This window comes from Flavobacterium endoglycinae (assembly GCF_017352115.1).
Classification (GTDB): Bacteria; Bacteroidota; Bacteroidia; order Flavobacteriales; family Flavobacteriaceae; genus Flavobacterium; species Flavobacterium endoglycinae.
The window spans coordinates 1,498,014-1,555,684 of sequence record NZ_CP071448.1; the positions used below are offsets into that span (position 1 = coordinate 1,498,014).

57 protein-coding genes and 1 tRNA gene (1 of these 58 only partly in view) are annotated in these 57,671 nt (G+C 34.0%); 25 read left to right on the top strand and 33 right to left on the bottom strand.

Going from position 1 to position 57,671, the window contains the following annotated elements:
* Together J0383_RS06360 and topA are read right to left on the bottom strand one after the other, a co-directional pair.
* Window positions 1–401 carry the beginning of a formimidoylglutamase gene (locus J0383_RS06360; RefSeq protein WP_207297587.1) on the bottom strand. The gene continues 751 nt to the left of window position 1, outside the view, so the window shows 401 of its 1,152 coding nt (coding positions 1–401); it begins with the start codon at window positions 399–401; the stop codon falls past the left edge of the window.
* A 15-nt stretch (window positions 402–416) separates the two neighbouring features.
* Window positions 417–2,930, bottom strand: coding sequence for a type I DNA topoisomerase (topA, locus tag J0383_RS06365; RefSeq protein ID WP_207297588.1), 2,514 nt, complete (start codon window positions 2,928–2,930; stop codon window positions 417–419).
* Between the two features lie 335 nt (window positions 2,931–3,265).
* On the opposite strand from topA, the gene miaB reads away from it, so the two are divergent.
* The 9 genes from miaB (at window position 3,266) to J0383_RS23675 (ending at window position 12,399) form a co-directional block, all read left to right on the top strand.
* Complete coding sequence (miaB, locus tag J0383_RS06370) at window positions 3,266–4,711, top strand: tRNA (N6-isopentenyl adenosine(37)-C2)-methylthiotransferase MiaB (protein WP_207297589.1); 1,446 nt, start codon at window positions 3,266–3,268, stop codon at window positions 4,709–4,711.
* Window positions 4,712–4,851: 140 nt separating this feature from the next.
* The gene (locus tag J0383_RS06375) at window positions 4,852–6,111 is read left to right on the top strand and encodes a sigma-54 interaction domain-containing protein (RefSeq protein ID WP_207297590.1); all 1,260 of its coding nucleotides are present in this window, start codon (window positions 4,852–4,854) and stop codon (window positions 6,109–6,111) included.
* A gap of 102 nt (window positions 6,112–6,213) precedes the next feature.
* Complete coding sequence (locus J0383_RS06380; protein WP_207297591.1) at window positions 6,214–6,717, top strand: LptE family protein; 504 nt, start codon at window positions 6,214–6,216, stop codon at window positions 6,715–6,717.
* An 83-nt stretch (window positions 6,718–6,800) separates the two neighbouring features.
* Window positions 6,801–8,450 carry a tetratricopeptide repeat protein gene (locus J0383_RS06385; protein ID WP_207297592.1) on the top strand — a complete coding sequence of 550 codons (1,650 nt, stop codon included), beginning with the start codon at window positions 6,801–6,803 and terminating at the stop codon, window positions 8,448–8,450.
* A gap of 5 nt (window positions 8,451–8,455) precedes the next feature.
* Window positions 8,456–8,794 (top strand): preprotein translocase subunit SecG, encoded by a 339-nt coding sequence (secG, locus tag J0383_RS06390; protein ID WP_207297593.1) that lies wholly within the window; start codon window positions 8,456–8,458, stop codon window positions 8,792–8,794.
* Between the two features lie 146 nt (window positions 8,795–8,940).
* The gene (locus J0383_RS06395) at window positions 8,941–9,216 is read left to right on the top strand and encodes a co-chaperone GroES (RefSeq protein WP_008467105.1); all 276 of its coding nucleotides are present in this window, start codon (window positions 8,941–8,943) and stop codon (window positions 9,214–9,216) included.
* A gap of 79 nt (window positions 9,217–9,295) precedes the next feature.
* The gene (gene groL / locus J0383_RS06400) at window positions 9,296–10,927 is read left to right on the top strand and encodes a chaperonin GroEL (RefSeq protein ID WP_207297594.1); all 1,632 of its coding nucleotides are present in this window, start codon (window positions 9,296–9,298) and stop codon (window positions 10,925–10,927) included.
* A 271-nt stretch (window positions 10,928–11,198) separates the two neighbouring features.
* Window positions 11,199–11,933 (top strand): alkaline phosphatase family protein, encoded by a 735-nt coding sequence (locus tag J0383_RS23670; RefSeq protein ID WP_239023257.1) that lies wholly within the window; start codon window positions 11,199–11,201, stop codon window positions 11,931–11,933.
* Window positions 11,899–12,399: an alkaline phosphatase family protein gene (locus tag J0383_RS23675; protein ID WP_239023259.1), complete on the top strand. Its 501-nt coding sequence runs from the start codon at window positions 11,899–11,901 to the stop codon at window positions 12,397–12,399. The genes J0383_RS23670 and J0383_RS23675 overlap by 35 nt, the downstream gene beginning before the upstream one ends.
* A gap of 236 nt (window positions 12,400–12,635) precedes the next feature.
* Here the strand turns inward: J0383_RS23675 and J0383_RS06410 are convergent, their stop codons facing one another.
* The 4 genes from J0383_RS06410 to J0383_RS06425 all read right to left on the bottom strand — a co-directional run bounded on the left by J0383_RS06410 (window position 12,636) and on the right by J0383_RS06425 (window position 16,756).
* Window positions 12,636–13,475 (bottom strand): SDR family NAD(P)-dependent oxidoreductase, encoded by an 840-nt coding sequence (locus J0383_RS06410; RefSeq protein ID WP_207297595.1) that lies wholly within the window; start codon window positions 13,473–13,475, stop codon window positions 12,636–12,638.
* A gap of 92 nt (window positions 13,476–13,567) precedes the next feature.
* Window positions 13,568–14,476: a helix-turn-helix domain-containing protein gene (locus tag J0383_RS06415; protein ID WP_207297596.1), complete on the bottom strand. Its 909-nt coding sequence runs from the start codon at window positions 14,474–14,476 to the stop codon at window positions 13,568–13,570.
* A 241-nt stretch (window positions 14,477–14,717) separates the two neighbouring features.
* Window positions 14,718–16,247: a SulP family inorganic anion transporter gene (locus J0383_RS06420; RefSeq protein WP_207297597.1), complete on the bottom strand. Its 1,530-nt coding sequence runs from the start codon at window positions 16,245–16,247 to the stop codon at window positions 14,718–14,720.
* Window positions 16,248–16,543: 296 nt separating this feature from the next.
* Window positions 16,544–16,756 (bottom strand): hypothetical protein, encoded by a 213-nt coding sequence (locus tag J0383_RS06425; RefSeq protein ID WP_207297598.1) that lies wholly within the window; start codon window positions 16,754–16,756, stop codon window positions 16,544–16,546.
* A gap of 206 nt (window positions 16,757–16,962) precedes the next feature.
* Here J0383_RS06425 and J0383_RS06430 point away from each other — a divergent pair, with 206 nt between their 5' ends.
* From J0383_RS06430 to J0383_RS06440, 3 genes are all read left to right on the top strand, one after another.
* Window positions 16,963–17,961 carry a sensor histidine kinase gene (locus J0383_RS06430; protein WP_207297599.1) on the top strand — a complete coding sequence of 333 codons (999 nt, stop codon included), beginning with the start codon at window positions 16,963–16,965 and terminating at the stop codon, window positions 17,959–17,961.
* Entirely contained in the window at window positions 17,934–18,647 is a 714-nt protein-coding gene (locus tag J0383_RS06435) for a LytR/AlgR family response regulator transcription factor (RefSeq protein WP_207297600.1), read from the top strand. The genes J0383_RS06430 and J0383_RS06435 overlap by 28 nt, the downstream gene beginning before the upstream one ends.
* Window positions 18,648–18,748: 101 nt before the next feature.
* On the top strand, window positions 18,749–19,210 hold the full coding sequence (locus J0383_RS06440; protein ID WP_207297601.1) for a hypothetical protein: 462 nt from the start codon (window positions 18,749–18,751) through the stop codon (window positions 19,208–19,210).
* A 59-nt stretch (window positions 19,211–19,269) separates the two neighbouring features.
* On the opposite strand, the gene J0383_RS06445 is transcribed toward J0383_RS06440, so the two are convergent.
* Together J0383_RS06445 and J0383_RS06450 are read right to left on the bottom strand one after the other, a co-directional pair.
* Window positions 19,270–19,554 carry a hypothetical protein gene (locus tag J0383_RS06445; RefSeq protein WP_207297602.1) on the bottom strand — a complete coding sequence of 95 codons (285 nt, stop codon included), beginning with the start codon at window positions 19,552–19,554 and terminating at the stop codon, window positions 19,270–19,272.
* A 238-nt stretch (window positions 19,555–19,792) separates the two neighbouring features.
* On the bottom strand, window positions 19,793–20,209 hold the full coding sequence (locus J0383_RS06450; protein ID WP_207297603.1) for a DoxX family protein: 417 nt from the start codon (window positions 20,207–20,209) through the stop codon (window positions 19,793–19,795).
* Window positions 20,210–20,524: 315 nt separating this feature from the next.
* On the opposite strand from J0383_RS06450, the gene J0383_RS06455 reads away from it, so the two are divergent.
* Window positions 20,525–20,956, top strand: a complete 432-nt coding sequence (locus J0383_RS06455; protein ID WP_239023261.1) for a hypothetical protein — start codon at window positions 20,525–20,527, stop codon at window positions 20,954–20,956.
* Window positions 20,957–21,269: 313 nt separating this feature from the next.
* Here the strand turns inward: J0383_RS06455 and J0383_RS06460 are convergent, their stop codons facing one another.
* Window positions 21,270–21,653, bottom strand: coding sequence for a hypothetical protein (locus J0383_RS06460; RefSeq protein ID WP_207297605.1), 384 nt, complete (start codon window positions 21,651–21,653; stop codon window positions 21,270–21,272).
* Between the two features lie 90 nt (window positions 21,654–21,743).
* On the opposite strand from J0383_RS06460, the gene J0383_RS06465 reads away from it, so the two are divergent.
* From J0383_RS06465 to J0383_RS06485, 5 genes are all read left to right on the top strand, one after another.
* Window positions 21,744–21,950 (top strand): hypothetical protein, encoded by a 207-nt coding sequence (locus tag J0383_RS06465; RefSeq protein ID WP_207297606.1) that lies wholly within the window; start codon window positions 21,744–21,746, stop codon window positions 21,948–21,950.
* A gap of 61 nt (window positions 21,951–22,011) precedes the next feature.
* On the top strand, window positions 22,012–23,283 hold the full coding sequence (locus J0383_RS06470; RefSeq protein WP_239023263.1) for a TMEM143 family protein: 1,272 nt from the start codon (window positions 22,012–22,014) through the stop codon (window positions 23,281–23,283).
* 76 nt (window positions 23,284–23,359) lie between these two features.
* Window positions 23,360–23,824, top strand: a complete 465-nt coding sequence (locus J0383_RS06475; protein ID WP_207297607.1) for an Mpo1 family 2-hydroxy fatty acid dioxygenase — start codon at window positions 23,360–23,362, stop codon at window positions 23,822–23,824.
* A 174-nt stretch (window positions 23,825–23,998) separates the two neighbouring features.
* The gene (locus tag J0383_RS06480; protein WP_207297608.1) at window positions 23,999–24,592 is read left to right on the top strand and encodes a dihydrofolate reductase family protein; all 594 of its coding nucleotides are present in this window, start codon (window positions 23,999–24,001) and stop codon (window positions 24,590–24,592) included.
* 53 nt (window positions 24,593–24,645) lie between these two features.
* Window positions 24,646–25,458 (top strand): DUF5984 family protein, encoded by an 813-nt coding sequence (locus J0383_RS06485; protein WP_207297609.1) that lies wholly within the window; start codon window positions 24,646–24,648, stop codon window positions 25,456–25,458.
* 59 nt (window positions 25,459–25,517) lie between these two features.
* Here J0383_RS06485 and J0383_RS06490 read toward each other — a convergent pair whose 3' ends face one another.
* The 3 genes from J0383_RS06490 to J0383_RS06500 all read right to left on the bottom strand — a co-directional run bounded on the left by J0383_RS06490 (window position 25,518) and on the right by J0383_RS06500 (window position 29,977).
* Complete coding sequence (locus tag J0383_RS06490; RefSeq protein ID WP_207297610.1) at window positions 25,518–27,719, bottom strand: carboxypeptidase-like regulatory domain-containing protein; 2,202 nt, start codon at window positions 27,717–27,719, stop codon at window positions 25,518–25,520.
* Between the two features lie 98 nt (window positions 27,720–27,817).
* On the bottom strand, window positions 27,818–28,972 hold the full coding sequence (locus tag J0383_RS06495) for an acyltransferase family protein (RefSeq protein WP_207297611.1): 1,155 nt from the start codon (window positions 28,970–28,972) through the stop codon (window positions 27,818–27,820).
* A 102-nt stretch (window positions 28,973–29,074) separates the two neighbouring features.
* The gene (locus tag J0383_RS06500) at window positions 29,075–29,977 is read right to left on the bottom strand and encodes a LytR/AlgR family response regulator transcription factor (protein ID WP_207297612.1); all 903 of its coding nucleotides are present in this window, start codon (window positions 29,975–29,977) and stop codon (window positions 29,075–29,077) included.
* A 179-nt stretch (window positions 29,978–30,156) separates the two neighbouring features.
* Here J0383_RS06500 and J0383_RS06505 point away from each other — a divergent pair, with 179 nt between their 5' ends.
* The 3 genes from J0383_RS06505 to J0383_RS06515 are packed head-to-tail and all read left to right on the top strand — an operon-like array spanning window position 30,157 to window position 31,458.
* Window positions 30,157–30,690: an NAD(P)H-dependent oxidoreductase gene (locus tag J0383_RS06505; protein ID WP_239023264.1), complete on the top strand. Its 534-nt coding sequence runs from the start codon at window positions 30,157–30,159 to the stop codon at window positions 30,688–30,690.
* A 47-nt stretch (window positions 30,691–30,737) separates the two neighbouring features.
* Entirely contained in the window at window positions 30,738–31,277 is a 540-nt protein-coding gene (locus tag J0383_RS06510) for an SRPBCC family protein (protein ID WP_207297613.1), read from the top strand.
* Window positions 31,278–31,308: 31 nt separating this feature from the next.
* The gene (locus J0383_RS06515; protein WP_207297614.1) at window positions 31,309–31,458 is read left to right on the top strand and encodes a hypothetical protein; all 150 of its coding nucleotides are present in this window, start codon (window positions 31,309–31,311) and stop codon (window positions 31,456–31,458) included.
* Between the two features lie 102 nt (window positions 31,459–31,560).
* On the opposite strand, the gene J0383_RS06520 is transcribed toward J0383_RS06515, so the two are convergent.
* The 17 genes from J0383_RS06520 to J0383_RS06600 form a co-directional block, all read right to left on the bottom strand.
* Window positions 31,561–31,634: transfer RNA gene (locus J0383_RS06520), tRNA-Arg, on the bottom strand.
* Window positions 31,635–31,716: 82 nt separating this feature from the next.
* Entirely contained in the window at window positions 31,717–32,166 is a 450-nt protein-coding gene (locus tag J0383_RS06525; protein ID WP_073412395.1) for a GatB/YqeY domain-containing protein, read from the bottom strand.
* Between the two features lie 244 nt (window positions 32,167–32,410).
* Window positions 32,411–34,402, bottom strand: coding sequence for a cell division protein FtsZ (ftsZ, locus tag J0383_RS06530; RefSeq protein ID WP_207297615.1), 1,992 nt, complete (start codon window positions 34,400–34,402; stop codon window positions 32,411–32,413).
* A gap of 79 nt (window positions 34,403–34,481) precedes the next feature.
* The gene (ftsA, locus tag J0383_RS06535; RefSeq protein WP_207297616.1) at window positions 34,482–35,888 is read right to left on the bottom strand and encodes a cell division protein FtsA; all 1,407 of its coding nucleotides are present in this window, start codon (window positions 35,886–35,888) and stop codon (window positions 34,482–34,484) included.
* 6 nt (window positions 35,889–35,894) lie between these two features.
* Complete coding sequence (locus J0383_RS06540) at window positions 35,895–36,617, bottom strand: cell division protein FtsQ/DivIB (protein WP_207297617.1); 723 nt, start codon at window positions 36,615–36,617, stop codon at window positions 35,895–35,897.
* Complete coding sequence (gene murC, locus J0383_RS06545; RefSeq protein ID WP_207297618.1) at window positions 36,604–37,953, bottom strand: UDP-N-acetylmuramate--L-alanine ligase; 1,350 nt, start codon at window positions 37,951–37,953, stop codon at window positions 36,604–36,606. The genes J0383_RS06540 and murC overlap by 14 nt, the downstream gene beginning before the upstream one ends.
* 156 nt (window positions 37,954–38,109) lie before the next feature.
* On the bottom strand, window positions 38,110–39,195 hold the full coding sequence (gene murG / locus J0383_RS06550; protein ID WP_207297619.1) for an undecaprenyldiphospho-muramoylpentapeptide beta-N-acetylglucosaminyltransferase: 1,086 nt from the start codon (window positions 39,193–39,195) through the stop codon (window positions 38,110–38,112).
* 36 nt (window positions 39,196–39,231) lie between these two features.
* A complete protein-coding gene (locus J0383_RS06555; RefSeq protein WP_207297620.1) occupies window positions 39,232–40,551 on the bottom strand; it encodes an FtsW/RodA/SpoVE family cell cycle protein in 1,320 nt (439 codons plus the stop codon).
* 58 nt (window positions 40,552–40,609) lie between these two features.
* On the bottom strand, window positions 40,610–40,924 hold the full coding sequence (locus tag J0383_RS06560; protein ID WP_239023266.1) for a four helix bundle protein: 315 nt from the start codon (window positions 40,922–40,924) through the stop codon (window positions 40,610–40,612).
* Between the two features lie 109 nt (window positions 40,925–41,033).
* Window positions 41,034–42,365, bottom strand: coding sequence for a UDP-N-acetylmuramoyl-L-alanine--D-glutamate ligase (gene murD / locus J0383_RS06565; protein WP_207297622.1), 1,332 nt, complete (start codon window positions 42,363–42,365; stop codon window positions 41,034–41,036).
* 51 nt (window positions 42,366–42,416) lie between these two features.
* Window positions 42,417–42,767, bottom strand: a complete 351-nt coding sequence (locus tag J0383_RS06570) for a four helix bundle protein (protein ID WP_207297623.1) — start codon at window positions 42,765–42,767, stop codon at window positions 42,417–42,419.
* A 51-nt stretch (window positions 42,768–42,818) separates the two neighbouring features.
* Window positions 42,819–44,051 carry a phospho-N-acetylmuramoyl-pentapeptide-transferase gene (gene mraY / locus J0383_RS06575; protein WP_207297624.1) on the bottom strand — a complete coding sequence of 411 codons (1,233 nt, stop codon included), beginning with the start codon at window positions 44,049–44,051 and terminating at the stop codon, window positions 42,819–42,821.
* A 101-nt stretch (window positions 44,052–44,152) separates the two neighbouring features.
* Entirely contained in the window at window positions 44,153–45,616 is a 1,464-nt protein-coding gene (locus tag J0383_RS06580; protein WP_207297625.1) for a UDP-N-acetylmuramoyl-L-alanyl-D-glutamate--2,6-diaminopimelate ligase, read from the bottom strand.
* Entirely contained in the window at window positions 45,613–47,622 is a 2,010-nt protein-coding gene (locus tag J0383_RS06585) for a penicillin-binding protein (RefSeq protein ID WP_207297626.1), read from the bottom strand. Before J0383_RS06585 ends, J0383_RS06580 begins: the two co-directional genes overlap by 4 nt.
* The gene (locus tag J0383_RS06590; RefSeq protein ID WP_207297627.1) at window positions 47,613–47,960 is read right to left on the bottom strand and encodes an FtsL-like putative cell division protein; all 348 of its coding nucleotides are present in this window, start codon (window positions 47,958–47,960) and stop codon (window positions 47,613–47,615) included. Before J0383_RS06590 ends, J0383_RS06585 begins: the two co-directional genes overlap by 10 nt.
* A gap of 18 nt (window positions 47,961–47,978) precedes the next feature.
* On the bottom strand, window positions 47,979–48,887 hold the full coding sequence (rsmH, locus tag J0383_RS06595) for a 16S rRNA (cytosine(1402)-N(4))-methyltransferase RsmH (RefSeq protein ID WP_207297628.1): 909 nt from the start codon (window positions 48,885–48,887) through the stop codon (window positions 47,979–47,981).
* A complete protein-coding gene (locus tag J0383_RS06600) occupies window positions 48,862–49,335 on the bottom strand; it encodes a division/cell wall cluster transcriptional repressor MraZ (protein ID WP_207297629.1) in 474 nt (157 codons plus the stop codon). Before J0383_RS06600 ends, rsmH begins: the two co-directional genes overlap by 26 nt.
* 378 nt (window positions 49,336–49,713) lie before the next feature.
* Between J0383_RS06600 and J0383_RS06605 the strand changes: the two genes are divergently transcribed.
* On the top strand, window positions 49,714–50,478 hold the full coding sequence (locus J0383_RS06605; protein WP_207297630.1) for an alpha/beta fold hydrolase: 765 nt from the start codon (window positions 49,714–49,716) through the stop codon (window positions 50,476–50,478).
* Window positions 50,479–50,519: 41 nt separating this feature from the next.
* Window positions 50,520–51,140, top strand: a complete 621-nt coding sequence (gene yihA, locus J0383_RS06610) for a ribosome biogenesis GTP-binding protein YihA/YsxC (RefSeq protein WP_207297631.1) — start codon at window positions 50,520–50,522, stop codon at window positions 51,138–51,140.
* Window positions 51,141–51,267: 127 nt separating this feature from the next.
* Here the strand turns inward: yihA and gldC are convergent, their stop codons facing one another.
* Window positions 51,268–51,606 carry a gliding motility protein GldC gene (gene gldC, locus J0383_RS06615; protein ID WP_207297632.1) on the bottom strand — a complete coding sequence of 113 codons (339 nt, stop codon included), beginning with the start codon at window positions 51,604–51,606 and terminating at the stop codon, window positions 51,268–51,270.
* Window positions 51,606–52,559, bottom strand: coding sequence for a gliding motility lipoprotein GldB (gldB, locus tag J0383_RS06620; RefSeq protein WP_207297633.1), 954 nt, complete (start codon window positions 52,557–52,559; stop codon window positions 51,606–51,608). The genes gldC and gldB overlap by 1 nt, the downstream gene beginning before the upstream one ends.
* A gap of 99 nt (window positions 52,560–52,658) precedes the next feature.
* Here gldB and nadE point away from each other — a divergent pair, with 99 nt between their 5' ends.
* On the top strand, window positions 52,659–53,465 hold the full coding sequence (nadE, locus tag J0383_RS06625; RefSeq protein ID WP_207297634.1) for an NAD(+) synthase: 807 nt from the start codon (window positions 52,659–52,661) through the stop codon (window positions 53,463–53,465).
* Window positions 53,466–53,557: 92 nt separating this feature from the next.
* The gene (locus J0383_RS06630) at window positions 53,558–54,187 is read left to right on the top strand and encodes a response regulator transcription factor (RefSeq protein ID WP_207297635.1); all 630 of its coding nucleotides are present in this window, start codon (window positions 53,558–53,560) and stop codon (window positions 54,185–54,187) included.
* An 83-nt stretch (window positions 54,188–54,270) separates the two neighbouring features.
* On the opposite strand, the gene dnaG is transcribed toward J0383_RS06630, so the two are convergent.
* A complete protein-coding gene (dnaG, locus tag J0383_RS06635) occupies window positions 54,271–56,346 on the bottom strand; it encodes a DNA primase (protein ID WP_207297636.1) in 2,076 nt (691 codons plus the stop codon).
* Window positions 56,347–56,473: 127 nt separating this feature from the next.
* Window positions 56,474–57,502, bottom strand: coding sequence for a hypothetical protein (locus tag J0383_RS06640; protein ID WP_207297637.1), 1,029 nt, complete (start codon window positions 57,500–57,502; stop codon window positions 56,474–56,476).
* Window positions 57,503–57,671 lie beyond the last annotated feature (169 nt).

Genomic DNA, 57,671 nt, shown 5'->3' on the forward strand with positions numbered 1-57,671 from the left:
TATGCGCGATATAAAGCGTATGTTAAATCCTGAGAACCTCCCAGGACTATAGGAATAACTTTGTTCTTAATTAAGGAAGAAGTTACTTTCTTTACTGCAAAGTATGTATCCTCTACTGAATCTCCTGCCAAAATATCACCTAAGTCTGCAATTGACGCATCCCAATTTCCTGGAAACATTCCATAAAGCTTCTTACGAACTGCTGTAAGATTCACTTCATTTACCATATTGATATTACGACGGTCTTCTAAAACCCCAATAATGGCAATATGGATTTTATCAATATCAGGAAACTGATCTTGAGTATGAAAAACTATTTTACTCCCAAGTTCTTGTGAAGACAGTGTATTGACATATTTTAAAACTACGTCGCTTACTGGTTCTAGAAAATCAAATTCCATTTATTGTGCTTAAAATTATTTCTTTTTCGCTGTTGTCTTTTTTGCCGGAGCTTTCTTTGCTGCCGCCTTTTTTGCCGGAGTCTTTTTAGCTGGAGCTTTTGCTTCAATCATTTCCTGAACCTGAGCTAGTGTTAATTTTGAAGCATCAACATCTTTACTCAATTCAATTTTGATTTTTCCTTTCAAAATCACTGATCGCCCCCAACGTGCTTTTTCAACTACAATTCCTTCTTCTTCCCAGTTATGAATTACTTTGTCGATATTCTTTTGAAGCTTATCTTCAATTAATTCTTCAACATCAGCCTGAGATAAATTATCAAAATTGTACTTTTTGCTTACGTTTACAAAAAGACCGTTCCATTTGATAAATGGACCAAAACGCCCCACTCCTTTTTGAACACCTTCTCCTTTATAAACCGCAATTGGAGCATCGGCCAATGCTTTTTCATCGATTAATTCCTGAGCTCTTTCTTTTGAAACACTCAGCGGATCTTCTCCTCTAGGCAATGAAATAAACATGTTTCCGTGACGAACGTAAGGACCATAACGACCATTGCTCACTTCCACTTCTTCTCCTTTATAGGTACCTAGATTTTTAGGAAGCAAGAATAAATTCAGAGCTTCTTCTAGAGTAATATTTCCAATATTTTGATCTGCCATTAAGCTGGCAAACTTTTTATCTTCATCATCTGCTTCTCCAATCTGAGCCATTGGCCCAAATTTTCCTAAACGAACAGAAACTTGTCTTCCATCAGCATCTTTCCCTAGAATTCTTTCACCGCTTTCACGTTCAGCATTTGCTTCAACTTCTTTTACATTTGGGTGAAACTGATTGTAGAAATCCTGCATCATTTTTGCCCAGTCGATGTTTCCTTCAGCAATTTCATCGAAATCCTGTTCAACTTTGGCAGTAAAATTATAATCTAAAATGTTTCCGAAATTCTTTACCAAGAAATCCGTAACGATGGTACCAATATCAGTTGGAACTAATTTCCCTTTATCAGAACCTGTATTTTCTTTTAGAACTTTCTCTCCTACTTTACTATTTTGCAAAGTAAGCTGTGTGTAATTACGTTCTACACCTTCCAATGTTCCTTTTTCAACATAATTTCTATTGATAATTGTTGAAATTGTTGGCGCATAAGTAGAAGGACGACCAATTCCAAGCTCTTCTAACTTCTTTACTAAAGAAGCCTCTGTATAGCGAGCCGGCGGTCTAGAATATCGTTCTGTAGCTGTAATATAATTATTAGCTAGTTTTTCGTTTACTTTTAAAGCTGGAAGCATTCCTTCTTGTTCTTCCTCATCATCATCATGACCTTCTAAATACACTTTTAAGAAACCTTCAAAAAGTAATACTTCTCCAGAAGCTGTAAAAACTTCATCATGATTATCTGCTTCTATTTTTACGTTTGTTCTTTCCAACTGTGCGTCGCTCATTTGAGAAGCCAAAGTTCTTTTCCAGATCAAATCGTATAAACGAGCTTGGTCACGATCAATATTAACGGAGTGACGAGACATATCTGTTGGACGAATTGCCTCGTGTGCTTCTTGAGCACCTTTGTTTTTATTAGCAAAAACACGAGGTTTTGAATATTCTTTTCCGTAAGATTTAATGATTTCTGCTTCAGCTGCGTCCATTGCTTCTTTTGAAAGATTCACAGAGTCGGTTCTCATATAAGTAATAAGTCCCGCTTCGTATAAACGCTGAGCTAACTGCATAGTGATTCCAACCGGCAAGTACAATTTTCTTGCTGCTTCCTGCTGCAAGGTTGAAGTTGTAAAAGGTGCTGTTGGTGATTTTTTAGTAGGTTTAGTTTCTAAATCTCCTACTTTATATTTAGAACCGATGTTTCGATTTAAGAAATCTTCGGCTTCTTTTTTTGTATTGAAATTTTTTGGCAGTTTCGCTTTGAATGCTTTTCCGCCTTCATTTACAAATTCTGCTACAATTGAATACGTTGCAACTGCATTAAAGCTCTGAATCTCACGTTCTCTCTCTACAATTAAACGTACAGATACAGATTGTACACGTCCAGCAGAAAGTCCGCCTTTAATTTTTCTCCATAAAACAGGAGATAATTCGTAACCTACTAAACGATCTAAAACACGTCTAGCCTGTTGTGCATTTACTAAATTATAATCAATTTCTCTTGGATTATCAATTGCTTTAAGAATAGCAGATTTTGTAATCTCGTGAAAAACAATTCGTTTGGTCTTTTTTGTATCCAATTTTAATTCTTCCGCCAAGTGCCATGAAATAGCCTCTCCCTCGCGGTCCTCATCGCTTGCTAACCAAACCGTTTCGGCATTTTTAGAAAGTGATTTTAGTTTCGTTACCAAGGCTTTTTTATCTGGGGAAACTTCGTATTTAGGTTTAAAACCATTTTCTACATCTACCCCTATTTCCTTTGATGGTAAGTCTGCTATGTGACCATAGCTTGACTCCACCTGAAAATCGCTCCCGAGAAATTTCTCGATCGTTTTTGCCTTTGCAGGTGACTCCACTATTACTAAATTCTTTGCCATTGCTCTTATTTTCTGCAACAAAAGTATTTATTTTTTTTAAATATTAACCTTATGGATGCATTTTTGAAGTATTTTGATATTATGAAACCTAAAATTGCAGATTTATCTGTAATATTCTACATTATATATATAGGTATAACTTTTACACTATTCTGACCAAGAAATGTTCTTTTTATTTTAGATTTCTGATTTTAGATTTTAGATTATAAATTGTCTGCAAATCTTCACAAAGAATGTAAACATATAAAATTTTAAATCACAAATCTAAAATTCTTTTCTGCCATCTTGTCATCTTTGCTCCTTTTTCCGTTATCTTTGCACTTTGAATTTTTACAATGGAAAAGATTATTGAAGAAAGCAAACAAGGCGAAAGTCTTGTTTTAGAAAATAAACCCGAGAATACAAAAAAACTATTTATAGAAAGTTACGGCTGTGCGATGAATTTTTCGGACAGCGAGGTCGTAGCCTCCATTTTATCTGACGGAGGTTACAACACTACTTCGGTTTTAGAAGAAGCCGATTTAGTTTTGGTAAACACCTGTTCAATTCGTGACAAAGCAGAGCAAACTATTCGTAAACGTCTTGAAAAATACAACGCCGTAAAACGAACCAATCCGAAAATGAAAGTGGGCGTTTTAGGCTGTATGGCAGAACGTTTGAAAAGCCAATTTTTGGAAGAAGAAAAAATCGTCGACCTTGTTGTTGGTCCAGATGCTTACAAAGATCTTCCAAATTTATTAGCAGAAGTTGAAGAAGGACGCGACGCGATTAATGTAATTTTATCGAAAGAGGAAACTTACGGAGATATTTCGCCAGTTCGTTTGATGAGTAACGGAATAACTGCTTTAGTTTCAATCACTCGTGGATGCGATAATATGTGTACGTTCTGTGTTGTACCTTTTACACGCGGACGTGAGCGCAGCCGTGAGCCACAGAGCATTATGGCTGAAATTCAAGATTTATGGAACAAAGGTTTTAAAGAAATTACGCTTCTTGGACAAAACGTTGACAGTTACCTTTGGTACGGAGGCGGATTGAAAAAGGATTTTGTAAACGCTTCTGAAATGCAAAAAGCAACCGCTGTTGATTTTGAACAGCTTCTTGAAATGGTGGCTGCAGGATTTCCGAAAATGCGTATTCGTTTTTCGACTTCAAATCCGCAGGATATGCACGAAAGCATTTTACATGTTATTGCAAAATATCCAAATATCTGTAAACACATTCATTTACCAGTTCAATCTGGAAGTAATAGAATTTTGAAAGAAATGAATCGTCTGCATTCTCGCGAAGAATATATGGCTTTGATTGATAAAATCAGAGCAATTGTTCCAGATGCTTCGATTTCGCAAGATATGATTGCTGGTTTTCCAACAGAAACGGAAGAAGATCATCAAGATACATTAAGTTTAATGGAATATGTAAAATATAATTTCGGTTATATGTATTCATATTCTGAACGTCCTGGAACTTTGGCAGGAAGAAAAATGAAAGATGATGTTGAAGAAGAAACCAAAGCCAGAAGATTACAAGAAATCGTGGATTTACAGCAAAAACATGCTTGGTTTAGAAGCGAAGAGTTTGTTGGAAAAACCGTAGAAGTTTTAGTAGAAAAAGTCTCAAAGAAATCAAAAGACGAATTCTCAGGAAGAAACTCTCAAAGTATTACAGTGGTTTTCCCAAAAGAAAATTATAAAATTGGAGATTTCGTAAATGTAAAAATAACAAGCTGTACAAGTGGAACCCTTAAAGGTGAAGCTGTAGGGTTGAGCAGCATGAATTAAAATTGTTTGATGTTTCAGGTTTCAGGTTATTTCTGTAACTTCAAACTTGAAACAAATTATAAGCCAGATTTTAAAGTTTTATGGTCAAAGTTGTAAAACCTGAAACCTGAAACAAATAAAAAACTTGAAATAAAACACAAATGGAAACAGTTCAAGCAATAAAACAACGATTTGAGATTATTGGTAATGATCCAAAATTAAATCGTGCTATCGAAAAAGCCATTCAGGTTGCCCCAACTGATATTTCAGTAATGGTAACTGGGGAAAGTGGTGTTGGTAAAGAAAACATTCCAAGAATAATCCATTCGCTTTCACACAGAAAGCATGGTAAATATATTGCCGTAAACTGCGGTGCCATTCCAGAAGGAACAATTGACAGTGAACTTTTCGGACACGAAAAAGGAGCTTTTACAGGCGCAACAAGCACACGTGAAGGTTATTTTGAAGTTGCAGATGGCGGAACGATATTCCTTGATGAAGTTGGCGAACTTCCGTTAACAACCCAAGTAAGATTACTTCGTGTTTTAGAAAATGGCGAATTCATAAAAGTGGGTTCATCTCAGGTTCAAAAAACAAATGTCAGAATCGTAGCTGCAACCAATGTGAATTTATTCAATGCCATTGAAAAAGGAAAATTTCGCGAAGATTTGTACTACCGTTTAAGCACAGTAGAAATTACATTACCGCCTTTGCGCGAAAGAAACGACGATATTCATTTGTTGTTCAGAAAGTTTGTGGCCGATTTTGCTCATAAATACAAAATGCCGCCTCTAAGACTAGATGACAATGCCGTACAGCTTTTACAGAAATTCAGATGGAGCGGAAACATTCGTCAGCTTCGAAATGTCGCAGAACAGATTTCAGTTTTAGAAACCAATCGCGATATCAATCTTGCGACTTTACAATCGTATTTACCAGCCGAAGGAAGCAATCTGCCATCTGTTATTAACGACAATAAAAAAGAAAGTGATTTCAGTACGGAAAGAGACATATTATATAAGGTACTTTTTGATATGAAAAGCGACCTGAATGATCTTAAAAAACTGACTTTGGAATTAATGAAAAACGGCACTTCTAAAGTGCAGGACATTAATCCGAATTTGATTCAGAAAATATACGGTAATCAGCAAAATGACAGCGAAATTGATTTTGAAGAAGAACCAAGAACCGCTGTTATGACTACTCCTGCAGTACGCGAAGAAAACTATCAAATACCCGAAGACAATTATTTGTTTGCCGAAACTATTGAAGAAGAAGAAGTTTTACGCTTAGAACAAAAGGAAATCGAGATGATTAAAAAATCATTGGAGAAAAACAAAGGAAAACGAAAAGCTGCAGCTGATGAATTAGGTATTTCAGAAAGAACTTTATACCGCAAAATCAAACAATTCGATTTATAAAATAATTAAAATACAATTTCAAAATTCCAAATTTCAATTACCTATATTTGGACAGAATTGGAATTTGAGATTTAAAACATTGGAATTCCCCCAATAAACATTATGAAAAAAATATATTCTTTATTTGCATTTCTTAGCCTTTTCATGTTGAGCGGCTGTGGTGTTTATAACTTTACAGGAGCATCTACAATTGATGCAAAAACTTTTCAGGTTAACTTTTTTCATAATAATGCTGATTTGGTTGAACCTGGAATTGACAGGGATTTTACCCTGGCCTTACAGGATTTGATTATGAATCAAACCAATTTGAATTTAGTTAGTAACGGCGGTGAATTGGTTTATGAAGGTGAAATCGTAGATTACAGAATCACGCCAATGACTGCAACAGCAGATCAGCAAGCTGCACAAAACCGCTTAACAATTCGTGTTATGGTACGATTTACAAACAAAAAGAAAGAAACAGATGATTTCGAAAAAACATTTGAGTTTTACTACGATTTCCCTGGAACTTCTCTACCTACAGGATCGGTGTTAAACGAAGCTATTAAAACCATTTTTGAGAGAATCACACAAGACATTTTTAATGAATCTCTTGCTAAGTGGTAAAATAAGTCCAATGATTTAGTCGTTAATAGACTGAAGATGAAGCCATAATTAATAAAAAGAAAAATTCGATTAAATAAAAAATAATGAACGTTACTGATTATACCTACTTAATGAACAAACCTGATGCTATTACAGAAAAGCAAACGGAAGCATTAGGAAGCGTTTTGAATGAATTTCCATATTTTCAAAGTGCTAGAGCACTTCGCTTAAAAGGACTTTACAGCCAAAACAGCTTTAAGTATAATTATGCTTTAAAAGTTGCGGCTGCGCATACGGCAGATCGTTCGGTTTTATTTGATTTTATCACTTCTGAGAAATTTACCTCGATTCAAAATGAATTTTACGATCAGAAACTTAAAGATCTTTTAGAAATCAATGTTTTAGATAGTGAAATTGTTTCATTTGATGAAGTCAAAAAAACTCCAGAAGTTCGTATTGATCCTATCGAACAGTCTATTTTAAAATCAATTAAAGAAGCTACAACCGTTGTTTTTGAAAAACCTTCTGAAATTGTAGAAAAAACAGAAGAACCAATTGCTGAAACAGTTGAAGAAACCATTGTTGAACCACCTATTGCTGTTTTAAGCGAAGAAGAAATTTTAGATTCTTTTGTAAAAGTAACTGAAGCAGAAGAAGTACTAAACGATACCGCTCTTGAACCTGCTATTGCAATTCCAACGGAAGAAGAAATATTAAATACCTTTGAAGCGGTAACAACTGAAACGGAAGAAATAACAGAAGAAGTTATTCCCGAAGAAGAATCTATTATAAGTCCAAGCGAAGAAGAAATCCTAAATACTTTTATACCTGTAATAGATCAGCCTGCCGAAATTAAGGACGAACAAGAAATATTCGAAAGTTTTGAAGAAGTTACAGAGACTGAAACAGAAGAAATTCCTGAACCTGTTATAGAAGATGTAATTGCAGCTCCTAGCGAAGAAGAAATTCTTAACACCTTTAAGGAAGTTGAAAACGAAAACAAACCAGCCGATATTGCTGAACAACCTGTTGTAAAACTTAGAACTCATACCTTTTTTGATGAATTTGTAGATGACGAGGAAGAAGAAGAAATTGCTGAGCCAACCGTTGATCCAGCTGAGGAAGCTGTTTTAGTTTCGATTATTGAGCCTGCGAATGTTGTTTTTGAAGCACCTGAAGTAATTGAGGAATCAAAAATCGATGAAGAAGCTGCAGATGAAGAAGAAATTATTGAAGTTCAGGAAACTGAAAAAACTGAAATTTCGGAAATTGTAAAAACAGCCGAAGAAAATCTAGAAATTGGAAAACCAATAGATTTCAAAGGAAATGAAAAACATTCTTTTCAGGAATGGCTTCAATTGGCCAGAACAGAGCCTATTGACCGCACAAAAGATACTTCGACAGAATCAGATTCAAATGAAAAAAAAAGTATTGAAATAACCGAAAACGCTTCAGTCGAGGATGAAAAAAAGAAAAAGGCAGAAATAATTGACAGATTTATTGAAGCAAATCCAAAAATCTCACCTATCAAGCCTACTATGGCCAATCCGTCGATACAATTAAATGTTGATGAAGAGGAGAATTCATACCTAATGACAGAGACTTTGGCCAGAGTATATTTGGAACAAAAAAAATATACAAAGGCTATACAAGCATATGAAATATTAATTTTGAAATATCCAGAAAAAATTACTTTCTTTGCAGACCGCATTTCGGATATAAAGATTTTACAACAAAATAACAATAATAATTAATACAAATGAGCACATTTTCAATTTTCTTAGTTTTAATCACAATAGTTTGCTTTCTATTGATCGTAGTGATTATGGTACAAAACCCTAAAGGAGGCGGATTGTCTTCTACTATCAGCGGAACTCAAATGTTAGGTGGTGTACAAAAAACAACTGACTTTTTAGACAAAAGTACTTGGACACTAGCAACTATTTTGATTGCTTTAATCTTACTTTCAAGTTTAAGCTTCACTGGATCATTAGGAGATACAGGATCTAAAATCATTGAAAAAACGGAAGCTCCTGCAAGTACTCCGGCAGCTCCTGTACAAGGAACTCCTGCTCCAGCAGCACCTGCAGCAAAATAATATATACAACACAAATTAAAATGCCAGCCTGTCAAAGCTGGCATTTTTTTTAGGAAATAATGTCAGTTTATAGAGCATGGCACAATTTCTGAAAGTTTATTGAACATTAAAAAATATATAACTTATAACTTAATTAATATTAAATCATGGCTTTAAACATTAAACCGCTTTCTGACCGCGTACTTATTGAGCCTGTTGCAGCTGAAACTAAAACTGCTTCAGGTATTTTTATTCCAGATACTGCCAAAGAAAAACCTCAAAAGGGTACTGTTGTAGCAGTAGGAAACGGAACTAAAGATCATACTATGACTGTAAAAGTTGGTGACACTGTTCTTTATGGCAAATATGCCGGAACAGAATTAAAACTTGAAGGAACTGATTATTTGATTATGCGTGAGGATGACATTTTAGCAATTATCTAAAAACGTATTAAGTACAACAGTATTAAGTATTAAGACTAAGTAACTTGAAACAAATCAAAACTTTAAACAAAAATTAAAAATGGCAAAAGATATAAAATTTGATATTGAAGCACGCGATGGTTTAAAACGTGGTGTAGATGCATTAGCAAATGCTGTAAAAGTAACACTTGGACCAAAAGGTCGCAATGTAATTATTGGAAAATCATTTGGTGGACCAACCGTTACTAAAGATGGTGTTTCTGTTGCAAAAGAAATCGAATTAAAAGACGCATTAGAAAATATGGGTGCGCAAATGGTAAAAGAAGTTGCTTCTAAAACCAATGATTTAGCTGGTGACGGAACTACAACTGCTACAGTTTTAGCTCAGGCTATCGTAAAAGAAGGTCTTAAAAACGTTGCTGCAGGTGCAAACCCAATGGACTTAAAACGTGGTATTGATAAAGCCGTTGAAGCTATCGTTGCCGATTTAGCAAAACAAGCTAAAGTAGTTGGAAGCGATTCTGACAAAATCAAACAAATTGCTTCTATCTCTGCAAACAACGACGAAGTTATTGGTGAATTAATCGCTGATGCTTTCGCAAAAGTAGGTAAAGAAGGTGTTATCACGGTTGAAGAAGCTAAAGGAACTGACACTTTCGTAGACGTTGTTGAAGGAATGCAGTTTGACAGAGGATACCTTTCTCCTTACTTTGTAACAAACCCAGAGAAAATGGAAGTTGAATTAGACTCTCCATACATCTTATTATACGACAAAAAAGTTTCTTCTTTAAAAGAATTACTTCCAGTTTTAGAGCCGGTTGCACAATCAGGAAAACCATTATTGATTATCGCTGAAGATGTAGATGGTGAAGCTCTTTCTACTTTAGTAGTAAACAAATTAAGAGGAGCTCTTAAAATTGCTGCTGTAAAAGCACCTGGTTTTGGTGACAGAAGAAAAGCAATGTTAGAAGATATCGCAATCTTAACAGGAGGAACAGTAATCTCTGAAGAAAGAGGATATACTTTAGAGAATACTACTATCGAAATGTTAGGTACCTCAAAAAGAGTTTCTATCGATAAAGACAATACTACAATCGTAAGCGGAGCTGGTGAAGCGGATATCATCAAAAACCGTATCAACCAAATTAAAGGTCAGATGGAAACTACAACATCTGATTACGATAAAGAAAAACTACAAGAACGTTTGGCTAAATTAGCTGGAGGTGTTGCTGTTCTTTACGTTGGTGCTGCTTCTGAAGTAGAAATGAAGGAGAAAAAAGACAGAGTTGATGACGCATTACACGCTACTCGTGCTGCTGTTGAAGAAGGAATCGTTGCCGGAGGTGGTGTTGCTTTATTAAGAGCAAAAACTGTCTTAGCAGAACTTAAAGCAGACAATGCTGACGAGTCAACTGGAATCCAGATTGTATCTCGTGCTGTGGAATCTCCATTAAGAACTATCGTTGAAAACGCAGGTCTTGAAGGTTCTGTTGTAGTTGCAAAAGTAACAGAAGGTTCTGGTGACTTTGGATACAACGCAAAAACTGATGAATATGTAGATATGCTTGTTGCTGGTATTATCGATCCTAAAAAAGTAACTCGTGTAGCTCTTGAAAACGCTGCATCTGTTTCTGGAATGATCTTAACTACAGAATGTGCATTAATCGATATTAAAGAAGAAAATGCCGGAGGCGGAATGCCAATGGGAGGCGGAATGCCAGGAATGATGTAATCGTTCTCTTCTTAAAACTTAAAAGCGCTGGATTTTTATCTGGCGCTTTTTTTTGTTAGCCACGAATTCACGAATTATTATGCAATCTTTGCGAATATTTTGTTCAATTACACAGATCAAAGCATTCGTATAATTAATGACAACTATTTTTAAACACAAAGATTTGAAAAAAATAATTCGTGAATTCGTGGCTATTCTTTTTATTAAACATTCTCTTTCTCTTTAAAAAATGTGATATTAATACCTTTGTATTTCTATTTAAAATTGCAAAATGAGAAAATTCAAAACTCACCTTTTATCTTTTACATTCTTACTTCTCACAACTTTTTTACAAGCTCAAAATAACAAAGACAACTATGTTGTTTTAGTTTCGATGGATGGATTTCGCTGGGATTACGGCAAACTTTATAATCTTCTAAACCTGAAAAAAATCGAAAAAGAAGGCGTTCACGCCAAATCGATGAAACCATCATATCCAACTAAAACGTTTCCAAATCATTATTCGATTGTAACAGGACTTTATCCGGATCATCACGGAATCATCAATAACGTTTTTTACGATGCTTCTTTAAACCAATCGTTTTCATTATCAAGCGATGCTAAAAAAGATTCCCGTTTTTACGGAGGAATCCCAATTTGGAATCTAGCAGAGCAACAAGGTGTAAAAACGGCTTCGTTCTTTTGGCCGGGTTCAGATATTGACAAAAGAAATCCAAGCTATTTCAAAAATTACGATAATAAAATTACGTACGGAGCCAGAATCGACACCGTTATGAAATGGTTACAGCTTCCTGAAAAACAACGACCTCATCTGGTTACTTTATATTTTGATGAGCCTGATCACACAGGACATAATTTTGGTCCTCTTTCTCCTCAAACTGAAAAAATGGTTATCAAGATGGATTCTATTATAGGCCAACTATCTCGTAAATTAGAGCAACTGCCTATCGGAAAACAAATTAATTTAATTCTTGTCTCAGATCACGGAATGGCTGGATATCAGTAATACCAAAAAAGTAGCAATTCTTGATTATTTAAAACCAGAATGGCTGGGTTATAAAGATGTCGTGAATCCAATTATGAGTATACAGGCAAAACCCGGATTTCAGGATTCTATTGCAAATGCTTTAAAAAAAGTACCGTATATTAAATTTTGGAAAGCCGCAGAAGTTCCTGAACGATTACATTATGGAACAAATCCGCGTGTACATGATTTTGTTATCGAAGCCGAAAAAGGATGGAGTTTAGTAAGCAAAGAAAGTACACATATACAGGGCGGCACTCACGGTTATGATAATAATGAGAAAGATATGCATGCTATTTTCTACGCAAAAGGCCCTGCTTTTAAAGTCAATAAAAAAGTAAAAACGTTTCAAAATGTTTCGGTTTATCCTTTAATTGCTCATATTCTAGGATTGCAGATTGGCGAAATTGACGGAAAATTGAGCGATGTTGATGCAATGCTGAAGTAATGTGTCAATGAGAAAATTTGTCAATTAGATAATTTCTCTTCATTACATAAAAATCAATTGCCTCCTGCTTTAGCTGGAGGTTGACTTATTGAATCCCAAAAGGGCTTTAGCCAAACTTCATAGTTCGGCTAAAGCCCTTTTTTCATCATTTATTTTATTCCTCCAGATGAATCTGGAGGCAATTCAACAAAAATTATGGACAAATTTTCTAATTACCAAATTGACACATTATCTAATTAAAAATTAGTCCCAACAGAAACCTCTTTCCATTGTCCTAATTCACCTTGAACACTTGCTATTTTTTGATTTGCCATATTGAAAGCATCTTCACCTAAAAATAAATGCAACGGTGGATTTTGATCTTGACTAACTTTAATTAAAGCTTCCGCTAATTTTACAGGATCTCCCGGCTGATTTCCGTTGATTCCTTCTTTGTGTGCGTTTTCAGATTGTCTAACTTCTTTATATTCCTCAATTGGATTTTCTGGCAGTAATAAAGAACTATCTTTTAAGAAATCGGTTCTAAAATAACCTGGATACACGATTGTTGCGTGAACACCAAATGGTTTAATTTCTGCTGCTAAAGATTCTGTTAAACCAGCAACTGCAAATTTTGTAGAACAGTAAATTCCCCAACCTGGAAATTCTCCGTAATATCCTCCAATTGAAGAAATATTAAAAATATGTCCTGATTGATTGGCACGAAGAATTGGCGCTGTATGTCTAATTACGTTTAATAACCCGAAAACATTTACTTCGTAATTTTTTCTAGCTTCAGCATCGGTTAATTCTTCCAAAGCTCCTAATAACCCGTAACCAGCATTATTAACTAATACATCAATTGTTTTAAAATGATTTACGGTTTTGTCGATGGCATTTTTCACGCTTTTTTCATCTACTAAATCCATTTCAAGAGGAAGGAAATTTTCAGATACATTTCCTAATTCTTTTATTAATGAAGATTCACTTCTTGAAGTTGCAGCTACTTTAAAACCTTCTGCTAAAAGCTTTTTAACTAATTCTAATCCAAGTCCTTTTGAAGCACCTGTGACAAACCAAACTTTGTTATTTCCCATGATTTTAAATTTTTACGTTTATAATTACAGGACAAAGGTATTACCGAAGTGCTTCTCAAAAATTAAAGCAATCAAGTAAGAAGTTGCAAAAATCAAACAATTTCAGTTAAACGATAGTTTTTAGGCGAAACCTGAACATTTTTCTTGAAGAAATTGATAAAATGAGACAGTTCTTCGAATCCTAAACACCAAGCAATTTCATTAATATTCCAATTGGTTTGTTTTAAAAGAATCATCGCTTCCTGAACAATTCTTTCGGAAATAATCTGCGAAGTCGTTTTTCCGGTAGTTTCTTTTAAAGCTTTATTGAGATGATTCACATGCACATTTAATTGACTCGCATATTCTGAAGGCGAACGGAAATTAATCTGCTGTGTGATCGATTCTATCGGAAACTGACGCTCTAATAATTCTAAAAACAAGGAAGAAATGCGAATTGTTGCGTTTGATTTACTATATAATGAAGTAGTTACGGTTTGTGTTTTAAGCGCAAGGTGAATAATTTCGAAAACCAGATTTCGAAGCATATCATATTTAAAAGCGTAATCCGAATTGATTTCGTCAAACATTCTTAAGTAAACCAATTTTAGAGATTCGGCTAATTCCATTGAGATGGGAACAATAGGATTTCCGCCCGGCTGGAATAATGGATATTCTTTTAAATTCCCATATTGGCTAAAAAAAGCATCGGTAAAAATACAGAAGAATCCTGTTTGGTTTTCATCAATCTGTTCCCAATTATAGGGAATCTGCGGATTGGCAAAAAACAAGGCCTGATCTTCAATTTCAACTACTTTATCAGCATAGTGAACTTTGTTTTTCCCAATAATCAAACTTATTTTATAAAAGTCTTTTCTCGTGTATGGAAATGGTTTGCAGATACTTCCAACAAAGTCATCTAATTTAAAAACATTAAAATGTCCGATTTCTTTTTTAAGATTCTCGGGCATTCCGTTTACTTTGATTGTGTAAAAATCTTCTAAGGTTTCTGTCAGCTTCATTTTGTAAAGTTACGAAAATCAATCTTTATATAATTAGATAATTTGAAAATGTGACAATTAGAAAATGATTAACTGCTGTCACCCTGAGCGAAGTCGAAGGGCGCTCCAATTGGCAAGTGGGCTTCGACTTCGCTCAGGATGACAAAAACTTAATCAATTATCAAAAAAAAACCGATAGGTTTTAAAAACTATCGGGTTTTATTGAATTATCTAATTGGCAAATTGCCACATTCTCTAATTATCAAGACACCACTTTATAAGTGGGATCTTCAATTATATTTACATTAATAACCGCATCTGCATTTTTTAGCAATTGGCGACAATCTTCACTTAAATGTTTCAGCTCAACAACCTTATTTAGCTGATTGTATTTTTTTGTTAGATTGTTTAAAGCTTCAATTGCCGACATATCTGAAACTCGGCTTTCTTTAAAATCGATAATAACATGATCCGGATCGTTCACAATGTCGAATTTCTCCAGAAAACCTGCTGTTGATCCAAAAAATAACGGTCCAAAAATTTCGTAATTTTTAATTCCGTTTTCATCTATAAAATGTTTGGCACGAATTCTTTTAGCACTTTCCCAAGCAAAAACCAAAGCCGAAATAATCACACCAATCAAAACTGCCAAAGCCAGATTATGCAATACAATAGTTATTAATGCTACTAAAATTCCAACGAAAATATCGTGTTTCGGCATTTTATTGATAATCCTGAAACTTGCCCATTCAAAAGTAGTAACTGCAACCATCATCATCACGCCTACTAATGCTGCCATTGGTAATTTCCCAATTACGGGAGCACCAAAAAGAATGATAATTAAAATGGTTAAAGCTGCGATAATTCCCGAAAGTCGGGCTCTTGAACCTGCTCCAAGATTTACCAGCGTTTGTGCAATCATAGGACAGCCTCCCATTCCGTAGAAAAATCCATTTAAAATGTTTGAACTTCCCTGCGCAATACATTCACGATTACTGTTTCCACGTGTTCCCGTAATTTCATCAACTAAATTCAGCGTAAGCAAACCTTCTGTTAAACCAACAGCTGCAACAATAACCGAATAGGGAAATATAACTTTTAAAGTGTCAAATGAAAGCGGAATATTTGGAATATGAAAAGGAGGAAATCCGCCTTGTACAGACGCAATATCTTCTACAGTTTTGGTTTCGATATTCAAAACAATGACCAACGCAAAAACAATCATAATAGCTACTAACGAAGCCGGAACTGCTTTTGTAATCTTCGGAAAAATTAAAACAATTCCAATTGTTAAAGCAACCAAACCCGTCATAATATACAAAGGTGTTCCTTGAAGCCACGAAACTTGTCCGTTTACAATGGTTTTGAACTGTTCCAACTGCGACATAAAAATAACAACCGCTAATCCGTTTACAAAACCAAACATTACGGGCTGCGGTACTAAACGAATAAATTTTCCGAGTTTAAAAAGTCCGATACAAATTTGCACTACGCCGCCAAGCGCAACGGCTGCAAAAACATATTCAATTCCGTGCGATTTCATCAAGGCGATCAAAACGATTACGGTTGCTCCTGCTCCACCGGAAATCATTCCTGGTCTTCCTCCAAAAATAGCGGTTACCAATCCGGCAATAAAAGCCGCATATAATCCTACCAAAGGTGGAAATCCAGCCAAAATAGCAAACGACAGCGATTCTGGAATCATAGTCATTGCCACAGTAAAGCCGGCTAAAATTTCATTTTTATAATTGACTTTTTGAGTAAAATCGAAGAGTTGGAATGCTTTTTTCATAAGGCACAAATGTAGAAAATAATGCCCAAAAAGCGACTATTCCTTTTGACCTAAAAAGCATTCATAAAAGCAGAAACAATTTGTTATCCCAATAAAAGCTTTAAAAGCATAACGAAAACCGAAAGGATAAAACTTATCATTTTTAAATAATTTTTCGAAATAAAAAACAACACAAAATACTTACAAAAAAATCACATAGAATCACGATTTGTACCTGTTTTTGTTTGAGGATTGAAGTTTTAAGTTTCAGGTTATCGAGTCAATGCGTGAAACTTGAAACCTGAAACAAAAAACATTTATTCTAATCGAATACATAAAAATCCCAAACAATTGACATAATCAATTATCGTATTCCATTGCAATTCTAAACCTTCTACACGAAGGATTTTATCGCAGTCTTCTAAATCAAAATTCACCTTATAAGAAGGAAATTGTCTTTTAATTACTGCGATAACATAATTGGTTTCGGTTTCCTTTTCTACGTTTGTTTTAAAAATTTCAACAACCATAACTAAACAATTTTAAATCTTAAAAACTCTCTTTCTAATTTGTTTTTTTAGAACTGATTCTCGAATCGGTGTGTCAAAAGTAAATTACCAAATCGTATTATAACAGCAATTTTATACCAGTGGCGTATGATTTATACGAATGGCGTTCGTATAAATTATTCTTTTCAAAACACTATAAACTATACGATTATAGTATTTTTGCCTCTATGACAATTGCAAAAATTTACCAGAACTTTATTCTGCGAAACATTCTCGTAAACACTCTTGTTTATTTGGTCATTATCGCTTGTGTATATGACGAAATAAAAGCCGAAGGACATGATATCAATTACATGTTTGGCAAAATTGCTCTGGGTTATTTTCCGTGTATAATCTGGATTACTTGTTTTAATGTTTGTATTATCAGACCCTTTCTATTTCGCAAAAAACTCAAACATTTCTTTTTGCTGCTTTTAATCTATTGGACAGCCTTTTTCTTTTTTATGGATTGGTTTTTCCCATTTGTAGGATTAGGAAATTTAAAAACACTTCAGATTTTATCGCTGATTATTAACGGGACTTTCTTCTACTTTGTTCATATTGTGATTACCAAAAAAATCACTCAGGCCGATAAGGATATTATGAATTTCAAATCAGAGCTTTCGTTTTTGAAACAACAGCTGAACCCGCATTTTTTATTAAATGCCATGAATAATCTATACGGAGAAGCCCTTGCAGAACCTGATAAAGTTCCTGACCGAATCCTAAATCTTTCGGATATGCTGCGTTATCAAATTGAAGCTTCTAAAAAAGATTATGTTTTAATTGAAGAAGAAATAGCTTTTGTAGAAAAGTACATTGAATATTATACCTTTAGAAACGAAAGATTATCTGTAACCCAGAATATTGAAGGGATTCATAACGGAATCGAGATTCCGCCTTTATTCTTTTTGCCATTGGTTGAAAATGCGGTGAAATTTTCTGCCGAAACTGCTCAGCCATTTATTAATCTGGATTTAAAGATAAAAAACCGAAATTTGACGTTTACCATAAAAAACAGTTATCTTGATTCTGGTTCCCGACTTTCGAGTACCGGAATTGGAATTGAAAACTTAAAAAGACGTCTGGAAGTTTACGGCTTAAAACATGATTTATGCTGTAGAAAAGAAAAAAATGCGTTTACCGTAAAATTAAGCATATGGCACTTACCTACCGCTGTCTCATAATCGATGATGAATCGCCGGCGCACAAAGCGCTGATTTCGCACATCTCAAAATTTGACGAACTGGAACATTCCGGAAGTGCTTTTAGTGGTATGGAAGCATTAAAAATGCTCAATGCCAACCCATACGATATTATTTTTCTCGACATTAATATGCCGGTAATTTCTGGGGTTGAGTTAATGGAATTACAGCCCAATCGTCCGCTTACGATTGTCACAACCGCTTATTCTGATTTTGCGCTTTCGGCGTATCAAAACGATGCGATTGATTATCTGCTTAAACCTATTTCTCCAGAAAAATTTGCCAAAGCGATTGAAAAAGCCAAAACGTATTTCTCTGGAAATAATTTGAAAAAAGAAATCAGTCCCAATTCAAAAGCGCTTTCGTACCGCATAAACGGACAAATAACCGAAATGCCTCTTCAAGATATTATTTATATCGAAAGTCTTGGCAATTACATGAAACTGTACAGCACTAAGCTCAATTTACCACACATTATTTACGGTTCGCTTTCTAGCATCGCCTCCGAAATTGATTGTAAAAGTTTTGTTCAAGTGCATCGTTCTTATATTGTAAATACTACCAAAATCACAGCGGTTACTTTTAAAACGCTTACTATGTGCAACGGCGAAATTATTCCCGTTGGACGGAAGTATCAGATTTTGTTAGACAATTTGATGATTAGATAATGTGTCAATTAGATAATTTTTGAAAAGCTCAACATTACGGTCAAAAGCTTGAGGGAAAAATCAAAAATCTATTACTTTTACAGTACATTATTAAATAATAAATGAACTGGATCATTCAAAACTCAGATAAAATAGAATTTCACACTAACTTAAAAGAAATTTTAAAACCAATTTTAGATGAAGTAAAATCTTTTAATTGGGTAATAAGTGATTTTGATTTTATAACAGACAAAGAACTTCCAATTAATCATAATCAAGTTTTTTTTGTTTTATCTAATCAGGAATTTAATGAAATTCTAAATTCGGATGTTCAATTTATTTGGGGAGTTATTTCTGGTTTTTCTAAAGATGAAGAAATTATAATTGATGAATGCAACCTTCCTTTTGCTGAAGGAAATGATTTAATTTGGAAAAATGAAAACCTTCAAATCTCCAATTCTACTATCGAGATTATTGCTTTTGACAGCACTTTCACCATCATTAAATTTAAAGACAAAAATTTATCTGATGTTTTCAAAGAATATTTTGATGAAGCAATAGCATTAGAAAAATTTAATTCGTAAAAACCACATATAAAAAAAGCTCCGAAATATATCGGAGCTTTTAAATTTTATCTAAAAAGCTAAACTGCTTTTACCATTATCACATTATCGCAAGCTTTTTGAATTTGCTTGTCTGTGAACTGAGATAAAACTTTAACCAAATCTCTGCTGGTTTTCAGACAGCTTAGCATTTTCTGCCTTAGAATAAGATCGTTTCCAAATTCTGTCTTGAGTAATACCTCAAATACTTCCTGCAAATAGATAGGTTGCTTTTGAAATTCTCCATCGAAACTTAAGTTAGAAACGAAAATGGCTACTGCGCGCATTACAGCGCGGTTTGATGTTTTTTGATTTTCTTTTGTCATATCGAAAATTTTTAAACGCACGAAACCCTCGCTTTAGATGTGACAAAATACCTGTAAAACAGATAGATTTGCTAGCCTTTCGGTTTAAACTGCTCATCATGGCGAGGGTTCGCTTATGTTAACTTATAAAAGTTTAAAAAGATTGTTTTACTGCGATATTTTGTCGGTGACAAACGTACAAAATTAAAGTTATAGAAAGAATAAAAAAATAAGATATTTTCTTACAAATTTTAAAAACTTAATATTTCCTCTTTAAATAACTAATCGCTCCCGTACTCCACAAAGCCAGAAAAATCAAGACGGGTTGAAAAAACAATCGTATCAATCGGGCTTGATCAGTGTCGAGTCCAAAGGCTGGAGTTTTGTTTAAATATTGGGCAATATTTCCTGGAAAAACCAATACATAAAATACCGCCAGCGCAATGCCCACAATTACTTTATATCGTGTTAGAAATATCATGCTGAGACCTAAAGCTATTTCGACAATTCCGGAAAGAATCACGACAAGATCTTTATCTAGCGGTACCCAATTTGGAACTTGCGCCTGAAAATCGGTTCTTTGAAAAGTAAAATGCCCAATTGCGGCTGTAATCATAAAAAGTCCTAGTAGGATTCTAAAGAAATTCTGCGTTTTGGTTGTTTGTATATTTTCCATATGTGAAATAATTTCATGAGTTAAAACAGCATTTATAAAAATCTGTATTCCAAATTTAAAACATTCAAAAGCAAAACGCTTTCTACATTCGTGGTAAAATAATTATTTAATATCCATTTTGATCATCTTGTAAAGACTACAAAACATTGTCAAAACATACTGTAGGTTATGGTTTGAATTATTTACGAAATCTTTCTTACGTAAAATATCAGCTTTAAATATAATTTTCTTACTTAAATAATTTACCTTCGCAAAAGTCCCAGAACGATAATCTACAAACTCATGAATATTTTTAATTTATTTAGGAGATCAAATATGAAATGTCCGAGATGTTTGGGCAAGGGATTTGTGGACTGGGAAGACATTCGCCGTTTGAACAAGCAATTAAAATGGGTTCCCGCGCCTTGCGCTTACTGCAACGGCGAAGGAAAAGTCGACAAAGAAATGCTTTCAAAAGTCGCAGTAGACTGCACATACCTCACGATAGATTTACCCGAATCTGAAATCGAACAAATTAAAAATGGCGAAGAAGAAGCGATAGAAAAAGGAAAACAACGCGAACTTTTTATCGAAAACTTAATCCAATTTGCCGAAAAACACCTTCAAAACCAAAATCTGGATGCCGAAAGTATTGCCAATTTATACATGGAAACGGAAGACGAAACTGCGCCTTTTTCTGTCGATAAAGAAAGCTTAATCAAATACATTCAAGGCATAATTGAATTTAAAAGATCTAATTTCAATTAAACACACATTCTAAATTCATACAAATTCAAAACTTTCTTTCTCATTTGCAGAGAGAAAGATTTTATGCGTATTGATCTTGAGGAAATTTCACTACTATTTGAGTACCATTTACAAAAACAGGTATAAATACGTATTGCCAGAAGTTTATTAAGTGGTAAAATTGCAAGGAATAATTTTTACTTTAGAATGCAGTTTCTTGCAGAAGAAGCTTTTTTAAACTTTTGTCACTTTTTTTTTGGAACAAGAAGTGGGATTTCAAATCGCTGGTAACGATTAGAAATCCCACTTTTGTTTTTTAGTACTTTAAATATATTTATTTACTTTTCCTATATGTTTCGACTTGTTCTTCGAGGTGCATAATAATCTTTTTTAATCCGTCGATCGTTTCTTTTCTCGAATCGGCAAGATCTTTATAACTAACCGCATTTTCAGGGTCAGAAAAACCATAAATTTCACCTTCTTCTTCAAAAATAGTTGGTTTTATCATACTTCCAACTCCTGTTAGCAGCCATTCAGGATTAATATCAGAATATCTTTTTAGGATATTCTCTAACTTATCAACTCCTATGGTTTTATGGTGTTTTAACTGACTAGCAAAAGAACCATTCGACATGCCAACTTCTCTCTCAAAAGCACTTACTCGGATTTTCTTCGAATCTAGATATTGCTTTATTCTTTCTATAGTGTTTTCTGCCATTATATAAATATTTAGAAAATATTCTACAATATATTAGTTAATTAGGAAAATTCTTACTATATTTGTCTTAGCTATAATACAAACAAAGTAATGAACAAAAATATAAAAACTAAACCAAGTTATAACCAAGAAATCCTAAAGATTTTAAAAAATAAATACGGGTATTCTTACGACTATATTCGTAAATCAATTAGAGGAGATCGTTCTGGAGAGATTAGCGAGAAAATAAAATACGAATACAACAAGCTTGTAAGTGAGTCTAGAAAGGCTATAGAAATACAAGTCAGCAAATTGTAAACTCTTTATTGTTCTTTATTTTACAGAAAAAGTTTTCGGAAATTAAATTGAGGCAGTATTTTTGCGTTTAGTAAACGCCACGAAATTAAAGCCAGAAATCGATATGATCCGAGAACATTATATTCCGTTTAACAAAGAATTCTTACTCGAACAACAAATTGCCGCTTTCGCCGATGATTCTCAAAAAGTCGATGATTTTAAAAAGCTTTTTGATATTGTTGAGCATTACTATCATTATGAATCTTTTAACCTCAATCGAAATCTAAAACAGCATTATGCTTTATACGATCCAGATTTGAGCGAAAAAGAACGTGAACAGTTTATAAGCAAAAGCAGTTTTCCGGTTTTTAAAGAAACGCTGCTGACGGTTTTACAACGAGGTAATTACTACAGAATTGATGAAGGTACTTTAAAAGACGCTTTTACAGAATCGGATTTGATTGGTTTAAATCTGGCGATTGATTTTAATGCTTTCAAAGATTATGAGCTTTACGCGCGCGGACATCAAGCTGCAAAAGAAAAGGTCAAGAAATTTTATTTCTGGAAAAAAGAAGTTGAAATCGAATATTACGACCGCGTTTTAATTTACCTTAATTACAGCGACGCTGATTTTCTGACTCAAAAGAAAGTCAAATTAGGCAAAATGCCTATCGATCCGGGTTCTATTGCATTGAAGATTTTCAAACGTGTTCCTAAAAACGATTTAGAAACTATTTTCCCAAATGCCATTCCGCGAATGTCTCTTCGAGATAAATTACTGCTTTGGGTTCCAGGGCTTTTTGGTGGACTTTCTTTATTGAGTGCCAAAGTAATTCCGGCTTTGATTAATATGTATGATGCCTATCAAACAGGCGAAACAATTGATTTATTAAACAGTAAAACTTCCTTAAATCAAGGTTTGATTGCGCTGGGAATCTTGGCGGCATATTGTTTCCGTCAGTACAATAATTTCATTAATAAAAAAATCCGCTATTCGAAAATGCTTTCAGATAGTTTGTATTTTAAAAATGTGGGAAACAACAGCGGTGCTTTTTATTCGCTTTTAAATTCATCTGAAGAAGAAGCTTTAAAAGAAACTATTCTCGCCTACACTTTTTTACACGAGAGCGAAAAACCTCTTACCGCCGAAGAACTTGATTTTCAAATCGAATCTTGGTTTGAAACCAAGCTGAATACTAAACTTGACTTTGATGTAAACGATGCTTTACTGAAATTAAGAAGTATAGGAATTGGCAAAGAAAACAACGGAAAATGGCACGTAGTTCCCGTAAAAGAAGCTTTAGTAACCATTGACGAACTGTGGGATAGTGTTTTTGAATACAATCAAAAATGAGATATAGTTTTTGGGCTGGTTATCAATCTAAAAGAAATTTTATTAGATTTACGTAACTAACCTTAAAACCACAAAAATGAGAACTTTAGACCAATGGTTTGCAGAATATGCTGTAAGCCACCAAAACCCAACAAACAAAGCTATACATTACATTTGTGTTCCTGCTATTTATTTTTCTATTGTGGGATTATTAATGAGTATTCCAAGCGGTATTATTGCCAGTACTTTACAATTAAACACTCCTATTATCGAAAACTGGGCTTTTGTGGCGCTGCTTTTTGTTTTGATATTCTACATTAGATTGTCGGTTGTAATGGCGCTTAAAATTGCTGTTTTTTCATTTATCTGTCTTGCAATTAATTATTATGTGAGTCAGTTTGTGCCTCTTTGGATGTTTTCAATTGGTGTATTTGTACTCGCTTGGATCGGACAATTTTATGGACATAATATTGAAGGAAAGAAACCTTCTTTTCTTAAAGATCTTCAGTTTTTATTAATTGGCCCGGCTTGGGTAGTTGAAAATTTGTTTTCGAAAAAATAAAAAATAATTTGCGATTCAAAATATTAAAAAAGGACAAAGAAGAGTTTTTCTTTTTTGTCTTTTTTTGTTTTCAAACTTTTTATTCAATCCGTTAATACTGCTACACAACTGACTATCAATAAATAAATAAATAAATATTCATTAAATTTATATATAAATCAAATTATAAACGGTATGAGAAAGATAATTGTTTTGTCAATGATTTCATTAGATGGTGTCATGCAGGCGCCGGGTGGACCGGAAGAAGATACATCAGGTGGTTTTAAATTTGGCGGATGGACGGTTCCGTATGGTGATGAAATTTATAACAATGCTGTACAAAAAGAGCTAGAACCCGCAGATTATCTTTTAGGCCGAAAAACATTTGATATTTGGGAAAATTACTGGCCTTTTCATAACGATTTCTGGCCTGGAATTAACGAAGGCACTAAATATGTTTTCTCCAATTCAAGAAAGGAATCTGAATGGAGCAATTCGGTTTTCATTAACGATCTTGACGCTATAAAAAAACTTAAAGATTCTGATGGTTTGGATATTAATATTTGGGGAAGCAGTGAACTTATTCATTTATTACTAAAAAATGATTTAATCGATGAACTGCGTTTAAAAATTCATCCGTTATTATTAGGCAAAGGCAAAAAGCTGTTTGATGAGAATATAAATCCATCAGCATTTGTTTTAACAGAAAGCACGATAACTTCAACTGGAGTTATTTTAGCGAATTATAAAAGATATGGCGAAGTAAAAACTGGAGACGCTACGGTTTAATTTTTATTTCTAAACTATATAATTAATATAAAATTCCGCATTGCAAATTATCAATGATAAATTTCAAACTTAAAAATGTCGAAAAAATAGTTCCGATAGGAGAAAAACCAAATGCTTATTTAAGCTGGTTTTGGCTCACCGATGGTGAATTATGGCTGAAATTTGGAGAACATACCCTTTATGAATATTCACAAGAAGCACTTGAACACTTTGAGAGTTTAACACCATACAATGATTATTATATTGTTAGGTTCTTAGAAGATTTTACTGCTCTTTTTGAAAATATAAATGAATCGATCCCAGATGATTTTTACCGTTTAACTCAAAACCTGAATCATGTAAAAGATCATGCCCAAAAATGGCTGGATTTATTCGAAACAGAAGAAGAACAAATTATGGATTCTTATCGTGATAAACATTACACGATTCTTTCATGGATTTATGATCGATCTTTTGATTCTGGACACTTAATTGGCGGACCTCTTTTTTCCTTTTTTAGATGCAAAAACAAAATAAGGATAGTTTGGGAAACTGATTATGTTCTTAAAAATGGAATAAATTTATGGACTGCAAAAGATGGAAGCTTCGAAATGAGTTTTTCAGATTTTATTAAGGAAATAAAAAAATTTGGAATTGAGTTTTTTGAAGCAATGGACAAACAAATACAATTTACAATTTCAAAAGAATGGGAAGATATTCAAATTGATAAAATAAAATTAATATCGGAACATAATGAACGAAAGCTTGAATTCTATAAAAACTTGTCTTTGCTTGAGCAGAAGGAAACAGAAAAAACAAACTGGAAAGAAATTGATAAATTATACAAACAAATGACAAATGATTTACAAATAAAAAGTAAACTTTAGAATATAAAAAACCTGCTTCATAACGAAACAGGTTTTGCATTTATATTTTAAAAATTAAATTAATTCTTCTTTATAATTTTCCCGAACAATTCTTTATCATTTACCAAAATTTTCAAATAATAAATTGCATTGGGCAATGATGCTAAACTGAGTTTGTACTCTCTTGATTTATCTGTTCGGTATAAAATTAATTTCCCAGTGGTATCAAATAAATATAATTCTGTTGCTTCTTGATTTAAAGCTACATTTACCACATCGTTTGTTGGATTTGGGAAATATTTAAAATCGATTATTGTATCGTTTGTCAGCTGTTCTTCTATTTTTTTGTTTTCAGAATATGAATCTTGTTTTGAAGCACAACTATTAACAGAACAGTTTTGAATAATAACTCTCAAAAGCAAGTCGTTCAGCATTTCCACTTTATAACTTTCTGTGGAAGGCTCAATATGATCATTTCCAATTCCACTGTGATTGGTTATAAAAAGATACGTTCCGTTTGTTTCTAAAGCCATTGCACGCATTAAATATTCGGTGCTTTTATCGATTCCGCTTGCCGCAATTGGAATAATTCTGATACCTTTTTCTGCTGCTTTTTTGGCGAGATTTTGAAGTTTTACAATATTTACATCACTATAATGCGGCGGCGCGTCTAACAAAAGAAATAAAAGTTTGCTTCGGGCATCATCATCCCAACTCATATTTTCTATTGATGCTTCCAGAGCTTCAATTACAGCTTCGGGATAGTCACCGCCGCCATCGGCATTTTGTTTTTTAATAAACGAAATCACGTTTTCTATATTCGTTGTAAAATCGAAATTCTTCACTAAATAGGCATCTCCGGCATCTCTGTAAAAAACACTTCCCATAGACAAATCAGAGGTTGGAAATTCTTTTTTGGTGCGTTCAATTACATCGTACAATTCGGCTTGCAGGTAATTTATTTCATCACCCATTGAACCTGTAGCATCAATTACAAATGCAATGTTTATTTTATCTTGTTCGATACAATTCTGCTTGTAGGTATAAGCGTTAATTCCGTCATGAAACTCTTTTGGTTTTGAAACTAAAACCATTTTATCTTCATCAATGATTTGAAGATTGTCTGAAGTTTTTTCGACTGATACATCATTTGGCTGAAACCATAATTCGGCACGGCCAGTATTATCAGTTCTTGCTGTCCATATAGTTTTTCCTTCATTTTGTAAATGAACCGTTTTATTAATTATCGGAAAGCCTGTGTCATTTTTCAAGCTTACAGAATATCTGTAGGCTGGATTTAATTTCCAATGATTTTTCCATTGGTTTAATTCTGTTTCTGTTAATCCTTGCCAATAGCTGTAATGACTGAAATCATTGACTTCTCCAGCCGTTAATTGCCCTGCTTTTAGCGAACTATTTTTCCCTTCTGCTACAATCTTTTTATCAGATACCGGAGCTGGAACAGCAGCTTCTGCTGCACCAACACTACTAACTGATTTTTCAGTCATTCTTTTTTCTTTTTTACTTCTTGATATACCCATTGCGGTTGTAACAACTGATTCAAGCATAACGACATCGCTTTTCATTACGATATTCATTATTCTATGATCTACAATTACTTCTACGGTTTTCATACCAATATAGCTGATTACTAAAACATCACCCAGTTTTGCATCAATTCCGTAAAAACCGTCAAAGTCAGTATTTGCAACTATTTTAGTTCCTTTAATCATTATATTGGCTCCCGGCAAGGGATCACCATATTCATCTGTAATTTGTCCTATTACTGATTTCTTTAAAGAGTTTCCACGTAAAGAATGATCGGCAGTAACATTAGGAATTCTTTCATTTCTTGCTTTATCTCTTCTAGCCAACCTTCTTTCATGTCTTTCTATTCTTCTGTCTTCTCTTCTATCTTCCCTTTCTACCCTTCTGTCTTCTTTCTGTCTTATTTTCTCTTCTTGTTTTCTAATTGTTTCCGGATCATCAAAATAGACTTTCAAGTCTTTACTATCATTTACTGCTGCAATTTTTGCACGTTTTCCTTGAAATGTAAATTTCAACCCATCACGTTTCTTCCCTTTAATCGTAAAACTTCCATCAGAATTTGAATAAGTCACAAAATTGTTCTGCTGATTTATGATTTCAACATCAGCCAAAGGTTTCTTATTTTCATCATAAATAATTCCGCTGATTTTTTGAGCATTTACATTGAATGCAAATAAGATAAATAATAAGGTTGCTAATAAACCTGTTTTTGAAGGAGAGTATATTTTCATCATAGCTAGAAGGTGTTTATATTAACTAAGATGATCTTTTTGAATAAATGGTTGGGAAGCAAAACAGATTTATTTTAAAAACAATAAAAACCGTAAAAGAACTAAATGATTTTCTTTACTCCTGGGATTAATAAAACAAGTGCTCCAAATATAAAACTGCCAATTATGATTAAGGGAGTCATGATTACAAGTTTTATCGCTGGTTCAATATCCCAATTTCTCACGCATAATGTAAAAATGATTATGATTAACGGATGAAAAATGTAAACGGCAAAACTACTGCGTGATGCTTTAATGAGCAATTTTGAAGCAGTATTCCAATTTCTTTTCCCATTAATTAAAAGCGTTGTTAGAATAGAAATACCAATCCATTGTTCCCATACTGCATATAATAATGCCTGCCAGTGAAACCCTCCCGAAAACCAAGAAGAAGGTGTGTCGAGTTTAAATTTTACAATTAAAAATACCGGAAAAAACAATATGCATAATCCTGCTGATCTTTTGAGTTGTTTGCCTGTTTTTTCTGAAAGCTGATCAAACCAATTGTTTTTTGAAGCCAATAAGCCCATAATGAATAAGGCAATATATTGTGGAAAATGCCCAAGCTGAAATCCAACTGGTTTAAGAACCCAGCCAACCGGAAATATAATTCTAACCAAAAAACTAATAATTCCCAGTAGTATTGAAAACAATAGTATAGCGCGTGAATCTGGAACTTGTATAGATTTGCTGAAGTTAATTTTGAATATCTTTTTTACTGCTGCATAAAGTAATGTAAAAAGCAATAGAGCTGCCACAAACCATGTAACACCTAAATCGATCCAACTATTGTAGCCACTTAAATATTCGAAGAAGGTAATAGGATGCCCTTTTGCAAAATAGTAAACCAAATAACACATAAAGGGTGTAAGAAGGAAAGAATAGAATAACAAAGGAACTCCTAATCGAATGAGTCGGTCTTTGATGAATGTAAACGCTCCTTTTCTAGAATAGGAAGATTCAGTAAAAAAAGCCGCCAACAGAAAAAAATACCCCATAAAGAAGGATTGATTTATACTGATGATTGCTGTGGCAAGAATACGTGCTCCTAAAATATTCGTTGGCTGATTATAATACCAGCCTTCAGAAGCGCTGTAAGCAATAAACGTATGATGAAGCACCACTAATACAGTCAGAAGTACTTTGATATTGTCGATGTAAAGAAGTTTTTTTGAAGACTCAGAATCCTGATTCTTAGAAGTAATCACAGTTGTCATAATAATTTTGGTTTTGTTGTTATTGATGACAAACGTACAATAAGAAAGTCCAGTAAAATGAGGGTTGTTACTGACAACTAGCTTTTGTGACGAACAACAACCTTACGGAATACATTTACTGCGAAGCTCCTGATAATAATTATTAAAACTGTCGACCTGCTTTCTTGAAACTGGAATTTTGACATTGGTTTCGTTGAATGAAAGCAAATATCCTTGTGAGTTTCCAGACACTTTTTCGACCTTAAACATATTTACTAAATAAGTTCTGTGACATCTAAAAAAATGCGGATAATCTGTTATTTGATTTTCAAATTGAGTTAAGGAAATCCTTTTTACTTCTGTAATAATTTGATCGCCATTCGATTTTGTCAACTCGATGTAATTTCCATCAGCTTTTACAAACAGTAACTGATCTATATCCAGACTAAAATCATCTTGTTTTACCTGCGTATTAATAAAAAGAGCAGGTATAACTGTTTTTTCGGGTTCGGTTTGTAATGGAGCAAATTGAACAATAAATGTAGATCCTTTTTTGGACTCAAAATAAAAACTGGATAATCTTAGAAAAAGATAGAAGAAAATACCCGCTACAATACAATTTCTAATTTCTTCAAAAAGATAATTCCACGACCAGTTGTTGGAATTGGTATAAAGCAAATCACGCATTAAAAAGCTGGTTATGCCAATAAAAACAAATAGAACTGCAATGCAAACATATTCTTTTAGTAAAGTCCATTCCGTTTTATTTTTCAATAATCTAAAATAATTCAGTGTTCTAAAATAAATAAACAGAACAAGTGCTGGAGCCAGTGCATGCAAAAAACAAATGAAGAAATAATGCATTCTTAGTTCTGGATCATAAACCCCAAATGGTTTGAATGCTAAAAGAAATAGTAAAATGACCAGAAAAACAATAACTGAACTTTTTACGAGATTTTGAGATTGATATCGTCGGGGATATTCAATTTCATTTCGCAAATGTTCTGTATTGATGTAGAATGGCATAATAAAAGATTTGTTGGGGAATAAATACAAAAATAACAATTTGATGGCGTTTGAATAAGTAAATCAAATAATTCCAAATATTATTTGCAAGCCGAAGGGGAAAGTCAAGTTCGTTTTCTTACAATTTTAGCGAAAATTGCTGATTTACTTTTGTTCTAACAAATTCAAAAAATAGAACAATGAAACACTTAATTATCTACGCCCATCCAAATCCAGAGAGCCTAAACAGCCATTTTAAACAAACTCTTGCAGAACATCTATCAAACAGCGGACAGGAAGTAATAATTCGCGATTTAAATCAACTCAATTTCAACCCCGTGCTTTCACTACATGATATGCAAGGACAACGAATAGGAAAAGTTACCGACGATGTAAAGCAAGAACAGGAGTTTATTTCGTGGGCAGACCATATTACTTTTATTTATCCTATTTGGTGGACAGGAATGCCTGCCATTATGAAAGGATATATAGACCGTGTTTTTAGTTATGGTTTTGCCTATCGTTACGACCAAGGTGTTCAAAAGGGACTATTTACGGGCAAACAAACAACCGTAATCAATACTCACGGAAAATCACAAGCCGAGTATGAAAAAATCGGCATGGATAAAGCTTTATCGCTGACATCAGACAAAGGTATTTTTACTTATTGCGGACTTGAAATTAATCAGCATTTCTTCTTTGACAAAGCAGATAGACCGCTCCAGAAAGTATAGAAAATTGGACAAAGGAAATTATATCAAACTATTAATTCTATATTATTATGAAAATCAAAACACTCAAAAAGGTATTATTTGTTTTTATTTCTTTCCTTTTACTAATTGCTGTTATTATTTTTTCACTTGAGTATTTCAGTAGTTATAAAACCTCTAAAACCATTCATCTTGATGCGCCTGTAATTACAAGAAAGAGTATTGTAATTAATGCACCTGTCGAAAAGGTTTGGAAAATCTTTAGTGACGTCAATAATTGGGACGCTTGGCAAAAGGAAATTGTAACTCCAAAAATTGATGGTGAGTTTAAACCAGGAACATCTTTTTATTGGAAAAGCAACGGATTAGACATTACTTCTACGTTACAAACGGTCAAAACTAACAAAATGGTTGGCTGGTCTGGCCCTGCATTTGGAGCATTTGCCATACACACTTGGTATTTTAACGAACAGAATAATCAAACGACAATAACTGTAGAAGAAAGCATGGAAGGCTGGCTGGTCTCTTTATTGAAAGGCAACTTTCAATCCAGCCTCGACACCTCAATAGATTATTGGCTTACTGCATTAAAAGCTGAATCTGAAAAATAATTTATTTTACAACAATTAAAAATTAGAAAAAATGAAACAGACAACAAAAACAACTTTCGACAAATCGAGTTACAATCCGCTATTATTTAAAAGTTATAAAGCAGCAAAAAAATTCCTGAAATATAGTTTGTATGCCATTGTGCTATACTTTGCTTACGAAGGATTTATGGGATGGCAATAGTAATAAATATAAACAACTGCCAACAGCTACAACAAGTTTGATCACAATTTTCAAACTATAAAAAAGCCTGAGAATCATATTCTCAGGCTTTTAATTTTATTGTGACCCCGGAGGGGTTCGAACCCCCAACCCTCAGAGCCGAAATCTGATATTCTATCCAGTTGAACTACGAGGTCAGTTAATTTATGATTTCAGATTATAGATTTTAGATTGGCCAATTGGAATCTAAAATCTACACTCTAAAATCTAAAATGATATTTACGAAAGTAATTTCTTTACAATTGTAGAAATGGTTTTTCCTTCAGCAGTTCCGCCTAATTGCGCAGATGCTAATCCCATAACTTTACCCATTGAAGCAATTCCAGAAGCTCCAGTTTCAGCAATGATTTTTGCGATAACTGCTTCTACTTCTGCTTCGCTTAACTGAGCTGGTAAAAACTTCTCGATTACAGCTACTTGAGCCAATTCTGGTTCAGCTAAGTCGGGACGGTTTTGCTCTGTAAAGATTCTTGCGCTTTCTTTACGAGTTTTTACTAATCTTTGAAGTAATTTAATTTCTTCATCTTCTTTTAATTCTTCTTTAGATCCTGAAGCTGTTGAAGCCAGCAATAATTCTGATTTAACAGCTCTCAATGCTTCTAATGCTACAGTATCTTTTGCTTTCATGGCCGTTTTGATTTCGTCCATGATTTTTGCTTGTAAACTCATGTTTATGTTTTATTTAAAATAAGCCTAAGCCTATTAATTGATATATTAACTTGCAATTTGTTCTTGACTATTACTTAGTCGAAGCCCATTCCGACAAGAAGCCTTTGGACTTTGCTCAGGTGACAATATTGTTTTTAAAAGTACTATTTAAAAGTCAAATTTCTAAATTCTGTGCGAAGATAAAAAAAATAACCCGAAAATTAAATCCAATTTTCGGGTCATCTTAAATTATTAAGACGCAGTATTAATCTACATTATCGTGCAAAAATGAATTGTTTGAACGCAATTGTAAATCGTTATTACTGTCTGTTCCAACCGAAATTCTTGAATTGCTATTACCAGATTGAGAATTTGATAAATCGATTCCTAATCTTTTGTAAGCCGGTTCTTTTTCCAGCTCGTCAATTCTTGAAACATTGTTATGGAATTTATAGTTAAATTCTTTTAGTTTCTTTCTTCTTTCTTCAGCACGTAAACGTAATGTTTCTTCAATTGTTAATTCCATTGGAGAAACTTCAGAAGTTGTTGAGAAATCAGGCTGGCTTGCAAAATCAGCTCTTGATTTTAATGTAATGTTCAATTCCTCAGGAACAGTATCTTCAACCACTTTTTCAACTGGTTTAGATGACATTAAATCATTTTCAACTTCCATATATTCTTCTAACGAATATTTGATAATTCCGTTATCAGAAAGTTCTGTTACCGGTACAAACGAAACGGGATCGTTTACTTTGATGTTTTTAGTTTCGTTTGATAATTCAAAAACGATTCTATTATCTTGCTGCTGTTCGGCAACTGGCTCTTTCTTAACTTCAGGCTCTGATTTGAATAGCGGTAAATCAAATGAAAAAGTTTGTTGTTGTTCTTCTCTTTCAAAAGTTCTCTGCTGTACAGGCTTTACTTCTTGTTGGAAAGTTTCAGCTGCTGGAGTTGAAATTTTAAAATCGATATCGGTGATTGGCGAAACGATTTCAAAAGTCACGTCTAGATTTTTAATAAACTCAGACATTACAACCAATTCTTCTTGATTGATCGTTGGTGTTTTTGGAGCAACTGGATTAGACACAGGAGCAACAGCTGTATCCTCCATTAAATCAAACACTACTCTGTCTTCTGATTTTGCAGCTGGTGTTTCTGCATTGATATCAAAAGTAGTAAGTGGTCTATTCGTTAAATTGTGAACACTTCTCTGTTCATCTTCTAACGTGTGAATAATTTTCTTAGGCTCTGTATTTACGATTTCATTTTGTTGTTCAACATCAAAACCAGTCGCAATAATAGTTACAGCAATAGCATCACCAAGAGTTTCGTCTTCACCAACTCCCATGATAATATTAGCATTATAACCCGCTTCTGCTTGAATGTGATCGTTGATTTCTCCAATCTCATCAAGTGTTATCTCATCAGATCCAGAAACGATAAGCAACAATACGTTTTTGGCTCCTGTAATTTTATTGTCATTTAATAATGGAGAGTCAAGAGCAGATACGATAGCGTCTTTTGCTCTGTTTTCTCCCTGCGCTACTGCAGATCCCATAATAGCTGTTCCGCTGTTTGCTAAAACTGTTTTAGCATCACGTAAATCGATATTTTGAGTATAGTGGTGCGTAATTACTTCAGCAATACCTCTAGAGGCCGTTGCCAAAACTTCATCCGCTTTAGAGAATCCTGCCTTGAAACCTAAATTTCCGTAAACTTCTCTTAATTTGTTGTTGTTGATTACAATTAAAGAGTCAACCTGTTTACGCAATTTTTCGATTCCTAAAAGTGCTTGCTCCTGACGTACTTTCCCTTCAAACTGAAACGGAATAGTCACGATACCCACCGTTAAGATTTCTCTTTCTTTTGCTAATTGAGCGATAACTGGCGCAGCACCTGTACCTGTACCACCACCCATACCAGCAGTAATAAATACCATTTTAGTACCACGGTCTAACATTTTTTCGATGTCGGCAATACTCTCAATAGCAGATTGTTGTCCTACGTCAGGATTTGCTCCTGCTCCAAGACCTTCTGTTAAATTTACTCCTAACTGAATTTTGTTAGGTACTGAACTGTTCTGCAGTGCCTGTGAATCTGTATTACAAACGATAAAATCAACGCCTTTAATACCTTGTTTAAACATGTGGTTAATAGCGTTGCTACCACCTCCACCTACACCTATTACTTTGATTACATTTGATTGGTTTTTTGGTAAATCAAATGAAATACTTCCAAATTCTGAGTTGCTCATCATCTTTTTGGTTTTTGAAATTCTTATTTGTACATTTTTTACTTCTTGACTTGGGGCAAAAAGTAATCCTTTTCTCTTATTATTATTCAGCGTTATCTAAAAAATCTTTGATTTTGTCGACGTATCTGTCAAAAAATGATCTTCTAATTTTTGTTTCAGTAGATTCTGATTCTGCCTTTACTGTTTTAAGTTCTCTAGGCTCTTCAATAGTTTCTACTTTCTCAACGTAGTTTTCTTCAACTTCGTATTTCTGCACTGGCGGAGGCACATTTCTGTACACTACTTTTGGCTGCTCGTTTACGACTTCCATTCGAATCGCACTTTGTGTGCTGTTTTCAATGCTGTTCATTACTAAACCAACAGCTGTCGCAAACAATGGACTTGAAATTTCTTCGCTTGAATTTCCTGCTAAATGCTCATTTGGATATCCAATTCTGGTGTCCATTCCTGTGATGTACTCAACCAATTGTTTAATATGCTTTAATTGAGCACCACCACCAGTAAGAACGATTCCAGCAATTAATTTTTTACGAGGATCTTCGTGTCCGTAAGCTTTGATTTCTGCAAAAACCTGTTCTACTATTTCCACCACACGTGCGTGGATAATTTTAGAAAGATTTTTTAATGAAATCTCTTTTGGCTCTCTTCCTCTCAGTCCCGGAATAGAAACAATCTCGTTGTCTTTATTTTCTCCCGGCCATGCTGATCCGAATTTTATTTTTAAAAGTTCAGCTTGTTTTTCGATAATCGAACAGCCTTCTTTTATATCATCTGTAATTACATTTCCTCCAAAAGGGATTACAGCTGTATGGCGGATGATTCCATCTTTGAAAATCGCCAAATCTGTTGTTCCACCTCCAATATCGATAAGTGCCACTCCAGCTTCTTTTTCTTCCTGGCTTAAAACAGCATCTGCCGAAGCTAAAGGTTCTAATGTTAATCCAGATAGTTCAATTCCTGAACTTTGGATACATCTTCCCACGTTTCTGATTGAAGAAGCTTGTCCGACAACTACGTGAAAACTAGATTCAAGTCTTCCGCCGTACATTCCGATTGGTTCTTTAATTTCAGATTGTCCGTCAATTTTAAATTCTTGAGGCAGTACGTGAATGATTTCTTCTCCCGGTAACATCGCCAGTTTATTTACCTGATCGATTAAAAGCTGAATGTCTTTCTCACCAATTACTTCTTCCGGATTATTACGACTGATATAATCTGTATGCTGAATACTTCTGATGTGTTGTCCGGCAATACCCACAACGACATCTTTAATCTTATAACCTGAATTATTTTCCGCTTCAAGTATTGCTTGTTGAATGGACTGGATAGTTTGTGTAATGTTGTTTACAACTCCACGTGCCACTCCCAGACTTTTGGATTTACCAATACCCAAAATTTCCAGTTTTCCATACTCATTTTTCTTGCCTATCATGGCAACTATCTTTGTCGTTCCAATATCTAGACCTACTGCAATATTATCTTTTTCCATTTTCTATTATTTAGTGCAAACTACTTGTTCCGTAAACCTAAGGTCAATTTTATTGTATTTATATAACGAACTATCTAAAACTGCTTTTTGAAAGAAGGCTTTATAGTTTCTAAATTTTCTATCAACATTCATTGTACGACCAAAATCTATGACATAATCATAGTTTCGATTAAACATTTTTAGGCTGCCATTCGGCATAATTTGTATAGCAATGATGTTTTTTTTCAAAAACGCATCGTCATAAATTGTGCGAAATAAAGCAGCTAAATCTTCGTTATTTTTTTCATTTATTGCCCCTGAAACAAGAGGAACTCTTGCGGTAAAATTATCAGATAAAGGCATTTTATTACCCTCATAGTCAATATAAAAAGATTGAGCGCCATCATAAACTCTTGCTATGGGCGTCTTCTGTTTTACAACCGCTTTTAGAACGCCATCGATACTTACAAAAACATCTGACTTTTCAATCATGTCTTGTGAGTTGATGGTTTTCTCTATCTTATTCAAATCTACTTCATCTTTTCTAATACTGGAAGCGTCCCTTTTATTTTCTATCAACAATTTATTAACCGTTTCCGGCTTCACAAAAAGTGTATTCTCCCCTACAAAAATGACCATAGATTTTTTCAGTTTTCTATCCCCATTTCGATGCTGTGCGAAAGAATATAAGAATAAAACGAGGCCTAAAATGAGTACTAATCGAATATTTGTCCAATTAAATAGTTTCATTTAACATCTTTTTGATTGATGGTACCATTTCTCCAATATCACCAGCTCCTATTGTTACAATTATTGGCGCATCACTGGCTTTGATTTCTGCTAATAAATGTTCTTTTGCAACAATTTTTTTGTTCGAATTTGTCATTTTACCCAAAAGCCATTCTGATGTAATTCCTTCCATCGGAAGTTCTCTGGCTGGATAAATGTCCATTAAAAATACTTCATCAAATTGAGATAAACTTTCAGCAAATCCATCTGCAAAATCTCTTGTTCTGCTGAATAGATGCGGCTGGAAAATCGCCAGTACTTTTCGGCCTGGATATAATTCTCTAACAGCCTGATGCACTGCATTTATTTCGGTTGGATGATGTGCATAATCGTCAATATAAACTAGTTTTTCAGATTTAATCTGATATGAAAAACGTCTTCTGATTCCGTTAAAAGAAGCAAGTGCTCTTGCAATAGCATCGGTTGCAGTGCCATACGTTTTTGCCATTGCAATTGCCATTAAACCATTCATCAAATTGTGTTTTCCAGGCAATCCAAAACGAAGATCTTTCATAATTTCTGATGGCGTCTGCACATCAAAAACATAACTTCCATCTTCAATTCGAACATTGTACGCTTTATATACTGCATCTTCGTTTATAGCACATTGAACTCCATCAAGAGGCAGTTCTTTTGTGATAAACAATTTGCTTTTATCTTCTACTTTTGAGGCAAATTCAACAAAGGAAGCCTCAATGGCATCGCTCGTTCCATAAATATCCAAATGATCTGCATCCATTGAAGTTACACAGGCAATGTTTGGATGCAAATGCAGAAATGAACGGTCAAATTCATCTGCTTCAACGACTGTAACGGTCTTTCCGCTTCCAATTAAATTAGAATTGTAATTCTCTACAATTCCGCCCACAAATGCCGTAACATCTGCTCCACTTTCGTATAAAATATGGCCTAAAATACTAGATGTAGTGGTTTTACCATGCGTTCCTGCTACTGCAAAACTGAAAGTTCCTTTTGTAATAATTCCTAAAACTTCAGCACGTTTTTTAACTTGGTAATTTCTTTCGATGAAATAATTCCATTCTGAATGCGTAATAGGAACTGCCGGCGTAAAAATCACCAGTGTATTTTCTACATAATAATCCGATGGAATCAAATTGATGTTATCTTCAAAATGAATATCAATACCGCTCTCGATTAGTTCACTTGTTAGCATAGAAGGTGTTTTATCATAACCAGAAACTTTTTTCCCGATATGTTTAAAATAACGAGCTAAAGCACTCATTCCGATGCCTCCGATACCTATAAAATAAACGTTTTGTATTTGATTTAAATTCATTTTAAATATATTTTTCAGACTTGTTCACTACTCTTATTTTTTGTAAGAATCTAGCAATTAAACCTTTGCGTTTTTCGAAGTCTTTCCAAGCCTAAATTGCCTAAAATAGCCTTCTTATTTATTCTCTGCGTTGTATAATTTTCGTAAAATGTTATATTATAACAACTTCTTAATCTGTTCTACAATAACTTTTGTTGCGTCTGGTCGTGCCAACTTTTTAATGTTTGCGCTGAGCTGTTTTTGTTTTCCATCATCTTTCAGCAGCGCTTCAAAAACAATGCTAAACTCGGCGTCCAACTCAGATTCTTTCAACAAAATAGCGCCTTTTGCTTCTACAATTGCTTGGGCATTTTTAGTTTGGTGATCCTCAGCCACATTTGGGGATGGAATAAAAATTACCGGTTTTCCTACAATGCATAATTCTGAAACTGACGATGCACCGGCACGAGAAATAATGACATCGGCAGCTGCGTACACAAAATCCATTCTTTCTATAAAATCAACCACTTTTACATTTGGCTGATTGTATTTTTTGTAATCCTCAAAATATAATTTTCCGCATTGCCAGATAATCTGAACGTCTTGCGAAAGAAAATTTTGCAGTTCTTTTTCGATCAACTGATTGATTCTTCTCGCTCCTAAACTACCGCCTAGAACCAGCAGTGTTTTTTTATTCGTATCTAAACCGTAAAAAGCAATTGCTTCATCACGTTTTGTATCAATGTCAATTAAATCCTGACGAACCGGATTTCCTGTCAAAACGATTTTATCTTTAGGAAAAAATCGGTCTAAGTTATCATAAGCTACACAAATTGCATTTGCTTTTTTACTTAGCAATTTATTCGTAATTCCGGGAAAAGAATTCTGTTCCTGAATTACAGTTGGAATTCCCGCTGATCCAGCCGCTTGCAATAAAGGCCCGCTGGCAAAACCTCCGGTTCCTATCACTACATTTGGCTTGAACTTTTTAATAATTCTTTTTGACTCCAATAAACTAGAAGCTAGTTTTAAAGGAAACATCATATTTTGTAAAGTCAATTTTCGCTGTAAACCTGCAATCCAAAGACCTTTTATTTCGTAACCTGCCTGAGGCACTTTCTGCATTTCCATTTTATCTTTGGCACCTACAAAAAGAAATTCTGCATCAGGAAATTGTAATTTTAATTCGTTTGCAATCGCAATTGCAGGATAAATATGCCCTCCTGTTCCTCCTCCGCTTAATATGAATTTATGCTTTGTCATATTTCTAATAGTTGTTGTTAAACTATTTTATCCTTTTTATTTATTTAAAACTGCATTCATCGGATTTCTTGAAGCGTCTTCAATCGAATACATCGCTTCTTCTTCATAAATCTCTTCTTTTTCATTTCCAGCTAAATCTTCTTCAGCCAGTTCTTTGTCTATTAATCTTTGAAGCGCTTCTTTTCTTCTTTCTTTTTCTTCTTTTTCTTCGGCGATTTCTTCTTCTTTCTTAGTCACACTAATAATGATTCCAAGTGAGAAACACGTCATCCAGATCGAACTACCTCCAGAACTTATCAGCGGAAGCGTCTGCCCTGTTACCGGCAGTAATTCTACTGCAACGGCCATATTAATCATCGCCTGAAATATCATTGGAAAACCGAGTCCGACGACGACTAATTTTCCAAATAAGGTATTTGCTTTATGTGATGCAATTACAAATCGGAATAAAAGCAGTAAATACAATAACAATATTGAAACACCACCAACTAAACCATATTCTTCAACTACAATTGCATAAATAAAGTCGGAAGATGATTGCGGAAGGAAGTTTTTCTGAACACTTTTTCCTGGTCCTAGTCCGCCTAATTTTCCCGAAGCGATTGCAATTTTAGCTTTTTCGATTTGGTAATCGTCTTCATCCGGCTTATCTGTGGTAAAGTTCATAATACGGCTTTCCCATGTTGAAACCCTGCTGAAGAATCGTGATTCTGGAAAGGCTTTCGCTACTAAAAGGAAAAAGGCTAACATTACGATTCCTGAACCAATAATAAAGGCAATGTATTTTAACGGATATTTTCCAATGAACGTCAGCATCATAACCATTGAAAAGATCAACGCTGTGGTTGAAAAGTTCGCTGGTAAAATCAATGCCAATGTGATAAAAACCGGAATCCAAAGCTGAATAAACGAGGTTTGAAACGGTTCGTTTTCTTCTTTCGTTTTTGACAAATAACGTGCTACATAAATAAACAATACGCTTGCCGCTAATGTCGAGGTTTGAAACGTGATTCCAATGAACGGCACCTGAATCCAACGGCTTGCATTTGCTCCTGCGATTACGGTTCCTTTTAACAAAGTGTACAATAATAACAGCCAAACTACTGGCAGTGCAATTTTTGAAATGGCTCTAAAATAATGATATGGCACTTTGTGCACCCAGTAAATAATCAAGAAACCAATACAAACGTGAGCTAAGTGTTTTACCAGATAACCTAATGTATTTCCGGTTCCATGACCTATATACGCCAGATTACTACTTGCACTAAAAACAGGCATAAACGAAAACAGCGCTAATAAAGCCACGAATGACCATATTACTCTATCTCCTTTTAGTTTGTTTACTAGTTCTTTCATAATCTTAATTTTAGATTTCTGATTTTAGATTTTAGATTTTTTTTCGAACCTTCGGTTCTTATTTGTTGATTCTGTTATTTACTGTTTTTAGACTGCTTACAAAAATTGCAGTTAATTCGTTAGCTTCTTTTAAAGCTGTTTCCAGCTCTTCTTTGGCGAGCCACATTTTTTCTTTTATAATTTCTATCCAAAATAAAGTTTCATCAGCTTCTTCTAAAACTATGTTCATTTTGGCAACAAACTCTTTATCGCTTCGAGCTCTGCAAACTGCTCGATAATTCGCTCCAACTGATGTTCCGCTTCTTACTATCTGACTTGTAATCGATCTAATTACATTTGTATTTGGCAGCTTTTCAGCTAGATCAATTATCATCAAAGAAAATTTCTTTGTTCTCACCTTCATTTCACTCGTCGTCATACAAAAGAACTTATTGTTGAATTCAAAGTTTAGAAATCTAAAATCTGAACTCTAAAATCTAAAATTATAAATTGTGTACCGCTTGCTTAAATTGCTTCCCTCTGTCTTCGTAGTTTTCGAATAAATCGAAACTTGCGCAGGCTGGAGATAATAAAACCGCGTCACCTTTTTCTGTTAATCTTTGAGCTGTTTTTACTGCATCGCTCATATTGTTTACTTCTACCATAATATCAACAACATCTCCAAAAGCGTCGATTATTTTACGGTTATCAATTCCTAAACAGATAATTGCTTTTACTTTTTCGCGAACCAATGACATTAATTCGTTATAATCATTTCCTTTATCAACACCTCCAACAATCCAAACAGTTGGAACATTCATGCTGTCTAAAGCAAAGAAAGTAGCATTTACATTTGTTGCTTTTGAATCATTGATGTATTGAACGTTTTGTATTTTCAATACTTTTTCTAAACGGTGTTCTACACCTTGGAAATTAGATAGACTTTCACGAATTGTTGCATTTCTAATCTGCATCAATTTTGCTACAGAGCTTGCTGCCATTGCGTTTTTCATATTATGTTTTCCTTCTAACGCAATGTGTTCTGTATCCATTGTAAACTCTTCTTGGTTGATTTTAATTTCCATTTTGTTGTTATTTATAGAAGCCCCTTCATCGAATGTTTTGGTCAATGAAAAAGGAATTAATTTTGCTTTTGTTTTGTTGTTCTTTAACCATTCTGTGCTTGCCTCATCGTCTGCATCGTAAATGAGATAATCACTTTCGGTCTGATTCATCGTTATTCGGAATTTCGAATTGATATAATTTTCATATTTATATTCATATCGATCTAAATGGTCTGGACTAATATTGGTTATTATGGCAATATCGGGTCTGTAATTTATAATTCCATCTAACTGAAAACTGCTTAATTCAAGAACGTATGCATCGTATTTATTTTCGGCTACCTGCCAGGCGAAGCTCTTTCCTATATTACCTCCTAATCCCACATTTAATCCTGCATATTTAAGCAAGTGATGCGTCAGCATAGTGGTAGTCGTTTTTCCATTACTCCCAGTAATTCCGATCGTCATAGCATCTGTAAAGGGTATCGCAAATTCTATTTCTGAAATTACTTTTACTCCAGCAGCGATAAGCTTTTTTACTATCGGCGACTTTTCTGGAATTCCGGGGCTTTTCATCACCACATCAGCATTTAGAATTAAATCTTCTGTATGCTGTTCTTCTTCCCAAGCAATTTTATTAATGATAAGAACTTCTTTATAGCTTTCTTTTATTTTTCCGAAATCAGATACAAAAACGTCATATCCTTGTTTCTTACCGAGGATTGCGGTTCCAACTCCGCTTTCGCCTCCTCCTAAAACTACTAGCCTCATACTCTATATAATTAAAAATTAAAAACCATTTCTGATCTTTTAATTGAATTCCTATTTTCCTTTTAAGGTTAATATAATTTTTGCTAATATTCTGCAAATTTCATCTGCCTCAATAAAGATGCTGCCGAATTCATTTGTAGAAATATAATCTGTTGCCTTTAGCAACTTTAACCAATAAATTGTTTCTCTCGCTTCTTTATATGAAATCTCAAGTTTGAACAAAAACTCTTTATCAGAACGTCCTCCAATCGATTCTTCAATATTAGCGCCTATTGAAGTTCCTGATCTTAAGACTTGTTTACTCAGAACAAATTCCTTTTTTACATCAGTCAAGTATTTGTATAAATTGACAATCCTGACCGCAAAATCGAATGATTTATCCTGAATAATATTTTCTTTCATTTTTATAAGAACGTGTAATCTTTAATTTTTAATTCTGAATTTTTAATTGAGTTATCTCAATTTTAACGTAACAATTGACAATATGGCTAACATTACGGCAACAATCCAGAAACGGGTTACGATTTTACTTTCGTGATATCCCTTTTTCTGATAATGATGATGAAGCGGCGACATCAGGAAAATTCTTCGGCCTTCGCCAAATCGTTTTTTGGTATACTTGAAATAGGTTACCTGAATTATTACTGAAGCACTTTCCGCAAGGAAAATTCCACAGAATAAAACAATCAATATTTCCTTGCGAACTGCAATTGCCAAAACTGCAATGATTCCTCCAATGGTTAAACTTCCTGTATCTCCCATAAAGACCGAAGCCGGAAATGAGTTGTACCAAAGAAAACCTATCAAAGCTCCCACAAATGCCGAAATAAAGACGGTCATCTCTCCCGAATTGGGTATATACATTATATTTAGATAGTTTGAGAAAATGATATTTCCTGAAACAAACGTAAAGATTCCGAGTGCGAGGACGGATACTGCGGAGGTTCCTGCGGCGAGTCCGTCGATTCCATCCGTTAAATTGGCTCCGTTTGATACCGCTGTGATAATAAAAATTACTACTGGAATAAACACTAACCACGCCCATTTTTCATATCCGTCTCCCATAAAAGATAATATCTCAGCGTAATCAAATTCGTTGTTTTTCACGAACGGAATTGTCGTTGCTGTAGATTTTTCTTCAATTGGTGCAGGCAATACCACTGTTGTGTTTGTTGCTGTTCTAAAAACATCTGTACGTCCTGTATCTGTTCTTACGGTAACAGCCGGATTAAAATAAAGAACTGCTCCTACTATGATTCCAAGACCTACTTGACCAATAACTTTAAAAATTCCTTTAAGTCCTTGTTTGTCTTTTTTGAATATTTTGATGTAATCGTCTACAAAACCAATTGTTCCCATCCATAAAGTGGTTACAATAAGCAGAACGATATAGATATTATGTAAACGAGCGAACAACAATACTGGAACCAAAGTGGCAAAAATGATAATCAGTCCTCCCATTGTAGGCGTACCTGCTTTTTCATTTTGGCCTGCCAGACCCAGCTCACGAACTGTTTCTCCTACCTGCTGACGACGCAAAAAGTTGATCACTCTTTTACCGTAAATAGTTGACAAAAGCAATGAAAGCAAAAATGCTAAAGCTGATCTAAAAGTAATATACTGGAAAACTCCTGTTCCAGGTATATCTAATGTTTTGTCAAAATATTCAAATAAGTAGTATAGCATATTTTTCTATTTTTTAAATTCCAATTTCGAATTAAATTCCAATTTTTAAATCTCAAATTCCAACATTATATTGGGTTTTAGAATTTCGAATTTTTATTTTGTTATTTATTTAACTGTTCTAAAATTTCTTTTACGGTTTCCATATCATCAAAATGGTGTTTTACTCCATTTATTTCCTGATAAGTTTCGTGCCCTTTTCCGGCAATTAAAATAATATCATTGGGCTGAGCCAGCTGACAAGCAGTTTTAATAGCCTGTTTTCTATCAGTAATTCTCAAAACTTTTTTATAATTATGAGCTTCAACACCTTGTTCCATTTCATCTAGAATTACTTCAGGATCTTCGTTTCTTGGATTATCTGATGTTAAAATTGCTTTGTCACTTAGATCTGTTGCAATTTTTGCCATAATTGGCCTTTTCGTTTTATCTCGGTTTCCCCCACAACCCACAACTGTAATCAATTGTTCGTTTTTGGTACGGATGTCATCAACTGTTTTTAAAACATTCTCTAGAGCATCTGGAGTGTGTGCGTAATCTACAATTGCCGTTACTTTCGAATCAGTAACAATGTATTGAAAACGTCCTGAAACACTTTCTAAATCAGATAGCAAACGCAGGGCTTCCAGATTATCCATTCCTAATTCTACAGCGGTTCCGTAAATTGCCAGAACATTGTATGCATTAAAAGTTCCAATTAGTTTTACCCAAACTTCGTTATCATTTACTTTTAATAGTAATCCTGACAATTGGCTTTCTAAAATTGTAGCTTTAAAATCAGCATACGATTTAAGCGCATACGTCAACTTTCTTGCTACGGTATTTTGCAGCATAACCGTTCCGTTTTTATCATCGATATTCGATAATGCGAAAGCTGTTTTTGGCAGAGAATCAAAAAATGACTTTTTAACATCTCTGTATTCCGCGAACGTAGCGTGATAATCCAAATGATCGTGAGAAAGGTTCGTGAAAATTCCACCTGCAAAATGTAACGCTTCTGTACGTTTTTGGTGGATTCCATGAGAACTTACTTCCATAAAACAATAGGCTACACCTGCTTCAATCATTTCATTTAAATAATGATTAATCGTAATTGAATCTGGCGTTGTATGTGTTGCCGGATATTCCGTTTCATCAACCATGATTTTTACGGTTGATAATAAACCTACTTTAAATCCTGCTTTTTTGAATAACTGATATAATAATGATGCAATGGTTGTTTTTCCGTTAGTTCCGGTTACACCTGTTAATTTTAATTTTGAAGAAGGATCTCCAAAATAATTAGCAGCCATAAAAGCCAATGCTGTATTTGTATCTTTTACCTGAATGTAGGTGATTCCTTTTTCTACATTTTGAGGAAGCGTATCGCAGATAATCGCTGTTGCTCCTAACTGAATTGCTTTTTCGATATAATCATGCCCATCAGAAAGTGAACCGCGAATGGCCACGAAAACATCATCTGATTGTACTTTACGTGAATCAAATTCAATGTTCTGAATACCAATTTCTGTTGAACCTGTTACAGATTCAATTGCTACCTTATATAATATGTCTTTTAGTATTTTCACGATAATTCTAATACTATAGTTGTGTTCTTATTTATACTCTGCCCAGCCTGAATCGATTGATTCTTTACTTTTCCTACCCCATTTACCTTTACTTTCAAACCTAAATTTTCTAATAAAGCAATAGCATCCATTCCAGGCATTCCTTTTAAATCAGGAATTTGATTTGTTTTTTTTCTCGATTCTAAATCGTATTTATCATAGCTTGTTTCTTGTTTTGCTATTTTAGAATCGAGTTGTTTAATTTTATTAGTTGAAGGCGCATCTGTAAAAATCTTTTGAGCAATTCTTTTAAAAACTGGTCCTGCAACGTCTGCTCCGTAATAATTATTCTTAGCTGTATTGGGTTTATGAACTACTACAATACAAGAATATTTTGGATGATCTGCTGGAAAGTAGCCCACAAAAGAAGAAGCATAATACAATGCTGATTTTCCTTCTTTACCACCATAATTTACCTGAGCTGTTCCTGTTTTTCCTGCCATCGAAAAATCTTTCGAATACAATTTAGAACCTGTTCCTTTTTTAACTACATTTTGCAAAACTGCTTTTATTTTCTTCAGCGTCTCAGGAGAACAAATCTTTGGATTGATGACTTCAACATCAAACTTTTTAATGGTTTTGTTCCATTCTTTAATTTCAGATACAAACTGCGGTTTTACCATTACACCATTATTGGCAACTGAATTATAAAAAGCAAGGGTCTGCATAGGCGTAACCGAAACATTGTATCCAAAAGCCATCCACGGAAGTGTAGTTCCTGACCAATGTTTGTCTCCAGGTTCTGGAATATACGGTCTTCCTTCTCCTTTAAAATGCAGTCCTAATGTTTTATTCAATCCATAGCTTTTAATGTGATTTACAAACTTTGAAGGATTGTTTTTGTAATTATTATAAACCGCCTGAACCATTACAGTATTTGACGAAAGTTCGAATCCGCGGGCTAATGAAACTTTTCCGTAACCGCCATTATGCGAATCACGTACCGATCTTCCATAATATTTCACTATACCACCGTGGCTGTCATAAACCGTACTGGTATCGGCTACTTTATCTTCTAGAATCGCCATTAAATCCACTAATTTAAAAGTCGATCCCGGCTCCTGAGATTCTGCAATTGCATAATTTGTGGTTTCGTAATACGATCCGTCTTCAGCTCTTCCTAAATTTGAAATTGCTTTTACATGTCCTGTCTGCGTTTCCATAACTACCACACAACCATGATCGGCTTCATAATCTTCCAGCTGTTTCAATAAAGCGTGATGCGCAATATCCTGAATAAAAACATCTATTGTCGAAATCACATCGTAACCATCAATTGGATCCACTTCGTTAACATCACGAATGGGTTTCCACTGTCCTTTTGCAATTTTTTGTTTTAAAATTTTACCGTCTTTTCCATTCAAATAGCTTTTAAAAGCCCATTCGATTCCTTTTCCTACTTCAATTCCTGTTGTCGGATCAATTCGGTCATAACCAATCGTTCTTTCAGCAATTTTCCCAATTGGGTGTTTTCGAACCGTTTCCTGCTCTACGATAATTCCGCCTTTAAAAGCTCCTAAATTGAATAATGGAAAACCTTTAATTTTTACATATTCGGTATAGCTTAAATTGCGGGCAATTAAGTAGTAACGGTTTTTATTTTCACGTGCTTTTCTTAATTCTTTTTCGTAATAACCTGATGGTCTATCTAAAACTGTTTCTAAAGAATCTGAAAGTTGTTTTACATACTTCTCAAAAGTTTCTTTTTTTGGCGCTTTTGCATCAAAACGAATTTCATAATTCGGGATTGATGTTGCCAATAAACTTCCGTCAGCCGAATAAATATTTCCTTTGTTAGCCGGAATTACAAAGTTTCTAACGGTACGCTGTTTCGCTAGTTTTCTATAATAATCTCCTTCAACCCATTGAATATTGGTTAATTTAACGACAATAGCAATTGCCATCAAAAAGATGAAAACTGCTACGAGGTAAATTCTGTAGGATATATGTTTATCGTCTACTGCCATATTCTTTTAAAGAAACTTTTTTCTTCTTCTTTTTTAACTTCAATTTTAATAGGCGGAACCGTTGATGGAAAGATTTGTTTTTCTTTCATTTTATCCGATATCGTGGATTCCATTTTTAATTTCATCAATTCTGAACGTCGATCTACAAATTCTGATCGCAATTCTTTTACTTCGTTATTGAGTTTTGCAATCTCAAAAACTTTTTGCTCGTATCGCTGTGTATTAGCAATCATCAGAATCGCCAGCAGAATTATGAACACAATGAAACGCCAGTTTTTTACTGCATCATCATGAATCAGAAATCTTGCTTTTAATATTGCGAATACTCCCCCTTTCATTTTTTCTACCTATATATATTATATCTTTTCTGCAATTCTCAATTTGGCACTTCTTGCTCTGTTGTTTATTTTGATTTCTTCATCATCAGGAACAATCAATTTTCCAATTGTTTTAAACGGTACCGAATAGTTTCCAAAAAAATCGCGTTCTGGTTCTCCTTCAAACATTCCGTTTTTTATAAATCTTTTTACCAATCTGTCTTCTAAAGAATGGTATGAGATTACTGAGAATCTTCCGCCTGGTTTTAAAATTTCTAATGACTGCTCAATAAATTCTTTTAAAACATCCATTTCCTGATTTACTTCAATTCGGATAGCTTGATAAATCTGAGCTAATATTTTGTTTCGAACTTTTTCAGGAAGATATATTTTCAAAACTTCTTTTAATTCATCAGTTGTTTTGATTGGATATTCTCTTCTCGCTTCTACAATTGTTCTTGCCAGAGCGGGTGCATTTTTCAATTCCCCATAATCAAAAAAAACACGACGCAAATCCTGTTCTTCATATTCGTTCACTACACGATACGCATTTAAATCATTTTTTTGACTCATCCGCATATCCAGTTCAGCATCGAATCGGGTTGAAAAACCTCTTTCTGGAACATCAAACTGGTGTGATGAAACTCCTAAATCAGCCAGAATTCCGTCAACTGCTTTTACACCATGAAAACGAAGAAATCTTTTGATGAATCTGAAGTTTTCATTAATCAGTGTAAATCTTTCGTCTGGAAGCGCATTTGCAAGAGCATCTTCATCCTGATCAAAAGCAAATAATTTTCCATTTGGCCCTAAACGTTTCAAAATTTCTTTTGAGTGGCCGCCGCCACCAAACGTCACATCTACATAGATGCCGTCAGGCTTAATATTTAAACCATCAACAGTCGGATGAAGTAAAACCGGATTATGATATTCCATTGTCGTCGTCATTAATATTTCCCATTACTTCCTCGGCTAAATCAGCAAAATCCATATCTTCGCCGCTTATTGATTTTTCATATAAATCTTTATCCCAAATTTCCACAATATTAACCGCAGATGAGAATACAACATCTTTAGAAATACCAGAAAACGTCACTAAATCTTTTGGCACCAACAATCTTCCTAATGCATCAATCTCTACCACTTTTACGCCGGCAGTAAATCTGCGGATGAAATCATTGTTCTTTTTCACAAAACGATTCAGCTTATTAATTTTTGCCATCATTAAATTCCATTCTTCCATTGGATACAACTCCAAACACTGTTGAAAAACCGAACGCTTCAAAACAAATCCGTCTTGAAGTGAGGAAGCCAATTGCTTTTTAAGAGGCGCAGGTATCATTAACCTCCCCTTAGCATCAACTTTACACTCATATGTCCCAACAATTGTATTCAAGAAAAACCACTTAACATGTTACACAGCAAAAATATAAAAAAAATTACCACATATTACCACTAAATACCACTTTGTTGATAAGTTTAACCACTTTTGTCCCACTTCCTTTAAATATTGAATAATCAATACTTTAGATATTAATCAGCGAAAAAATCAAATCTTTTAACAATTAAAAAAAATATATAGTAATTCTCTTAAAAAAGTAACGATAATGCAACAAAATTAACATTAAGGAAATATCACAAAACCCACTCTAAAACCTGATTTTTAAACACTTATAAATTCTACTTAAATTATGTAGTTAAAAAATGGCAGCAAAAATTAATTTTTATGTAATTAACCCTATATTTGTCGAAATTGAAATTGGCATAAAACTAGATGGACAAAAACTACAAAAAAGAAGGCAAATACAGCTATTATGAAGCTGGTGAAGGAACTCCGATTGTTATTTTACATGGATTAATGGGGGGACTTAGTAACTTTGATGGTGTAGCGCAATATTTCCCAACGAAAGGATACAAAGTGGTAATCCCGGACTTGCCAATATACACACAAAGCATTTTAAAAACGAACGTAAAAAGCTTCGCTAAATACGTCAAAGACTTTATTACTTTTAAAGGTTTTGACAAAGTTATTTTATTAGGAAACTCATTAGGAGGACATATTGCATTGTATCACACAAAGCTGTATCCTGAAAAAGTGGCTGGACTTGTAATTACAGGAAGTTCAGGTCTTTACGAAAGTGCAATGGGAGACAGTTATCCAAGAAGAGGTGATTATGAGTACATCAAAAAGAAAGCTGAAGATGTATTTTATGATCCTAAAATTGCAACTCCTGAGCTTATTGATGAAGTTTATGCAACTGCAAATGACCGCATCAAATTGATCAAAACATTAACGATTGCCAAAAGCGCAATTCGTCATAATATGGCCAAAGATTTACCAAAAATGACAGTTGAAACCTGCATTATTTGGGGCAAGAATGATTCTGTAACACCACCAAATGTTGCCGAAGAATTTCATACGTTACTGCCTAATTCAACTTTATATTGGATTGACAAATGCGGACATGCTGCCATGATGGAACATCCTCAGGAATTTAACGAAGTTCTTGAAAAATGGCTTACTGAGAAAAATTTATAGCATTTAACTTTCGATTTTAGGAGGTTTTAAAACCAAGAAACATGAAAATTAATACCGCCGAATTTATTGTCAGTAATTCTGATGCATCAAAGTGTCCGAAAGATTTTTTACCCGAGTACGCTTTCATAGGCCGATCAAACGTTGGTAAGTCCTCTTTGATCAACATGCTTACGAATCACAAAAATTTAGCTAAAACTTCGGGAAAACCGGGAAAAACTCAATTAATAAATCACTTTAAGATTAACAATAATTGGTTTTTAGTCGATTTGCCAGGTTACGGTTACGCTAAAGTTTCCAAGAAAACAAAATCGGTTTTTCAGGAATTTATTACTGATTATTTCGAAAACAGACAACAATTAGTCTGTGCTTTTGTTTTGATTGATATTCGCCATGAAGCACAAAAAATCGATATTGAATTTATGTCGTATATGGGCGAAAGCGAAATTCCGTTCTGCATTATTTTTACCAAAGCAGATAAAATCAGTAAAGGAAAGGTTGAGGCTCACATTGCCGCTTACCGCAAACAAATGTATGCTAATAACTGGGCCGAAATGCCGCATTACTTTGTCACTTCCTCTACAGAAGCTACTGGACGAGAAGAAGTTTTATCTTATATTGATGAAGTAAATCAGGAAGTTTTTAAAAATAATAGTGAGTTTTGATTTGAAATTCCAATTTTTTAAAATTTCAAATTCGAAGAATTATACTTATATAATACACCATAATAAAAATCCCAAATTCCAAGTTTAAACTCGGAATTTGGGATTTTTTATTTAATTGGAATTTCTACTATTGTTTCGTAAGTTCCAATTTTTCTGCAAAGTAATCACAAAAATCCTTCATTGTGTCAGACATTTTTTCATCGTCTGTGGCACGTTTAAAGGTGTCTGCCATTGCTACTAAAGTCTGGTGGAAGAAAATCTTCATTTCGTCTACCGGCATATCTTTTGTCCAAAGATCAATACGCATTGTTTCCTGCGCTTTGCTATCCCAGATTGACAACATAATAGCTTTTGCTTCTTCCGCAACTACGCCGCCGTCTTGTGCACTCCAAGTTAATTTTTCCGGAACTCGGTTCTCGTCTAATTCTATATTGAATTTAATTTCTGATTTTATTGTATTTGACATTATTTCTTAGGTTTATATTTTGACTTTTCGAAAATTTCTTTTGCATTCACTTTTAATAATTCTGACAACGATACGTTATTATTCTTCATATAAGAACGTACAATCTGCCATCCAATCCATGCTCCAACTCTTCCTGGAGAATCGTTATCGATTTCGAGATAAAATTTAGAAAACGGAGCCGGCGTAATAAAACGGGTTGTAAGTTTAGGATCTAAACTGTACAGCATTTCGTTTTCTAGAAAATAACGCCACATATAGCTTTCATTTTCTTCACACCATTTTATTTGTTCGGGTGTATACCCCATTTTTTCCGCATCGGTATAATTCGGCAGCAATAAATCTTTTGCATACAATTGTTTGCCTTCAAAAATCATTTGCGAAACCAAATTCTTATCAGGATACGCAGGAATGTTTCTATAAGTAAAACTCGAAACCACATCTGGCATGATTTGCTTTTCTTCAAAATTTTGTTTTAGATAATTTGGAAACTCATAAAACTTATGATCTTTACCTAAATATAGTTCTAAAGCCACCACTACCAGACTGTCTGCATAAATTGCTTTAGCATTATAATCCATTTCTCCTATTACTGTAATTACTTTAGGAGTTTTTGTTTTAGGAAAATAATATTTTATATGCTGGAAAAGTGAATTAAACTCTTCTCGCACTGGCTCAAAATTGGAATATTTTTTTTGAACCTCATCATAAACTTCTCTCCAGATGGGTTCCTTCATTTTTTGAAGCCATACATTATCATCATTTCCAGGAAAGAAATAAGGATATTGTTTTTTTATTTTAGCTAAATCTTCAGGCTTAGTTTCAAAAAACACTTTGTCAAAGCGTTCTACTTTAACGTCTACTGGAATTTCCTCGACTTCTTTTTCAACCTTTGTTTTTTGGTCACAAGACAAAAAAAACAAGCACAGAACCACTACAAAGCGATACATTTTCATTTTATTTTAATTAGATTTGTGTTGCAGGATTTTAAGTATTCGTATACTTAAAAAATAATTCTGCAAATATAATCCCTGCATCTTAAAACTTGAACTATTATGGCTAAAAAAAGCACAATTCAGACAGAAAAAGTAAATACACATATTGTTGAATGGTTAAAAAATTATGCGGTAACTGCAAAAGCGAACGGATTTGTCGTTGGAATTTCCGGCGGAGTCGATTCTGCTGTCACTTCTACGCTCTGTGCGCAGACCGGACTGCAGGTTTTATGTGTTGAAATGCCGATTCATCAAGCTGAAAGTCAAGTTTCTAGAGGAAAAGAACATATAGAGCAGTTAAAAAAGCGTTTCCCAAATGTGTCAAGTGTCCAAACTGACTTAACAGCTACTTTTGAAGCATTTAAGGATTCTGTACCCTCTTCAAAAGATTCAACAAAAGTTAATTTATCGTTAGCGAATACTCGAGCGCGTTTAAGAATGACTTCTTTATATTATTTAGCAGGAATAAACGGGCTATTAGTAGCAGGGACGGGCAATAAGGTAGAAGATTTCGGTGTAGGATTCTATACAAAATACGGAGATGGTGGTGTAGATTTGAGTCCAATTGCTGATTTAATGAAATCTGACGTTTTTGCTTTAGGAACTTATTTAGGTGTTCCAGAATCAATTTTAACAGCTGCTCCAACAGACGGACTTTTTGGCGACAATAGAACAGATGAAGATCAATTAGGCGCAAGTTACGATGAATTAGAATGGGCGATGATCGCGTCAGAGTCAGGAAATACAGCGGATAACTTCACTGGGAGAGAAAAATCTGTCTTTGAAATCTATAAAAGATTAAACACCAGCAACAAGCATAAAATGGATCCAATACCTGTTTGTGAGATCCCAAAAACGTTAAAATAAATATTTTAACATTTGTCTGCAATTAATTACAGAATTTATTTATTAATTTTACAGCTCCAAAAACATGATAACAATTCTAAAAAGGTAAAATTATGATTAAAGTATGTCTTGCAGACAATCATCCTGTGACTCACTTTGGCGTTAAGTCTTATTTCAAAGACCACGATCAAATTTCAGTTGTTGCCAACGTAGGCAATTTTTCAATGGTTAGAGATATTCTTCAAACGAAGGAGATCGACATCCTAATTTTAGATCTAGAATTAGAAGGTCTTTCAAGTATCTTTGAAGTTAAATCTATCTTGAAAAATTTCCCAAAAACAAAAATTGTAATTTTCAGTGACCTTGCAGAGCAAATGTATGCTCCAAATGCGATTAAAGCTGGTGTATCCGGTTATGTACACAAAACAGAAAAACTTGAAACTTTAGGTCTTTCTATTATTAAAGTACACGAAGGAAAAATTATCATCAACGAAACTGTGCGTAAAAACATGGCACTTATTGCTAAACAAAGCAAAAGTGAGCGTTTGTACAGAAAACTTTCTAACCGTGAAATCGAAGTTTTACGCTACCTAAGCGATGGTAAGAAAAACAACGAAATCTCTAAAATCTTAAGCCTGAACGAAAAAACGATCAGTACTTACAAATTAAGATTGTTAACAAAATTAAACGTTACTAACTTAGTTGATTTAGTAAATAAAGCTAAGACTTTAGAAATCATCTAATGTAATGGTATCCTGGTTTGCTTCGGCAAAACATTAACCATAAAAAAAAGCTCTATATTGTTTACAGTATAGAGCTTTTTGACTTATGAGTGATAAGGAACGACTACCCGTCCTAGTTTCTTTGAAAAATTATTGAGCAGTTTCGAATAATCAACCACCATCATCAATAATTCCGAATTATCATCCTGCGGATCGGTTATAAGTGATTGCTTTAGGTCGTGAATAATTTTTGAAACCAAAAACCATCGCATCGAAAAGATTGTATCCGAAACATTTTGTTCAATTGTGACATTTTTATGTTTTGGGAAAATGTTCTGTCCTTCCCAATTATGAATGGTCACTTTTTCATCTTCCATTAAAATATTAGTTACTTCCTGCGCAAATTCTGGCGGCAGGTGCATTAAATATTTATCTAAACTAAAAGTCTCATTTTGATTGTAGAAATCAATGATATTGGCAAAAAGATTTTGAAATAATGCGTTAGACAACTCGATTTCATCTTCTTGAAGGCTTAAATATATTTTTTCGTAAACTTTATACTTTCTTTTTTCAGAAACTTCTTTTACATTTCCTTCTTCATCTGCTTTTAGGAAAACATCTTCAAAATCTTCTGTAACACTTCCATACAAAAGAAGCAACTCTATAACCTTTCTTTCAAAACCATACAAAATATCTACTTTTTCTGCGGCTTCTTGAGGATACCCCATATCTCCGGGATAATAATCGTCTGGAGGTCCAGTTCTTGGATCTTCTGGATCTCCTCCTGAAAAACTAACAGGGTTCTGATTTTGATTTTGATTTCTAAAAACTTGAAAAGGTTTTTGTTCTTGTTTTTGCTTTTTATTAGCTTCTGCAAGATCTTTTTGAACCAGCTGTGCCAATGTACTCACCAATACCTGCTCAGAAATATCCATGATTCTTGCACATTCCTGAATATAGACTTCGCGCTGAATACGATCTGGAATTTTAGAAATACTCGTGACCATATCACGAATTAAATCGGCTTTTTTGATAGGATCATTTTTAGCTTCGCCCATTAAGATCGAAGCTTTAAATTGAATAAAATCTTTACTATTGTTTTCGAGATATGCTACTAGATCGTCATGCGAATTTTTTCTAGCAAAACTATCAGGATCTTCTCCATCAGGAAATGCACAGACTCTTACGTTCATTCCTTCTTCCAGAATCAAATCGATTCCACGTATAGAAGCTCGTAAACCTGCCGCATCACCGTCAAAAAGTACTGTAATATTTCTTGTAAGACGATTTACCAAACGAATCTGATCTGGTGTTAAAGCTGTTCCTGAGGACGCTACAACATTCTCAATTCCAGCCTGATTAAACTGAATCACATCAGTATAACCCTCAACAAGATAACAGTTGTTTTGTTTAGCAATTGACTGCTTGGCCTGATAAATTCCGTAAAGGACTTTACTTTTATGGTAAATATCACTTTCTGGTGAGTTAAGGTATTTAGCCGCTTTTTTATCATTCGTTAAAATACGCCCCCCAAAACCCAAAACTCGTCCCGACATACTATGAATGGGAAACATTACACGTCCCTTAAATCGGTCAAAAGGACGGTCTTCTCTGGGAATTGTTAAACCAGTGCTTTCTAAGAATTCTAATTTGTAACCTTTTCCGAGCGCTTCTTTTGTTAAAGCATCCCAGGTTTCAGGCGAATATCCTAAATTAAATTTTTTGATGGTTTCGTTAGTAAAACCTCTTTCTTTGAAATAAGATAATCCTATTGCTTTCCCTTCTTCAGAATTGATTAATACATCCTGAAAATATTTGGCTGCAAATTCAGAAACCAGATACATACTTTCGCGAATGTCTGTATTTGCTTTTTCAGCATCTGTCTGCTCAGTTTCTTCAATTTCAATATTGTATTTTTTAGCCAGATAACGAATGGCTTCTGGATAGGTAAAATGAGAATGTTCCATCAAAAATGCGACAGAATTCCCTCCTTTTCCGGAGCTGAAATCTTTCCAGATTCCTTTTGCTGGAGAAACCATAAACGAAGGCGAACGTTCATCTGAAAACGGGCTCAGACCTTTAAAGTTACTTCCAGCACGTTTCAAATTGACAAAATCGCCAATAACCTCCTCTACTCGAGCAGTTTCAAAAACAGCGTCTATTGTACTTTGTGAAATCAAAACGTAATTTATTTTTTAAAAATTTTAGCCTGTAAAAATACGTAAATCCAAGCTGAATTTTTATTATTAAAATAAAAAAAGTGCCTCTCTCGAGACACTTTTTCACTAACTAAACTCAACTTTATTTTTAATTTAAATCGAAACGCAAGCCTAAAGAAATATTATTTTCTTTAACTAAATTATTCTGAAACAACGGATTTAAATCATATTTAAAGTACAAACTCAATTCTCGGTACCCTATATAAGAACTCAATCCGTATATAAAATTATTTACATTATAATCCCCTTTTATTCTGGTTTTGTACTTTAAATCATCCTCTTCGAATTTGAGGATTTGTTTAGATTTCACATTCACTCCAGCATATCCTCCTACTCCAAAACGGAAGCTTTTATGCGTTTTAAAATAAGTTTTCCCATTGTTTTGAACGGGTCTCGAGAAATCGAATTCTAAATGCACTGGAGCAACTAAATAGACATTTCTAAAACGAGATTCAGTCAAGTGAATTGGGTTAACTTCGAGATCCGTTTGATCTCCGTTTACTACAAAACTTTTATTATCAGTGGGACGGATATTATTGTACATCAACGAAAGTCCGTATTTGGCATGAAGCAGATTGTGGTTTTTCATTAATCTTGAATTATAGGTAAAACCCCATTCGTAAAAATGCGAACCTATAAAACTATATTTTGAATCTTGAAGTTTTCCATCAGCAAGTGTATTATTCAAACCCATTGCAAATACGAACTGCGAAGTGGTTCTTTTTTCGCCTCGGATAGAATCTTTATTATGTTTAAAGGATTTCCATCGAATCATATAGACTTTTGCAGAATCTTCTTTTATTTTCCCATCAACTTTTTTCTGAACCAAGTCATTTAGTTCATTTTGAGCCAGAGTTATTTTTTCCTCAATAATTACAGCTCTTGCTTCTGCTAGTTCTCTTTTACGTTTATCAGCTTGTTCTTGTGTGATTTTACCTTCTGACAACTGAACGTTTACAGCTTCGATTTCTTCTTTTAAAGCTTCTTTTTCTTCTTTGGTGATTTTCTCGATTTTATTGGCAATTCTTTTGGCTTCAGATTCAAAAGTCTCTTGTCCTATTACTTTACTTACTACCAAAAAGAAGAAAAGTATAAAATAAATGGTAAAATTTTTCATGATTGATTGTTTTAAAATGATTAAATATTTGATTGATGATTTTTTAATGATGAATTGTAAATGATGAATTGTTGTTTCATCCAGCGGGTTAAAACCCGACGCTACAATATAGATTGTTCCTTCGGAACTGAAAACTCATATTCTTCCTTCTTGCTTTTTCCTTCTATGC

Bases quoted from the DNA above. Each gene is read 5' to 3' on its own strand.
- J0383_RS06555 (WP_207297620.1), bottom strand. From the start codon at position 40,551: ATGAAAGAACTAGTAAACAAACTAAAAGGAGATAGAGTAATATGGTCA.
- ftsZ (WP_207297615.1), bottom strand. From the start codon at position 34,402: ATGATGAGCAACTCAGAATTTGGAAGTATTTCATTTGATTTACCAAAA.
- topA (WP_207297588.1), bottom strand. From the start codon at position 2,930: ATGGCAAAGAATTTAGTAATAGTGGAGTCACCTGCAAAGGCAAAAACG.
- J0383_RS06515 (WP_207297614.1), top strand. From the start codon at position 31,309: ATGAAACAGACAACAAAAACAACTTTCGACAAATCGAGTTACAATCCG.
- J0383_RS06585 (WP_207297626.1), bottom strand. From the start codon at position 47,622: ATGGCAGTAGACGATAAACATATATCCTACAGAATTTACCTCGTAGCA.
- J0383_RS06510 (WP_207297613.1), top strand. From the start codon at position 30,738: ATGAAAATCAAAACACTCAAAAAGGTATTATTTGTTTTTATTTCTTTC.
- J0383_RS06460 (WP_207297605.1), bottom strand. From the start codon at position 21,653: ATGGCAGAAAACACTATAGAAAGAATAAAGCAATATCTAGATTCGAAG.
- J0383_RS06465 (WP_207297606.1), top strand. From the start codon at position 21,744: ATGAACAAAAATATAAAAACTAAACCAAGTTATAACCAAGAAATCCTA.
- J0383_RS06570 (WP_207297623.1), bottom strand. From the start codon at position 42,767: ATGAAAGAAAATATTATTCAGGATAAATCATTCGATTTTGCGGTCAGG.
- J0383_RS06485 (WP_207297609.1), top strand. From the start codon at position 24,646: ATGATAAATTTCAAACTTAAAAATGTCGAAAAAATAGTTCCGATAGGA.
- J0383_RS06495 (WP_207297611.1), bottom strand. From the start codon at position 28,972: ATGACAACTGTGATTACTTCTAAGAATCAGGATTCTGAGTCTTCAAAA.
- ftsA (WP_207297616.1), bottom strand. From the start codon at position 35,888: ATGGAAAAAGATAATATTGCAGTAGGTCTAGATATTGGAACGACAAAG.
- J0383_RS06415 (WP_207297596.1), bottom strand. From the start codon at position 14,476: ATGAAGCTGACAGAAACCTTAGAAGATTTTTACACAATCAAAGTAAAC.
- J0383_RS06430 (WP_207297599.1), top strand. From the start codon at position 16,963: ATGACAATTGCAAAAATTTACCAGAACTTTATTCTGCGAAACATTCTC.
- J0383_RS06435 (WP_207297600.1), top strand. From the start codon at position 17,934: ATGGCACTTACCTACCGCTGTCTCATAATCGATGATGAATCGCCGGCG.
- J0383_RS06425 (WP_207297598.1), bottom strand. From the start codon at position 16,756: ATGGTTGTTGAAATTTTTAAAACAAACGTAGAAAAGGAAACCGAAACC.
- J0383_RS06375 (WP_207297590.1), top strand. From the start codon at position 4,852: ATGGAAACAGTTCAAGCAATAAAACAACGATTTGAGATTATTGGTAAT.
- J0383_RS06605 (WP_207297630.1), top strand. From the start codon at position 49,714: ATGGACAAAAACTACAAAAAAGAAGGCAAATACAGCTATTATGAAGCT.
- J0383_RS06410 (WP_207297595.1), bottom strand. From the start codon at position 13,475: ATGGGAAATAACAAAGTTTGGTTTGTCACAGGTGCTTCAAAAGGACTT.
- J0383_RS06380 (WP_207297591.1), top strand. From the start codon at position 6,214: ATGAAAAAAATATATTCTTTATTTGCATTTCTTAGCCTTTTCATGTTG.
- murD (WP_207297622.1), bottom strand. From the start codon at position 42,365: ATGAGGCTAGTAGTTTTAGGAGGAGGCGAAAGCGGAGTTGGAACCGCA.
- J0383_RS06385 (WP_207297592.1), top strand. From the start codon at position 6,801: ATGAACGTTACTGATTATACCTACTTAATGAACAAACCTGATGCTATT.
- J0383_RS06560 (WP_239023266.1), bottom strand. From the start codon at position 40,924: ATGATAATTGATCTAGCTGAAAAGCTGCCAAATACAAATGTAATTAGA.
- yihA (WP_207297631.1), top strand. From the start codon at position 50,520: ATGAAAATTAATACCGCCGAATTTATTGTCAGTAATTCTGATGCATCA.
- J0383_RS06505 (WP_239023264.1), top strand. From the start codon at position 30,157: ATGAAACACTTAATTATCTACGCCCATCCAAATCCAGAGAGCCTAAAC.
- J0383_RS06480 (WP_207297608.1), top strand. From the start codon at position 23,999: ATGAGAAAGATAATTGTTTTGTCAATGATTTCATTAGATGGTGTCATG.
- miaB (WP_207297589.1), top strand. From the start codon at position 3,266: ATGGAAAAGATTATTGAAGAAAGCAAACAAGGCGAAAGTCTTGTTTTA.
- J0383_RS06475 (WP_207297607.1), top strand. From the start codon at position 23,360: ATGAGAACTTTAGACCAATGGTTTGCAGAATATGCTGTAAGCCACCAA.
- J0383_RS06455 (WP_239023261.1), top strand. From the start codon at position 20,525: ATGAAATGTCCGAGATGTTTGGGCAAGGGATTTGTGGACTGGGAAGAC.
- J0383_RS06500 (WP_207297612.1), bottom strand. From the start codon at position 29,977: ATGCCATTCTACATCAATACAGAACATTTGCGAAATGAAATTGAATAT.
- rsmH (WP_207297628.1), bottom strand. From the start codon at position 48,887: ATGACGACGACAATGGAATATCATAATCCGGTTTTACTTCATCCGACT.
- J0383_RS06525 (WP_073412395.1), bottom strand. From the start codon at position 32,166: ATGAGTTTACAAGCAAAAATCATGGACGAAATCAAAACGGCCATGAAA.
- J0383_RS06450 (WP_207297603.1), bottom strand. From the start codon at position 20,209: ATGGAAAATATACAAACAACCAAAACGCAGAATTTCTTTAGAATCCTA.
- J0383_RS06590 (WP_207297627.1), bottom strand. From the start codon at position 47,960: ATGAAAGGGGGAGTATTCGCAATATTAAAAGCAAGATTTCTGATTCAT.
- mraY (WP_207297624.1), bottom strand. From the start codon at position 44,051: ATGCTATACTACTTATTTGAATATTTTGACAAAACATTAGATATACCT.
- murG (WP_207297619.1), bottom strand. From the start codon at position 39,195: ATGACAAAGCATAAATTCATATTAAGCGGAGGAGGAACAGGAGGGCAT.
- J0383_RS06630 (WP_207297635.1), top strand. From the start codon at position 53,558: ATGATTAAAGTATGTCTTGCAGACAATCATCCTGTGACTCACTTTGGC.
- J0383_RS23670 (WP_239023257.1), top strand. From the start codon at position 11,199: ATGAGAAAATTCAAAACTCACCTTTTATCTTTTACATTCTTACTTCTC.
- J0383_RS06540 (WP_207297617.1), bottom strand. From the start codon at position 36,617: ATGAAACTATTTAATTGGACAAATATTCGATTAGTACTCATTTTAGGC.
- J0383_RS06440 (WP_207297601.1), top strand. From the start codon at position 18,749: ATGAACTGGATCATTCAAAACTCAGATAAAATAGAATTTCACACTAAC.
- J0383_RS06490 (WP_207297610.1), bottom strand. From the start codon at position 27,719: ATGATGAAAATATACTCTCCTTCAAAAACAGGTTTATTAGCAACCTTA.
- J0383_RS06445 (WP_207297602.1), bottom strand. From the start codon at position 19,554: ATGACAAAAGAAAATCAAAAAACATCAAACCGCGCTGTAATGCGCGCA.
- murC (WP_207297618.1), bottom strand. From the start codon at position 37,953: ATGAATTTAAATCAAATACAAAACGTTTATTTTATAGGTATCGGAGGC.
- gldB (WP_207297633.1), bottom strand. From the start codon at position 52,559: ATGAAAATGTATCGCTTTGTAGTGGTTCTGTGCTTGTTTTTTTTGTCT.
- gldC (WP_207297632.1), bottom strand. From the start codon at position 51,606: ATGTCAAATACAATAAAATCAGAAATTAAATTCAATATAGAATTAGAC.
- secG (WP_207297593.1), top strand. From the start codon at position 8,456: ATGAGCACATTTTCAATTTTCTTAGTTTTAATCACAATAGTTTGCTTT.
- J0383_RS06395 (WP_008467105.1), top strand. From the start codon at position 8,941: ATGGCTTTAAACATTAAACCGCTTTCTGACCGCGTACTTATTGAGCCT.
- groL (WP_207297594.1), top strand. From the start codon at position 9,296: ATGGCAAAAGATATAAAATTTGATATTGAAGCACGCGATGGTTTAAAA.
- nadE (WP_207297634.1), top strand. From the start codon at position 52,659: ATGGCTAAAAAAAGCACAATTCAGACAGAAAAAGTAAATACACATATT.
- J0383_RS06420 (WP_207297597.1), bottom strand. From the start codon at position 16,247: ATGAAAAAAGCATTCCAACTCTTCGATTTTACTCAAAAAGTCAATTAT.
- J0383_RS06640 (WP_207297637.1), bottom strand. From the start codon at position 57,502: ATGAAAAATTTTACCATTTATTTTATACTTTTCTTCTTTTTGGTAGTA.